A 57,352-nucleotide genomic window follows, 5' to 3' on the forward strand; every position below is an offset into this window, starting at 1 on the left:
GTTCCGTTCCGTACCGTCTACGAGATCGCCGTCCGCAGCACCGCCACGTCCAGTTGCTCCGTCTCGTCGTGCGCGGTCAGGTCGATGACCTTGCCGACGACCCGCTCGGGGCGGGTGTGCGGCCGCTCGGCCAGGACCTCCTCGCCGACCACGTCGGCCAGGTCCTCCTCCGCGGCCGCCGCTATCGCGGCCTCCACCGCCTCCCTCTCGGCGGCCTCCTTCTCGGCCGCGGTGCCGAAGAAGTCGAAGCTGCCCTCGGGCCGTACGGCGGGACGGGCGACATACGGAACCACCGCCGCCGCGACCGGCTTCGGGGCCGCGGGCAGCGCGGGAAGGGCGGCGGACGACGGGCGGACGTGCTCCCCGCTCCCGGCGGCCGCCGAGTGCTTCCCCTGCGGCTCGTCCGCCTTCCGGTCCGCCGGTGCGGGCAGGGCGGGCGGGACGGCCGACGGACGCACGGGCTGCGGGGCCTTGCGCGCCGCCGCCCGGGCCTCCTCCACCGCCGCGGCCGCGCTGCGCGCCTCCTGCGCGCGGCGCGCGTACGGCAGGTTCTCCAGCGCCCGGGAGGCGGACGCGTACGCGGCGGGCGTCGGCGTACTGGCCGCGGCGGGCAGCGCCTTGGGGGCGGCGGCCTCCAGGGCGAGCCTGCGGCGGCCCTCCAGGGCGGTGGCCCGCTCGGTCTCCGCCGTCGCGTACCGCCGCAGCAGGGCCGCGTGTTCACCGCGCAGCCCGGCCAGCTCCATGCGCTTGGCACGGAGCTTGGCGTCCAGGCGGCCGCGCAGCTCGCGCGACTCCTCCAGGTCCGCCTCCAGTTCGGCGATCCGCTCCTCGGTGCGCCACTGGTCGGCGGCGCGCGAGCGGGTCAGCTCGGCGACCCGGCGGCCGGCCGCCCGGTCCCAGCCGCGCATCAGCACCGAGCCGGTGACGGCGGCCACCGCGGCGGCCGCGGCCAGGCCCCGCAGTGCCATGGGCTGATCGAACAGCCAGGCGCCACCGGCGCAGAAGACAGCGGCGCCGGCGACGGCCGACGGTGAGAGGAGCCTGTGCAGAGGAGGGGAATGGCGGTGGCGTCCACGTGGCATGGCCTGAAATTTACCGTGCGTAGACGCCCAATGGAGCCCCCGCCCGCCAATCTCCCGAATCTTCTCCCAACCGTCTTCTCCGGGCCCCGGTTTTCGCTACTTCTTGATCAGTCCCTTCGACTGGAGATAGTCCTTCGCGACGTCGGCCGCCTTCGCCCGTTCGGCGTCCACCTTGCGGTTCAGTTCGACGAGATCGCCGGTCGTCAGCGTGTGGGTGAGCTTCGCGAGCGCGTCGGCTATCTCCTGGGCGCCCGCTTCCTTCGCATTGACCACGGGAAGGACGTTGTCCGCGTTCTGGAGCTTCTTGTCGTCTTCGAGGAACACCAGGCCGTACTGGTCCAGGGTGGCGTCGGTCGTGGTGGTCAGCACCAGCTGGTCGACGCCGTCCTTGACGGCCTGCTTGGCCTGCGGGGTGCCGACGCCCTTGGGGTCGATTCCGCCGACCTCGATGCCGTACCTGGACTTCAGGCCCGGGGCGCAAAAGGGGCGGACGGGGCACTCGGGGCCCGCCGCGACCTTGACCTTGAGCTTCGACTTCCCCAGATCCGAAAGGGTCTTGAGGTTGTTCTTGGTGGCGAATTCCTTGGTCACCGCGAACGCGTTCTGGTCGACCGCCGCGCCCGCCGGGAGCGCCTTGAGACCGCGCGGGGCGGCGAGCCTGGTGAGCTCGGCGACGGTCGCCGCGGCGTCGCTGGAGGCGAGCGGCTTGTCCTTCGCCTTCTCGCCGTTGGCCTTGGCGTTGAGGAATTCGGTAAGCGTAGCCGCGTATTCCGGAACGACGTCGATCTCACCCTTCTCCAGGGCGGGTTCATACAGCTCGCGGTTCTTCACCGTGGTGATCGAGGTTCCGTACCCGGCGTCGTGCAGGATCTGGGCGTAGAGCTCGGCGAGGACGGCGGACTCGGTGAAGCCGGCGGCGCCGACGGTGAGCGAGCCCTTCTTGCCGCCTCCACCGCTGCTCGCGCCGCCACCACTGCCCTTGTCCTTCTCCAGGCTGTCGCCGCCGCACGCGGCCAGCGACCCGGCCAGCGCCAGCGTGCCCAGCACCGCACCGGCCGTGCGCAGGATCTTGCTCATGAACGTTCACCATCCGAGAGTTCGTAAGTCCGACGTGTTCGGGGTCCGGGGTGTTACGGGGCCGTGCTCCGCCCGCGCACCGCGCGCAGGGGGCTGAACAGCCGGTCGGCCACCACCAGCACGCCCTCGACCAGCAACGCGAGCAGCGCGGCGAGGATCGCCCCCGCGACCACCTGCGGTGTGTTGTACGTGGCGAACCCGGCCGTGATGATCCGGCCGAGGCCGCCGAGCCCCACCATGGAGGCGATCGTCGCCGTGGCCACCACCTGCACCGCGGCCGAACGCACCCCGATCATGATCAGCGGGTAGGCGAGCGGCAGCTCCACCCGGGCGAACAGCTGGCCGCCCGACATCCCCATCCCTCGCGCCGCCTCCACCACCGACCGGTCCACCTCGCGCATTCCCACGTACGCGTTGGTCAGCAGCGGCGGCACCGCGAAGAGCACGAGCGCGATGATCGTCGGCGCGTACCCGGCCTTGCGCAGCGGGGTGAGCATCAGCAGGGCGAGCACCGCGAAGACGGGCACCGCCCGGCCCACGTTGGAGATGTTGACCGCGAGCGCCCCGCCCCGCCCTATGTGCCCGAGCCACAGCGCGAGCGGCAGCGCAATGGCGCACGCCACCAGGAGCGAGGCCCCGCTCACATACGCGTGCTCGGCCAGGCGGTGCCAGGCGCCGTCCTCGCCCGACCAGTTGGACCCCGTCGTCAGCCAGGTCCAGGCGTCGGCCATGACCCCCATCAGCGCGCCCCCGCCGTCGTCCGTATGCGTGTCCACGGGGTGAGCAGTCGCTGGAGACCGAGCAGCAGCAGGTCCGCCACGAGGGCGAGCAGCACGCACAGCATCGAGGCGGTGAGCACCTGGGCCTTGAACGTGGACTGCACGCCGTCGCCTATGAGGTTGCCGAGGCCGCCCTTGCCGACCACCGAGCCGACCGTGGTCAGCGCCACCGTCGACACCGTCGCGATGCGCACGCCCGCCAGCAGTGCGGGCAGCGCGAGCGGCAGCTCGACCTCGAACAGCAGCCGTATCCGTCCGTACCCCATCCCCCGGGCCGCCTCGCGCACTTCGGACGGGACGGCTTCGAGGCCGGCCAGGATGTTCCGTACGAGGATCGTCAGCGAGTAGAGCACCAGGCCGGTGACCACCAGCGACGCGGAGAGCCCGAACACCGGCAGCAGCAGCGAGAACATCGCCAGCGACGGCACCGTGTAGAGCACGGTCGTCAGGGTCAGGACCGCGCCCGCGACCGAGCGGCGGCCACGCGCGAGCAGCGCCAGCGGAAAGGCGATCAGCAGCCCGATCAGCACCGAGACCACCGTGATCCAGACGTGCTGGACCGTGGCGTCGGTCAGCTCCTGGCTGCGGGAGCGCACGTACTCCCAGCAGATCCAGTCGTTGCGCACCAAACAATTCTGCGCAGTCACCCGTCCCCCACCTCCCCCGCCGGATCCCGTGAATCCCCCGACCGAACGTCTGTCTGGCGACCCTAACCCCCGCCACTGACAATCACCGAGGGCCGGCGGGGGGATCCCCGCATCGAACACAGAGCGGCAACATGGGGTTCACACAGCCACGGTCACCACCGGCGACAATGGGGAACCATGATCCGATTCGAGCACGTCACCAAGCGGTACGCCGACGGCACCAGCGCCGTCGACGACCTCTCCTTCGAAGTGGCCGAGGGCGAACTGGTCACGCTCGTCGGGCCGTCCGGCTGCGGCAAGACCACCACGATGAAGATGGTGAACCGGCTGATCGAGCCCACCGAGGGCCGGATATTCCTGGACGGAGAGGACATATCCACCGTCGATCCGGTGCAATTGCGGCGCCGTATCGGCTATGTCATCCAGCAGGTGGGGCTCTTCCCGCACAAGACGGTCCTGGAGAACACCGCGACCGTCCCGCACCTGCTCGGCGTCAAGCGCGCCAAGGCCCGTGAGCGCGCGGCCGAACTGCTCGACCTGGTCGGCCTCGACCCGAAGGTCCACGGGGCGCGCTACCCCGAGCAGCTCTCCGGCGGCCAGCGCCAACGCGTGGGCGTGGCGCGGGCACTGGCGGCCGACCCGCCGGTGCTCCTGATGGACGAGCCGTTCGGCGCGGTCGACCCGGTGGTGCGCGAACGGCTGCAGAACGAGTTCCTCAGGCTCCAGTCGCAGGTCCGCAAGACCGTGCTGTTCGTCACCCACGACATCGAGGAGGCGGTCCGCCTCGGCGACCGCATCGCGGTGTACGGGCAGGGGCGCATCGAGCAGCTGGACGCCCCGGCGGCCGTCCTCGGCACCCCCGCGACCCCCTATGTCGCGGACTTCGTCGGCGCGGACCGGGGCCTGAAGCGGCTCTCGGTGACACCCATCGAGGAGAGCGACCTGGAGCAGCCGCCGGTGGTCCGGCTCGACGACCCGCTCCCCCGCGACCTCGGCGCCCCCTGGGCGGTGGTCCTGGACGCCTCCGGGGACCTGCACGGCTGGATCTCCGCCGAGAAGGCCGCCCTGGCAGGCGAAGGGACCCGTAAGGCGACCGTGCGCGAGCACGCCCGCCGGATGGAGGCCTGGCTGCCGCTCGGCGCCTCCCTGAAGCAGGCGTTCGCGACGATGCTCCAGCACGACGCGGGGTGGATCGCGGTCATCGACCACGAGGGGACGGGCCGCTTCCTCGGCGTCCTCACCCCGGCCCGGCTGCACGAGGCGCTGCGCCGCTCGATCGACGCGGACGCCCAGGCCGTCCCCCGTACGGAAGTGGAAGTGGAATCGATCAGTTCGCGCTGAGGCGGCTGCTGATCCACTCCAGGACCGGCGGGATCTCCCGCCGCCAGGTGTTGAAGTTGTGCCCGCCGCTGTCGAGCGTGATCGACGAGACGCGCGCGGGCGACTTCACCTTCTCGATGAACCTCAGCGTCGGCTTGAGGTTGTCCTCGCCCGACTTGGAGCTGGTGACCAGGAACGACGACTTGGCCGGCGCCACGTGGTCGAGCGCCCACAGCAGGTTGGAACGATTCTTCGCGGCCTTGTCGCCATGGAAGAGATCACCGGTGGTCGGGTCGCTGGCGGCCTTGTAGTACGCCGAGAGGCCGGCGCTGGCGCCGAAGGTCTCCGGGTGGTGGATGCCGATCTTCAACGCGCAGTAGCCGCCGGTCGAGTTCCCGATGAAGCCCCAGTTCTGCGGCTTGGTGCCGACCCGGTACGTCTGCGAGACGGCCTTCGGGAGGTCCTTGGCGAAGAAGGTCTCGGTCTGCGGGCCGCCCGGGACGTCCACACACTCGGTGTCCCTCGGCGGCGCCACCGTCGGGCGCATCATCACGAGGATCATCGGCTGCGCCTTCTTCTGCTTGACCTGCGCCCATGCCGTCTTCGGGTACCTCAGCCCTTTGATCAGGTTCTCCGCGGTGCCCGGATAGCCGGTCAGCACCACGGCGGCCGGGAACTTCTGGTTCTCGTACTTCTTCTGGAAGTACTCGGGGGGCAGATAGACGTAGGCGGGGCTGGCTATTCTGGAGCGTTGGCCCTGGACGACCACCTTCTGGATCTCACCCCCCGCCGCGGGGCTGCCGGCACCGGGGGTGTCGGGCTTCTGCTTCCCCGTGACCTTGATGTCCTTGCTTCCGGCGGAGTGGTCGACCACCACGCCCATGCCGTTCTCCTGGCCGAAGAGGTCCGCCCACGAGCCGTAGAAGAGGAAGGAGTTGTTGGCCGCGAGGCCCACCGAGGCGAAGAGCATCAGCTGTGTGCCGAGGAGCAGGCCGACCCGGCCCAGGACGGCTCGCCAGCTGCGGTTGGCCAGCTTCGGCCAGAGCCAGATGGTGAGCGCGAACAGCACCACCGCCAGTACGACGGCGAGCGCCAGAACCTTGTTGCTCGTGAGACCCATGAGTCGTCGAAACTTTCTGACTGAGATTTTCCTGAGGCCGAGGGAACCCGCCCCCGGGAAGTGCCGTCCTAGAGGGCGCAAATTGTCCAAAACACAGCGGCGACCTTGTCACTGTGGCGGACAACAGAATCTCTCGCGGAGTCACGGGAAGCGATGTCTGTCAGGATAGATGGGGACAAAAAGGGTTCGGTTCCGGCCGGCGCGCGCAAAGTCCTCCGCGGACCGCGCCCCGAGACGGTACCTACACTGGTCGGCACGGCCGCGACATTTGTCGGCCTGCTCAACATCGCCGCCGGCATCTTCCCGCGCTTCCGCGCCAGCCGGATGCACGCCGTCAGCGAGGTCCTGCCCGGTACGACGGGCCCCTTCGCGGCGGCCCTGGCGCTGAGCACCGGCGTCCTGCTGCTGCTCCTGGCCCACGGTCTGAAGCGGCGCAAGCGGCGGGCCTGGCGGGCCGCGGTCGCCCTGCTGCCGATCGGCGCGGTGGCCCAGTTCCTCTACCGCCACTCGATCGTCGGCGTACTGATCTCGGTCGCCCTGCTGGTGCTGCTGGTCAGGCACCGCAGCGAGTTCACCGCACTGCCCGACCCGCGCAGCCGCTGGAAGGCGCTGGCCAACTTCATCCTGCTCGGCTCCGGTTCGCTGGGCCTGGGCCTGGTGATCGTCTCGGTCCACCCGGGCCGGGTCGTCGGCAACCCGTCGATCGCCGACCGGATCCAGCATGTGATGTACGGCCTGTTCGGCTTCGAGGGCCCCGTCGAGTACGCGGGCGACACCAGCTGGACCGTCGCCTATTCGCTGGGCGCGCTCGGCCTGCTGACCGCGATCACCACCATCTACCTGGCCTTCCGCCCCGAGCACCCGGCCGCCCGGCTCACCGAGGACGACGAGCGCCAGCTGCGCGACCTGCTCGCCAAGCACGGCGCCCGCGACTCGCTCGGCCACTTCGCGCTCCGCCGCGACAAGGCGGTCGTCTTCTCCCCCAGCGGCAAGGCGGCCGTCACCTACCGCGTGGTCTCCGGTGTGATGCTCGCGTCGGGCGACCCCATCGGCGACGTCGAGGCCTGGCCCGGCGCCATCGAGCGGTTCATGGACGAGGCCAAGGCCCACTCCTGGACCCCGGCCGTGGTCGGCTGCTCGGAGACGGGCGGCGAGGTGTGGACCCGCGAGACCGGGCTCGACGCCCTGGAACTGGGCGACGAGGCGGTGGTGGACGCCGCGGATTTCTCCCTTTCCGGGCGCGCCATGCGGAACGTACGCCAGATGGTCAAGCGCATCGAGCGCAATGGCTACGAAACCCGCGTACGGCGCGTCCGTGATCTCTCCGTAGGTGAGCTGGAACGGATCCGGCGGGCCGCCGAGGACTGGCGCGGCACCGACACCGAGCGCGGCTTCTCCATGGCGCTGGGGCGGATCGGCGACCCGGGCGACGGCGACTGCGTGATCGCCACCGCCCACAAGGCCGACGACGACGGCTCGGGCGAGCCGGGCCCGTACGGCGACCTCAAGGCAATGATTCACTTCGTCCCCTGGGGCGCCGACGGAATGTCGCTGGAGCTGATGCGCCGCGACCGCTCCGCCGACCCGGGTATGAACGAGCTGCTGATCGTCGCCGCGCTGCAGGCGGCGCCCAAGATCGGCATCGAACACGTCTCCCTGAACTTCGCGATGTTCCGTTCCGCGCTGGCGCGGGGCGAGAAGATCGGCGCCGGCCCGGTGCTGCGGCTCTGGCGCGGACTGCTGGTCTTCCTGTCCCGCTGGTTCCAGATTGAGTCGCTGTACAAGTTCAATGCGAAGTTCCAGCCACGCTGGGAGCCGCGCTTCATGGTCTACCGGGCCCACGGCGACCTGCCGCGCATCGGCTTCGCGGTGATGCAGGCCGAGGGCTTCGTGAACTTCGCCCTGCCGCGCCCGTTCACCCGCTTCAGCCGCGCCCACCGCAAGCGCCCGTGCGCACACCTGGCGGCGCCGGAGGGCGAGAGAGCGGTACGGGCGGCGTAGCGCCTTAAGTACGGGCGGCGTAGCGCCTTAAGGGGGCGGAGCCGCCCTTCGAGGGGCGCGGGGCTGTGACATTCGCGGCTCCGCCGCGATGGGGGTCCCCCCTGTTCGAGCGAAGCCGAGAACTTGGGGGAGCGAGCAACCCCCACGGTCCGCAGCCGACCAGACAGCACGAAAGGGGCCCGGGAGAAATCCCGGGCCCCTTTTCGTCTTACGCGGACGCCGTCTCCGCCGCCTTCTCGGTCACGGCAGCCTCCGGCTGCTCCGACTGTTCCGGCTGCTCCGGCTGCTCCGACTGTTCCGGCTGCTCCGGCTGCTCCGACTGTTCCGGCTGCTTCGGCCGGCGGTCGGAGTGGAGCCCCACCAGAGCCACCACCACGACCAGCAGGAACGCCGCCCCCGCGAGCGCGAAGCTCAGCGTGAACTGGCTCTCCTGCGGCAGCGGCGGCACCCCGGCCGGCAGGTGCTCGATCGTCTTGGACGCGAGCAGCGAGGTGATCACCGCACTGGCGATGGCGCTGCCGACCGACCGGGAGATCGAGTTGATGCCGTTGGCGATACCGGTCTGGTGGTGCGGGACGCTCGCCACGATCAGGGCGGGCATCGCCGCGTAACCGAAGCTGATGGCGACACCGATCACCATGCCGGCCAGGATCACCGAGGCGCCGGAGTCGTGCGCGCCGGTCAGCCAGGCGAAGCCGATGACACCGAACGCGGCACCGGCCGTCAGCGTGAAGCGGGCGCCGATGCGGCGGACCAGCATGCCGCCGATCTGGGCCGCGAGCAGCGACATGATCGTGGTGGGCAGCAGGTACTCGACGGAGGCGCGCAGCACCGACGCGGTGAAGCCGTAACCGGTGACCTTCTCCGGCATCTGCACCAGGTACGAGACGCCGATGAACTGCGAGAACATCGCGAAGCCGAGCAGCAGACCGGCCAGGTTGGTGAAGAGCACCGGGCGGTGGGCGAACATCTTCATGTCCACCATGGGCGACTTGACCTTGCGCTCGACCAGGACCCAGACCCCGGCCATGACGACGGCGGCGACGAAGAGGCCGAGGGTGCGGACCGAGGTCCAGCCCCACTCGTGGCCCTGCGAGATCGGCAGCAGCAGGAGGACCAGGAGGGCGGCCAGCGTGCCCGCGCCGAGCCAGTCGGTGCGCCCGCCGGGCTTGTGGCGCGAGGCCGGGACGCCCGCGACGACGGCGACCAGGGCGACGACGGCCAGCACGGCGGCCAGCCAGAAGACGCGGTGGTAGTCGGGGTGGTCGCCCTGGGTCAGCAGGCCGGCGCCCACCAGGGCGAGGCCGCTGCCGAACGCCAGGGTGCCGCTGACCAGCGCCATCGCGCCGTGCAGCTTCTCCGGGCGGATCTCCTCGCGCAGCACCGAGAGGGCCAGCGGGAAGATCGCGGTGGCGGCGCCCTGCATGACCCGGCCGATGATCAGCCAGAGCAGCGAGCTGGTGGTGGCCGCGAGCACCGAGCCCGCCACCATCAGCACCAGGACGCCTATGAGCGTGGGCTTCTTGCCGTGCATGTCGCCGAAGCGGCCGAGCAGCGGGGTGAAGACGGCGGCGGAGAGGAGGGTCGCGGTGGTGACCCAGCTGACGTTGGCGGTGGAGGTGCCGAGGTCGTTCTGGATGATGCCGAGGATCGGCACGACCAGGGTCTGCATCATCGAGACGACCATGGCGGCCAGCCCGAGGACCAGGACGAGCGCGGGGCCGCCGGTGGGGCGCGTGGGCGCCACGTGATGTGTGGGAGTCACGGTTTCTTCCGTAGGAGTACGTAGGGAGGGGGTCTCGCTTGAGGTCTTCGACGCTCTTGGATGCTTCTCTTGGATGCTTGACTACCTCAAGCGCTTGATTACCCCAAGCAACTAGAGTGACGGTAAACCTCAAAGGTTGAGATCGTCAAGTTTCTCGCGGTAAGGTGGCGCCATGTCTGGAACCAGCCGCCCGGCCGCCGTGACCGACGCCGTCACGAACGACGCGCTCATGGACGCCCTCTGGGACTCCCTGGCGGACTACTACGGCGACTTCACCGCGGCCGCCTCCGAGGCCGGCCTCACCGCCAGCCAGGCCAAGGCCCTCACCGTCCTGCGCCGCGGCCCCGCCGCCATGCGCTCGCTCGCCACCACGCTGCACTGCGACGCCTCCAACATCACGGGCATCGTCGACCGCCTCGAAACCAGGGGCCTGGTCCGCCGCGAGCCCAGCCCCACCGACCGCCGCGTCAAGAACGTCCTCCTCACCGAGGACGGCCTCCGCGCCGTCGAATCGATCCGGGCGGGCATGCACGGCACCCACAGCGCCCTGGACGCGCTGGACGGCGCCGACCGCGGCGCCCTCCACGAACTGCTGCGGCGCCTGTTCGCAGGCCCCGCCGCCCGGCCCGGCACCCGCCCGCGCACCTTCGGCTGAGGTCCGGCCGACGTCTGGTCCGAGTACCACCGGCTGACGCCTACGCTGGACGTATGAGTACGTTGCGCCGACGGGGCACGGTGGCCGGGCTGCCCGAGTGGGACCGCTGTGCGGTCATGGGCGTGGTCAACGTCACGCCCGACTCCTTCTCCGACGGCGGGCGCTGGTTCGACACCGCCGCCGCCGTCAAGCACGGCCTCGACCTCGTCGCCGAGGGCGCCGACCTGGTGGACGTCGGCGGCGAGTCGACCCGCCCCGGCGCCTCCCGCGTCGATGAGGACGAGGAGCTGCGCCGGGTCGTCCCCGTGGTGCGCGGCCTCGCCTCCGAGGGCGTCACCGTCTCCGTCGACACCATGCGCGCCCGCGTCGCCGAACAGGCCGTCGCGGCGGGCGCGTTGCTGGTCAACGACGTCAGCGGCGGCCTCGCCGACCCGGACATGATCCCCGTGGTGGCCGCCGCCGGAGCCCCCTTCGTCGTCATGCACTGGCGCGGCTTCAGCCAGGACATGAACAGCCGCGCGGTGTACGCGGACGTGGTCGCCGAAGTCGTCGCCGAGCTCCACGCGCGCGTGGAGGCCGTCGTCGCCGGCGGCATCGCCCCCGAGCGGATCGTCATCGACCCCGGCCTCGGCTTCGCCAAGCAGGCCGAACACGACCTGGCGCTCGTCGCCCACCTGGCCGAGCTGCGCGCCCTGGGCCACCCGCTGCTCGTCGCAGCCTCCCGCAAGCGCTTCCTCGGCCGCGTACTCGCCGGGGACGGCTCCGGCCCGCCCCCCGCCCGCGAACGGGACGCCGCCACGGCCGCCGTCTCCGCCATCGCCGCCCACGAGGGCGCCTGGGCGGTCCGGGTCCACGAGGTCCGCGCCACGGCCGACGCCGTACGCGTCGCGCGCGCGGTCGAAGGAGCGGCAGGCCGCGCGGCCGGGCCCACCGGGGAAACCGCGTGACGGCCCGCACCGACGTGGAGGCCGTCGAGCTGGCCAACACCGCGTTCTACGAGACGCTGGAGCGCGGCGACTTCGACGAGCTCTCCGAGCTCTGGCTGAGCGCCACCGACGCCGGGGACACCTCGATCTCCTGCGTCCACCCGGGCTGGCCGGTCCTCTCCGGCCGCGGCGAGGTGCTCCGCTCGTACGCGCTGATCATGGCGAACACCGAGTACATCCAGTTCTTCCTCACCGATGTGAAGGTCGTCGTCCTCACCGACACCGCCCTGGTCACCTGCACCGAGAACATCCTCAGCGGCGGCCCCGCGCAGGAGAGCGGCGAGCTCGGGCCGCTGGTGGGCCAGCTCGTGGTCGCCACCAATGTGTTCCGCCGCACATCCGAGGGCTGGAAGCTCTGGTCCCACCACGGCTCCCCCGTCCTGGCGGAAACGGGCGAGGACGAGGGTTCCGAGGACTGAGCCCGGGCTCCCGTTGGTTGAAGAGGGGGATTCCGAGGATTGAAACAGGCGGCTCGGGGTAGGGGCGGGTACCAGTCCCGACGCCGTCTGTCCATAGCCCCCGTGGGCGAGCGTTGTCAGTGCCCGCAGGTAGATTCGATGGTGGGTACGGAGCCGCCCGCACGCGGCCGTGCCCGACCGACCAACGACAGCAGGAGTGATTCGCGTGGATCGTGTCGCGCTGCGCGGCCTCAAGGCCCGTGGGCACCATGGCGTCTTCCCCCGGGAGCGCGAAGAGGGCCAGACCTTCATCGTGGACCTGGTGCTCGGCCTCGACACCCGCCCCGCGGCGGAGGACGACGACCTGGCGAAGACCGTGCACTACGGAGTGGTGGCCGAGGAAGTCGTGGATGTCGTCCAGGGCGAGCCGGTCGACCTGATCGAGACGCTGGCCGAGCGCATCGCCCAGCAGTGCCTGAAGCACGCGGGGGTCCAGCAGGTGGAGGTGTGCGTCCACAAGCCGGACGCGCCGATCACCGTCCCCTTCGACGACGTGACCATCACCATCACCCGGAGCCGAGTATGACTGTGTTCTCCCACGAGAGCCCGCAGAGCGACCCGACCGTGCAGCCGGTGCCCGCCTCCGTGGTCGAGCAGGTGGACGCGGCCGACGTCACCCTGTCCAACCCGAAACGCGCCGTGATCTCCCTCGGCTCCAACCTCGGCAACCGCCTGGAGACGCTCCAGGGCGCGATCGACGCGCTGGAGGACACGCCCGGCCTGCGGGTCAAGGCGGTCTCCCCGGTGTACGAGACGGAGCCGTGGGGAGTCGCCCCCGGCTCCCAGCCCTCGTACTTCAACGCGGTGGTCGTGGTGAAGACGACACTCCCCCCGACCTCCCTCCTGGAACGCGGCCAGGCCATCGAGGAAGCCTTCGACCGGGTCCGCGACGAGCGCTGGGGCCCGCGCACGATCGACGTGGACATCGTTGCCTACGCCGATCTCATCGTGGACGACCCGGTACTGACGCTGCCCCACCCGCGCGCCCACGAGCGGGCGTTCGTCCTCGCCCCCTGGCAGGACGTGGACCCGGAGGCCCAGCTGCCCGGCCGCGGCCCGGTCGCCGCGCTGCTCGCCGCGATCGGCCGCGAAGGCGTGCTGCCGCGCGCCGACCTGGAACTCCGCCTGCCCGAGTAGTCGTTAGGCTGCTGACGGCGAGTAAGTTCCGACACGAAGGGCACTCTTCGGTGAAACAACTGAGGCTGGGCGTACTGGCGGGACTCTTCGCCGTCGCCGGAGTGCTCTCTTGGGCAGGCGCCCGGCTGTGGGACTCCCTGGGCACCCTGCCGAGCGTCCCGCTGGCCGCGCCGATCGTGCTGGCCGTGATCGCGGTCACCCTCTTCGCCACGGCCCTGTCCATCCGCTCCCGCCTGCGCGCCCAGCGCGAGCGCCGCCCCGGCGCGAAGGGCGTCGAGCCCCTGATGGCGGCCCGCGCCGTGGTCTTCGGCCAGTCCAGCGCACTGGTGGCCGCCCTGGTCTCGGGGATGTACGGAGGGACGGGCGTCTTCCTCCTCGGCTCCCTGGACATCCCGGCCCGCCGCGACCAGGCCATCTACGCGGCCTTCTCGGTAGCGGCCGGCATCGCGGTGGTGGCGGCGGCGTTCTTCCTGGAACGCGTCTGCAAACTCCCGGACGACGAGGACGAGGGCAAGGCTCCGGCGGTGTGAGGGGGCGCTTCCCGGTCCCCGTCACCACGCCTGGCGTACGAGGTGGCCGTTCACGAGGGCGGCGGGGTGCGGCTCCAGCCGGAAGCCGTGCAGGGTGAACAGCTTGTCGGGCACGGCCCGCAAGCGCACCTCGTGCACCTCGGTCCATGCCGACTCCGTCAGCTCAAGCGGATGCCGCTCGGCACGGAACGTGCCGCAGGCGGGCCGGCTGTCGGCCAGCACGAGGCGGGACACCTTGCCGTCGGTGCGGGGCGTGAACCGTGCCCCCGCCACCTTCGCGATCTCCGCCAGGAACGGGACGTCGGCACTGGCGACGACCCGCGCAGGCCACCGCCGGACGGCGGCAGCCGTCACCGCCGCCACAGCCGTCCAGGAAGCCCTCGAACACCTCCCGGTCGCGCGGCACGACGCACGGGAAGCGCTGGCGCAGGGGTGCGCATCTCCGCCGAGGTACTGGCGCAGCAGATCCGCGAGGTACGACGAGACGACGCGAGCCCGGAAACCCGGCAAGTCTCTTCCCAGGTAGCCCGACGGTGGCCGCCTTCACGTCCGCGCCGGAGGTCTGAGCACTGCGCTTTCGTCGAGCGTCCACAGGCGGGTGCCCGCGGTCACGTCCGCGCTCGTGCCCGACCGCCGACCACGTTCACCGTCTGACGGCTCGGAACCCGGTACCCCATCACCATCCCCCGGATCAGCGATCGATTCCCTGATCCGGGGCCGTACCGGCACCACTGACCACCGGACCACCGGACTACCGCGCCAGTATCAGGCTCATCGCCTCGGCCCGTGTGCTCGCGTCGCGCAGCTGTCCGCGCACCGCAGACGTGGTGGTCTTCGCGCCCGGCTTGCGGATGCCGCGCACCGACATGCACATGTGCTCGGCCTCGATCACCACGATCGCGCCGCGCGCCTCCAGGATCCGCATCAGCGAGTCCGCGATCTGCGTGGTCAGGCGCTCCTGGACCTGCGGCCGGCGGGCGTACACGTCCACCAGCCGGGCCAGCTTCGACAGGCCGGTGATCTTGCCCGTGTCGGCCGGGATGTAGCCGACGTGGGCCACTCCATGGAACGGGAGCAGGTGATGTTCACACAAAGACACGATTTCGATGTCCTTCACCAGGACCATCTCGTCGTGCCCCAAGTCGAACGTCGTCGTCAGGACGTCCTCGGGCTCCTGCCAGAGACCGGCCAGGATCTCCCGATAGGCCCGCGCCACCCGCCCCGGCGTGTCCCGCAGCCCTTCCCGTTCCGGGTCCTCGCCGACCGCGATGAGGAGTTCGCGTACGGCGTTCTCGGCGCGCTTCTCGTCGAATTCGCCGATGGAACCCTCGCCGTCCAGCGTCACCGGGTCGGTCATCTGTGCCTCGTTCCTGGTTCGTGTGCACGGGTGTACGAAAGCGCCGCGCCCCCACAGGCTAAAACCTGGGGGGCGCGGCGTGCATTCCGGGTCCGAGGAGCCGGGGGTCAGCTCTCGGGGCGGTCTTCCGCTGCCGGGAGCTGCTCGGTCGGGACCGAGTCGGTCGGGGTCGCGCCATTGGCGGTGGTCGCGCCGTTGGTCAGGGCCAGCTCCCTGGGCGACAGGACCGGGGGGCGGGTCGACGGCGTACGCCGCGACGAGCCCGTCCAGGCCGGACGCGCGGGGCGCCGGACGATGGGGGCGAAGATCTCGGCGAGTTGCTCCTTGCCGAGCGTCTCCTTCTCCAGAAGCTCCAGGACCAGGTTGTCGAGGACATCGCGGTTCTCGACGAGGATCTCCCACGCCTCGTTGTGCGCCGTCTCGATGAGCTTCTTGACCTCTTCGTCGACGAGCGCCGCGACCTCTTCCGAGTAGTCGCGCTGGTGCGCCATCTCACGGCCCAGGAACGGCTCCGTGTTGTCGCCACCGAACTTGATCGCGCCGAGCCGCTCGGTCATGCCGTACTGCGTGACCATCGCGCGGGCGGTGGTCGTGGCCTTCTCGATGTCGTTCGCCGCGCCCGTGGTCGGGTCGTGGAAGACGAGCTCCTCGGCCGCGCGCCCGCCCAGCATGTAGGCGAGCTGGTCGAGCATCTCGTTGCGCGTGGTCGAGTACCTGTCCTCGTCCGGCAGGACCATCGTGTAGCCGAGGGCCCGGCCGCGCGACAGGATCGTGATCTTGTGGACCGGGTCCGCGTTCGGGGAAGCCGCCGCGACCAGGGCGTGTCCGCCCTCGTGGTACGCGGTGATCTTCTTCTCCTTGTCGGACATGATCCGGGTCCGCTTCTGCGGGCCCGCCACGACGCGGTCGATCGCCTCGTCCAGCATGTCGTTGTCGATCAGCTTCTGGTTGCTGCGCGCCGTGAGGAGCGCCGCTTCGTTCAGCACGTTCGCCAGGTCGGCGCCGGTGAAGCCGGGGGTGCGCCGGGCGACGGCCGCGAGGTCGACGTCCGGGGCGACCGGCTTGCCCTTCTGGTGGACCTTGAGGATCTCCAGACGGCCCTGCATGTCCGGGCGGTCGACCGCGATCTGGCGGTCGAAGCGGCCGGGGCGCAGGAGGGCGGGGTCGAGGATGTCGGGCCGGTTGGTGGCGGCGATCAGGATGACGCCGCCCTTCACGTCGAAGCCGTCCATCTCGACGAGCAGCTGGTTGAGCGTCTGCTCGCGCTCGTCGTGGCCGCCGCCGAGGCCCGCGCCGCGGTGCCGGCCGACGGCGTCGATCTCGTCGACGAAGACGATCGCCGGGGCGTTCGCCTTGGCCTGCTCGAAGAGGTCGCGGACACGCGAGGCGCCGACGCCGACGAACATCTCGACGAAGTCGGAGCCGGAGATCGAGTAGAAGGGGACGCCGGCCTCGCCCGCGACGGCGCGCGCGAGGAGGGTCTTGCCGGTGCCGGGCGGGCCGTAGAGCAGCACGCCCTTGGGGATCTTGGCGCCGACGGCCTGGAACTTCGCCGGCTCCTGGAGGAACTCCTTGATCTCGTGGAGCTCCTCGACGGCCTCGTCGGCCCCGGCCACGTCGGAGAACGTGGTCTTCGGGGTGTCCTTGGTGATGAGCTTGGCCTTGGACTTCCCGAAGTTCATGACTCGGGAGCCGCCGCCCTGCATCTGGTTCATCAGGAACAGGAAGACGACGACGATGAGGACGAAGGGGAGCAGCGAGAGCAGGATCCCCACGATCGGGTTCTGCTTCGAGGGGGAGACCGTGTAGCCCTTGGTGAGGTCTCCGCTGTCGAACTTGCCCTGCAGCTTGTTGGCCAGGCTGGTGCCCTGGGCGTCGCCGATGTAGCTCGCCTGGATCTTGCCGGCGCCCTTGACCTTCTGGCCGTCCTTGAGTTCGACCTTGATGACCGACTCGTCGCCGGTGGTGATCTTGGCTTGCTCTACCTGGTTCTTGTCGATCGCCTGGACGACCTCAGAGGTGTCCACCGTCTTGTAGCCGCCCGACGAGCCGACGACCTGCATCAACACGACCACGGCGAGGACGGCCAGCACGATCCACATGACCGGCCCACGGAAGTATCGCTTCACGTCCATCCATACGGAGCGAGAACGCCCCGTCCCTCCTGCCCGTAGGTAAATGCTGCTGTGAGAAAAGACTGTTCTTCGGACGGTACCCCAGCATTGTCACCCGCGGCCGCAAGGGACGGCTGGTAAACCCGCCTTCCCAAGCTCCAACGCGGGAACGGGGCTCAGGGTTCCCGTCCGGCTTCTCGGCTCAGCCGCCGTAGACGTGCGGAGCGAGCGTCCCGACAAACGGGAGATTGCGGTACTTCTCGGCGTAGTCGAGGCCGTATCCGACGACGAATTCATTCGGAATGTCGAATCCGATCCACTTCACGTCGATCGCGACCTTTGCGGCATCCGGCTTACGGAGCAGCGTGCAGACCTCAAGGGAGGCGGGCTCGCGGGATCCGAGGTTGGAGAGCAGCCAGGACAGCGTCAGGCCGGAGTCGATGATGTCCTCGACGATCAGGACGTGCTTGCCCTTGATGTCGGTGTCGAGGTCCTTGAGGATGCGGACGACGCCGGAGGACTGGGTGCCCGCGCCGTAGGAGGAGACGGCCATCCAGTCCATGGTGACCGGGGTGGAGAGCGCGCGCGCCAGGTCCGCCATGACCATCACAGCGCCCTTGAGGACGCCGACGAGCAGAAGGTCCTTGCCCGCGTACTCCGCGTCGATCTTCGCGGCCAGGTCAACCAGCTTGGCGTCGATCTCTTCCTTGGTGATGAGCACCGACTGGAGGTCGGTGCCCATGTCCTTCTCGTTCACCCGGGCCACTTTCGTTGTACGTACGTGAGCTCAGCTCTGCCGGATGACCAGTCTGCCACCCTGCCGCCGTGCCTCGACGCGCCCGGGGAGGTTGATGGCCCGCTGGCCGCGCCAGCCCGTGATCAGGCGGTCGACCTCCTCGACGTGGCGGGCGAAGAGCGAGCCGGCGGGGGAACCGGCCTGGATGAGGGCCTTGCGCAGCACCCGGCGGCGGACCGCGGCGGGCAGCCCGTAGAGCTTTCCGCACAGCAGCTCGCCGGCCTCGTCCCGTACGACGGGGTCGGCCTCGGCGGCCCAGGCGTCCAGGGCGTCGGCGTCGTCGCGGGAGAGCTCGGCGGTGCGCGCCAGGGCCTCCACGACGCCCTTGCCGAGCGCCTTCTCCAGGGCGGGCAGGCCTTCGTGGCGCAGCCGGGAGCGGGTGTAGGCGGGGTCGGTGTTGTGCGGGTCGTCCCAGACGGGCAGCGACTGGACCAGACAGGCCTTGCGGGCGGTGTGCCGGTCGATCTGGAGGAAGGGGCGGCGGTAGCGGCCGTGGGCGCCGGAGACGGCGGCCATGCCGGACAGCGAGCGGGTGCCGGAGCCGCGGGCGAGGCCGAGCAGAACCGTCTCGGCCTGGTCGTCGCGGGTGTGGCCGAGCAGGATCGCGGCGGCGCCGTGGCGCTCGGCGGCGGCGTCCAGGGCGGCGTAGCGGGCATCCCGGGCGGCGGCTTCGGGGCCGCCTTCGCGGCCCACCTTCACGGCGACGGCCTCGACCGGGTCGAGGCCCATCGCGGTGAGCCGGGCGGCGACCTCGGCGGCGCGCTGGTCGGAGCCGGACTGGAGGCCGTGGTCGACGGTGACGGCGCCGGCGCGGACGGAGAGTTTGCGGGATTCGAAGACGAGGGCGGAGGCCAGCGCCATGGAGTCGGCGCCGCCCGAGCAGGCGACGAGGACCAGGGGGCCGCTGGCGTCGCCCTCGCGCGCGATGTCACGGGGGGTGAGGTCGGGGGGCGGGGTGCGGCCGTCGGGGAGGACGAGCGCGTCGTGCAGTACGTCGTGGAGTACGCGGCGGACCGCCAGGCGTATCGCCGCGACCGCAGGATGGGGACCCATGTCCGGTGCCCTTCGGTGAAGTTGGGGGGTGCCTCGGGACGAGGGGAAAGATCGGTCACACAGAGTGCGTAGATGGTGACAGAACCGAGCCGATACCCGAGCATTGCACGCCTACCCATGCCCTACGGTCCCTCGGATGGGTGATCCTGCGCATTTCCGGGGGACATGTGTGGCCCCCGGGTACGTGGGTGCGGTCGGCGCTCGCCCCGTCAGCCCTCTGTCCTGCTGTGCACCCGCGCGACCCAGTCCGCCGGTTTGGCGATCTCCGCCTTGGTGGGGAGCGTGTTGGGCGAGGTCCAGACCCGGTTGAAGCCGTCCATGCCGACCTGGTCGACGACCGCCCGTACGAAGCGCTCGCCGTCGCGGTACTGACGCAGCTTCGCGTCCAGGCCGAGCAGCTTGCGCAGGGCCTGGTCGAGGCGGGAGGCGCCCTTGGCGCGGCGCTGCTGGAACTTCTCGCGGATCTCGGCCACCGAGGGCACGACCTGCGGTCCGACCCCGTCCATCACGAAGTCCGCGTGGCCTTCGAGCAGCGACATCACGGCGGTGAGCCGGCTGAGGATCTCGCGCTGGGCCGGGGTCTGCACCAGCTCGACCAGGGAGCGGCCGCTGTCGCCCTCCTCGCCCTCGGGGCGGCTTCCGCTGAGCGACTGGGCGGCCTCGCGCAGCCGCTCCAGGACGGTCATCGGGTCGACGTCGGTCTCGCCGAGGAATGACTGGATTTCGCCCTCAAGGTGGTCGCGCAGCCACGGCACGCCGGTGAACTGGGTGCGGTGGGTCTCCTCGTGCAGGCACACCCAGAGCCGGAAGTCGTGCGGGTCCACGTCGAGCTCGCGCTCCACGTGGACGATGTTGGGGGCGACCAGGAGCAGGCGTCCGCCGCCGTTCTCCCCGGCCGGGAGCTCGCGGGTGGGGGGCGCGAACGTCTCGTACTGCCCGAGGACCCGCGAGGACAGGAAGCTGAGCAGCATCCCCACCTCCACGCCGGTGACCTTGCCGCCGACCGCGCCGAGCACGGCGCCGCCCGGGCTGCCGCCCCGGCGCTCCTGCATCTTGTCGAGCAGCGGCTTCAGGACTTCACGGAAGCCGGCCACGTTGGCCTTGACCCAGCCCGCGCGGTCGACCACGAGGACGGGGGTGTCGGCGGGCCGCACGCTCTCCGGGATCATCCGGGTGAACGCCCGTACGTGTTCTTCCGAGGCCTTGGCGTGCCGGCGCAGCTCGGCGACGATGGCTCGCGCCTCGTCCCGGCTCACGTCGGGGCCCGGCCTCACCAGTCGGGTCGCGGTCGCCACCGCGAGGTTCCAGTCGACCATCTCGGCACCACCGATGCGCGTCATGCGTCAACCGTACGTTGTCCCCTCCTCCAGGGGAGGAGGGTTGAAGCCGGGCGCTTACTGGGCGGCCGGCGCGGAACCGGCCCGGCAGCCGCAGCCGGCCAGTCGCTCGGCGAGCCGGTCGAGGGCGCGCTGGGCCGGGTCGGGGCCGGGGGTGTTCGCGGCGAGGAAGGCGAAGGCGAGCAGATGGCCGTCGGCGTCCACGACCGTGCCCGCGAGCGCGTTGACGCCGGAGAGGGTGCCGGTCTTGGCGCGGACGAGGCCGGTGCCCGAGGAGGCGGCCCCGTAGCGGCCGCGCAGGGTGCCGGTGAATCCGGCGACCGGCAGGCCGGTGAGGACCGGGCGCAGCTCCGGGTGGGCGGGGTCGGCGGCGCGGGCGAGCAGCAGGGTCAGGAGCTGGGCGCTGACCCGGTCGTCGCGATTGAGGCCGCTGCCGTCGGCGAACCGGGCGGTGGCGGCCTGCGGCAGGTCGAGCGCGGCGAGCCGGTCGGCGACCGCCTTGGCGGACCCGTCGAAGTCGGCGGGCCGCCCGGTGGCGACGGCGGTCTGGCGGGCGAGCGCCTCGGCGAGGTCGTTGTCGCTGTTGGTCAGCATCCGCTCGACCAGGTCCGAGAGCGGCGCGGAGAGGGTGCGGGCGAGCTCGGCGGCGCCCCGCGGGGCCTTTCCTGGCCGGGGCGCGCTCGTGGTGATGCCGCGCTCGCGCAGCAGCGAGGCGAACGTACGGGCGGTGTCGCCCGCCGGGTCCCCGGTGCGCGGGGCGGGCCCGCTGTCGCTGCCGTCGGTGCGGCCCTCGTCGGTCATCAGGGCGACGACGGGCGCGATGTTCTCGTTCGGGCCGATGGGGTGCAGCTCAGGGCCGCTGTAGCGGGAGAGGTCGTAGGTGAGGGCCGCGTCGGTGACGCCCCGGGCGCGCAGGGCGCGGGCGGTGGCGTCGGCGAGGGCGCGCAGGCCGTCCTTGCCGAGGGTGGGGTCGCCGCCGCCGACGAGGGTGAGCGCGCCGCCCGTCGCGGGGGCGACGACGGTGGTGGGGATGCGGTGGTCGGGGCCGAGCGCCGACAGGGCGGCGACGGCGGTGGCGATCTTGACGGTGGAGGCGGGTGTCATGGCGGTGTCCGCGCGCTGCCCGTAGAGCTGCTTGCCGGTGGCCGTGTCGTACACCGCGGCGGCGGGCTGCGGGCCCAGTCCGGGCGAGGCGAGCAGGGGGCCGAGGATCTGGTCGAGCACGGTGTCCGCCGGGGCGTCCACAGGGGCGCCCAGTGCGGTGAGCACGCCCCTCGCGCTGGGCGCGGGCGCCGGTGCGGGGGGCGCGCCCAGGTGATGTGCGCCACCTGTCCGCTGCCGGGCCGCCGCACGGTCGCGCTCGGCCGTACGCTGACCGGTGTCCCAGGGACCGGCCGTGGCCACCGCTCCGGCCGCCACCGCCATGCCTACCGCAGCCGCACCCGCCATGAGCTGCCATGTCTTGGGTCCCGGCACCGAGGACCAGCCCCTTTCGCGATCACACACCTGCGTGAGGGACACTTAATCACCAGAACTGCGTCTTGCCGCGAACATGGCACTCCGGGTCAGCACCGGCGGCCCATCCGGCTGAATGTCCCGGGCCCGCCCGGGGGCGCAGGAACCGTCCCATGCATGTGCTGATCACTGAGGAGAGCCACCCGTGGAGTTCGACGTCACCATCGAGATCCCGAAGGGTTCGCGGAACAAGTACGAGGTGGACCACGAGACCGGCCGGATCCGCCTGGACCGTCGGCTCTTCACCTCGACCAGCTACCCGGCCGACTACGGCTTCGTCGAGAACACCCTCGGCGAGGACGGCGACCCGCTGGACGCGCTGGTCATCCTGGACGAGCCGACCTTCCCGGGCTGCCTGATCCGCTGCCGCGCCATCGGCATGTTCCGTATGACCGACGAGGCGGGCGGCGACGACAAGCTGCTCTGCGTGCCGGCGTCCGACCCGCGCGTCGAGCACCTGCGCGACATCCACCACGTGTCGGAGTTCGACCGCCTGGAGATCCAGCACTTCTTCGAGGTCTACAAGGACCTGGAGCCCGGCAAGTCCGTCGAGGGCGCCGACTGGGTCGGCCGCGCCGAGGCCGAGGAAGAGATCAAGGCCTCCTACAAGCGCCTGGAGGCGCAGGGCGGCGCGCACTGACGCGTTTTCACCTGTACGACGACGGGCGGTGCACCTTCCGGGGTGCGCCGCCCGTTGTCGTACGACTTGATGATCGCCCACATACTGGGCACACGCATACGTACGGAAGGGACCGGAGGGAGACAAGGGTTGGCTGAGCAGCACGAGTCGGAGGAGCGCAAGCCGCCCTCCGACGAGGCGCGCAGCGCCTTCGCGGCTCCCGACGGGGTGGATCAGCCCGGGCCCCTGGAGGAGGACGCACCCACCTCCGAGTTCGCCCTGCCGGCCGGGGTGCCGGAGCCGAAGGCGGAGACCGCCGAACAGCCGGCCTCCGCCTTCGCGCTGCCCCGCACCTACGCGGCCCGCGAGGCCCCGTCCGCGATGGTCACCACCGGCGGGATGCCGCTGGTGCGGCTCTCCAAGGACGCGCCCTGGCAGGACCGGATGCGCACCATGCTGCGGATGCCGGTGGGCGACCGGCCGGTGCCGGAGACGGCCCTCAAGACCGACGAGGCCGGACCCGCCGTGCCGCGCGTGCTCGACCTGACGATGCGTATCGGCGAGCTGCTGCTCGCGGGCGGCGAGGGCGCGGAGGACGTCGAGGCGGCGATGTTCGCGATCTGCCGCTCGTACGGCCTGGACCGCTGCGAGCCGACGGTGACCTTCACCCTGCTGTCCATCACCCACCAGCCGTCCCTGGTGGACGACCCGGTCACGGCGAACCGGACGGTACGCCGCCGGGGCACCGACTACACGCGCCTGGCGGCCGTGCACCGGCTCGTCACCGACATGACCAGCCCCGACCACGACGTCACTCTCGAAGAGGCCTACCGCCGGCTCGCGGAGATCCGCCGCAACCGGCACCCGTACCCCGGCTGGGTCCTCACCATGGCCGCGGGCGGACTCGCCGGAGCGGCCTCCGTGCTGGTGGGCGGCGGTGTCACGGTCTTCCTCCTGGCCGCGGCCGGTGCGATCCTCGGCGACCGGCTCGCCTGGCTCTGCGCGGCGCGCGGACTGCCCGAGTTCTACCAGTTCGTAGTGGCGGCGATGCCTCCCGCGGCGATGGGTGTGGCGCTCAGCCTCCTCGGCTGGGACCTGCGACCCTCGGCGGTGATCACCGGTGGGCTCTTCGCCCTGATCCCGGGGCGGGCGCTGGTGGCCGCCGTACAGGACGGTCTGACCGGCTTCTACATCACCGCCTCGGCCCGCCTCCTTGAGGTCACCTACTTCTTCGTGGCGATCGTGATCGGCGTGCTCACCGTGCTGTACGGGGGGCTCCAGGTCGACGCCAAGCTGAACCCGGAAGGGGCGCTGAGCCCCATCGAGCGGCCCATCGTGCAGACGCTCGCGTCGATGGTGCTGTGCCTGACCTTCGCCGTCCTGCTCCAGCAGGAACGGTCCACCGTGTGGATCGCGACGGTCAACGGCGGGATCGCCTGGGTGATCTACGCGTCGATCGCGGTCACCGCGAAGGGCTCACCGATCATGGCGACGGCGGTGGCCGCGGGCCTCGTCGGCCTCTTCGGCCAACTGCTCGCGCGCTACCGCAACACCTCCGCGCTGCCGTACGTGACGGCCGCGATCGGCCCGCTGCTGCCCGGCAGCGCCACCTACTTCGGTGTGCTCGCGATCGCCCAGAACCACCGTGACCAGGGCCTCGCCAACATCGCCAAGGCGGCGGCGCTGGCGATGGCCATCGCGATCGGGGTGAACCTGGGGAGCGAGATGTCCCGGATGTTCCTCAAGGCGCCGGGCGCGGAGGCCCGCAGGGCGGCCAAGCGGACGCGGGGATTCTGACGCGCGCTTTCGACTGCGGGCCGTCATGGGCTGGTCGCTCCCCCGAGTTCTCGGCTTCCCTCGAACAGGGGGACCCCCATCGCGGCGGAACCGCCCAACGGCACAGCCCCGCGCCCCTGCAGAACACCCCTGTACGCGAGGCTCAGCGCTTGGCGTGGCGCCTGCGCTGGGGGGGCCGGGCGGCGGGCGGCGCCGAAGGGCCGGCCGCGCCGGGGCCGTCGCCCGGGCCCGCCTTCTTCGCCTTGGAGCGGGCCCGCAGGAACTCGATCGCGATCGGCACCACCGAGACGAGCACGATCGCGATCAGCATCAGCTCGATGTGCTTGTGCACGAACTCGACGTTGCCGAGCGCCGCGCCGAGCAGCGTCACGCCCGCGCCCCACAGCGTGCCGCCGATCACGTTGTACGTGATGAACAAGCGGTAGTTCATCCGGCTCACGCCCGCGATGATCGGCGTGAACGTCCGCACGATCGGCACGAACCGGGCCAGGACCAGCGACTTCGGGCCGTACTTCTCGAAGAACTCGTGGGCCTTCTCCACGTTCTCCTGCTTGAAGAGCTTGGAGTCCGGCCGGTTGAAGAGCGACGGTCCGACCTTGCGGCCGAAGAGGTAGCCCACCTGGTCACCGATGACGGCCGCGGCCACGACCGCCAGGCAGACCAGCCACAGCGGGGTGTCGATCTTGTCGCTGGTGACCAGCAGTCCGGTGGTGAACAGGAGCGAGTCGCCCGGCAGGAAGAAGCCGATGAGCAGGCCGGACTCGGCGAAGACGATCACCAGCAGACCGGGCAGGCCGAAGGACGACAGCAGCTGGTCGGGGTCCAGCCAGCTCGGACCGAGTGCGAGGTTGGTCACGGGTTCCGGGCTCCTGGGTCAGGGGTCTGGGTGAGGGGGCGCGCGTAAGCGCGTGTTGACGGGGCCAAAACTATCAACGCGTTCGGCCCAATCCAGGTTCCACCGGGTTCCTGGGGATGCGCTGTGCCCGGGCGGGTACAAAGCTGAGTCCCAGGATCTCCAGAAGGTGGGCGCGATGGGCATCGAGGAATACGGCGGCGGGCAGGGCGCGCAGTCCGACGTACTGGTCGTGACGACGAACGACGTACCCGGCTATCAGGTCCAGCAGGTCATCGGGGAGGTCTTCGGCCTGACCGTCCGCTCCCGCCACCTCGGCAGCCAGATCGGCGCGGGACTGAAGTCCATGATCGGCGGCGAACTGAAGGGGCTGACGAAGACGCTTGTGCAGACCCGGAACCAGGCGATGGAGCGACTGGTCGAGCAGGCACGCGCGCGTGGGGCGAACGCCGTCCTCATGATGCGCTTCGACGTCACCGAGGCGGCCGACGTCGGGACAGAGGTCTGCGCGTACGGAACAGCGGTTGTGATCACGAAGCTCTGAGGCGGGGGAACAGCCATGGCACTGCACCAAGGCGCCGGCAAGAAGGCGCACGAGCACGAGAAGGAGTACGGGCGGCTCGCCCTCAACCCGTTCTTCGGGGAGGCCGACCCGGTCGGCTCCATGACGTCGGCGCCGCCCCGGCACCAGCTGCCGGAACGGCCGCTGCCCCCCTCCACCGCGTACCAGCTCGTCCACGACGAACTGATGCTGGACGGCAACTCCCGGCTCAACCTGGCCACCTTCGTCACCACCTGGATGGAGCCGGAGGCCGGGGTGCTGATGGCGGAGTGCCGGGACAAGAACATGATCGACAAGGACGAGTACCCGCGCACCGCCGAGCTGGAGCGGCGCTGTGTGGCGATGCTCGCGGACCTGTGGCACGCGCCCGACCCGGCCGGGGCGGTGGGCTGCTCGACGACGGGGTCGAGCGAGGCGTGCATGCTCGCCGGGATGGCGCTCAAGCGGCGCTGGGCGAAGCGGAACGCGGACCGCTATCCGGGGCGGGACGCGGTGCCGAACCTGGTGATGGGCGTGAACGTCCAGGTCTGCTGGGAGAAGTTCTGCGCCTTCTGGGAGGTCGAGGCGCGCCAGGTCCCGATGGAGGGCGACCGCTTCCACCTCGACCCGCAGGCGGCGGCCGAGCTGTGCGACGAGAACACGATCGGCGTGGTCGGGATCCTCGGCTCGACCTTCGACGGATCGTACGAGCCGATCGCGGAACTCTGCGCGGCGCTCGACGCGTTGCAGGAGCGTACGGGTCTCGATGTGCCGGTCCATGTGGACGGCGCGTCGGGGGCGATGGTGGCGCCCTTCCTGGACGAGGACCTGGTGTGGGACTTCCGGCTGCCCAGGGTCTCGTCGATCAACACGTCCGGGCACAAGTACGGCCTGGTGTACCCGGGCGTGGGGTGGGCCCTGTGGCGCTCGGCGGAGGAGCTCCCGGAGGAGCTGGTCTTCCGGGTGAACTACCTGGGCGGCGACATGCCCACGTTCGCGCTGAACTTCTCCCGGCCGGGGGCGCAGGTGGTCGCGCAGTACTACACGTTCCTGCGGCTGGGGCGGGAGGGGTTCCGGGCGGTGCAGCAGACCACCCGGGACGTGGCGCGGACGCTTGCCGGGCGCATCGAGGCGTTCGGCGACTTCCAGCTGCTCACGCGCGGGAACGAGCTGCCGGTGTTCGCGTTCACCACGAGGCCGGAGGTGAAGGGGTACGACGTGTTCGATGTGTCGCGGCGGCTGCGGGAGCATGGGTGGCTGGTGCCCGCCTATACGTTCCCGCCGAACCGGGAGGATCTGTCCGTGCTGCGGGTGGTGTGCCGCAACGGGTTCTCGTCGGACCTGGCGGCGATGCTGGTGGAGGATCTGGGGCGGTTGCTGCCGGAGCTGCGGCGGCAGTCCGGCCCGCTCGGCCGGGATGAGTCTGTGGCTACCGCGTTCCACCACTGACGCGCTTGTGGGGTGCGGCGCCGCTTTCGCGGGGTGCGGCGCCGCTTTCGCGGGATGCGGGGGCGTCGCGGGATGCGGTGTTCGGCTGCGGCGCCGCTTTCGCGGGATGCGGGGGCCTCGCGGGATGCGGTGTTCGGCTGCGGCGCCGCTTTCGCGGGATGCGGGGGCCTCGCGGGATGCGGTGTTCGGCTGCGGCGTCGCTGTCGCGGGATGCGGGGGCTTCGCGGGATGCGGGGGCGTCGCGGGATGCGGGGGCTTCGCGGGATGCGGGGGCCTCGCGGGATGCGGGGGCCTCGCGGGATGCGGGGGCCTCGCGGGATGCGGGGGCCTCGCGGGATGCGGGGGCCTCGCGGGATGCGGTGTTCGGCTGCGGCGCCGCTGTCGCGGGATGCGGGGGCCTCGCGGGATGCGGTGTTCGGCTGCGGCGCCGCTGTCGCGGGGTGCGTGTTCGGCTGCGGGCCGGTGGGGGGCTGGTCGCGTGGTTCCCCGCACCCCTATGGGGCGCCCCCGTCCGCCAGGACCCCCACGAACGGCTCCCCCTCGCCCGCGAACGTGTACGCGCCCCCCTCGATCCGGGCGATCAGGCCGCCCGTCCACGCCGCCTCCCCGTCCGCCGAGTGGACCCACATGTTCATGATCTCGCCGATGTGGCCGAGGGACTCGGGGCCTTCCTCGGGGGTGTAGTACTCGGTCACCCTGGTGCGCCACGCCGCCAGCCGCTCCAGGCGGTCGCGCAGCAGCGCCACCACCTCCGTGCGCGGCAGGTCGACCATGAAGCCGATCGCCGCCGAGAGCATGTCCATCTTCTGGTCGTACGAGGTCAGCGCCGCGCGCAGCAGCTTCAGGTACTCCTCGCGGCCCGCGTCCGTCAGCTCGTACTCGGTGCGCGGCGGGCCGCCCGCCGTGCTCGGCGCGATCTCATGGGCGTGCAGCACGCCCTCTTTCGCCATCTGTTTGAGGGCGTGGTAGATCGAGCCGGGCTTGGCGTTGGACCACTCGTGGGCACCCCAGTACTCCAGGTCGTTGCGGACCTGGTAGCCGTGCGCCCGGCCGTGCTGGCGGATCGCGCCGAGGACGAGGAGTCGGATCGCTGACATGCGCGTCAGCCTATGACCCCGGCCGTTCGCGAGAGCAACCAGCTCGTCGCTCAGAACGGGAACAGGCTCCTCCCGTGCTGCACGGAGATCCACTTCTGGGTGGTGAACGCCTCCACCGTCGAGTCCCCGTTGAGCCGCCCGAGCCCCGAGTACTTCTCGCCACCGAACGACACCAGCGGCTCGTCCTGGATGGTCGAGTCGTTGACGTGGATCATCCCGGTGACGATCCGCTTGGCGAACCGCACACCCCGCTCCACGTTGGCGGTGTGGACGGCGCCGCTCAGTCCGTACGGACTGTCGTTGGCCATCCGTACCGCCTCCTCCTCGCCGTCGAAGGAGAGCAGCAGCACCACCGGGCCGAAGATCTCCTGCCGCAGCAGCGGGGAGTCCTCGGGCAGCCCGGTCAGAACGGTCGGCTCGACAAGGCTGCCGCGCGTGCGGCCCCGTACGAGCGCGGTGGCGCCCTCGGCCAGGGCCTGGTCGACCAGCGAAGTGAGCGCGTCCGCCTGGAAGTTGTTGATCACCGGGCCGATGTCGGTGGCCGGGTCGGCCGGGTCGCCGGTCTTGAGAGCCGCGACGCGCGCACAGAACTTCTCGGTGAACTCCTGCTCGATACTCCGGTCCACCAGGACGCGGTTGGCGGCCATACAGACCTGGCCCTGGTAGACGAACCGGCTGAAAACCGCCGCCTCGACCGCGTAGTCGATGTCCGCGTCGTCCAGGACCACCAGCGCGCTGTTGCCGCTCAGCTCCAGGATGGCCCGCTTGAAGTGGCTGCCCGCGACGGCGGCCACATGGCGGCCGGTGCGGTCGGAGCCGGCGAACGAGATCACCTTGGGCACCGGGTGCTCTATCAGCGCGTCGCCTATCTCGGCGATATCCGTGACCAGCACGTTCAGCAGCCCGGCCGGCAGGCCCGCGTCCTCGAAGATCTTGGCGATGAGGCCGCCGCCGACCACCGGCGCGTTCTGGTTCGGCTTGATGACGACGGCGTTGCCGAGCGCCAGGGCCGGCGCGACCGACTTCAGCGTCACCAGGAAGGGGAAGTTGAAGGGGCTGATCACCCCGACCACGCCGACCGGCAGCCGGTAGACGCGGTTCTCCTTGCCGTCCACGGGCGAGGGCAGGATCCGGCCCTCCGGCCGTATCGCCAGCTGTATCGCCTCGCGCAGGAACTCCTTGGCGAGGTGCACCTCGTACCCGGCCTTGAGGCGGGTGCCGCCCAGCTCGGTGACGATCGCCTCGATGATCTCCGGCTCGCGCTCCTCGGTGATCCTCAGCGCGCGCTCGAAGACCAGTCTTCGGCTGTACGGGTTGGTCTCACCCCAGCCGATCTGGGCGCGCTCGGCCGCTCGATAGGCCTCGTCGACCTCGTCCACCGTGGCGACCGTGATGGCGGCGAGCTTCTCCCCGTTGTACGGATCGAAGTCGATGATGTCCCACGACCCACTGCCGGTGCGCCACTCGCCGTCGATGTACTGGTGGGCCAGGTCGGTGAAGAAGGACATGCCATCCCTTACTGCTGCCACTGCGCCGCCACCGTGTCCGTCGCGAACGTGTTCGTCGTCGCGTCCACTGTGTCCCCCGCTTCTGGTACACAACCCTGATGTGACGTCATCGTACTGACGTATCAGATGAGTTGGAGCAGTCCACGGAGAAGATCGCGGCTCTCCTCCGGTCCCGGGCTGTCCTCCTGGAGCCGTTCCATCGCCCTTTCGTACTGGGCGACCTCCTCCGGCTTGTCCAGATAGAGGGAGCTGGTGAGCTGCTCCAGATAGACGATGTCGGAGAGGTCGGACTCCGGGAAGCGCAGCAGGGTGAAGGCCCCGCTCTCGCCGGCGTGCCCGCCGAAGCTGAACGGCATCACCTGGAGGGTCACGTTCGGCTGCTCGGACACCTCTATGAGGTGCTTCAACTGGCCGCGCATCACGTCCCGTTCGCCGTACGGGCGGCGCAGCGCCGCTTCGTCCAGGACGGCGTGGAACCTCGGCGCGCGCTCGGAGACGAGGGCCTTCTGGCGCTCCAGGCGCAGCGCCACGCGGCGGTCGACCTCCGCGTTCGACCCGTTGGGCATGCCGCGCCTGACGACGGCGTGGGCGTACGCCTCGGTCTGCAACAGGCCGTGGACGAACTGCACTTCATAGATCCGGATGAGCGAGGCCGCGCCCTCCAGACCGATGTACGTCTGGAACCAGCCGGGCAGCACATCGCCGTAACTGTGCCACCAGCCCGCGATGTTGGCCTCTTTCGCCAGCCCCAGGAGCGACGCGCGCTCGGCGTCGTCGGTGACCCCGTAGAGCGTCAGCAGGTCTTCGACATCCCGTGCCTTGAAGCTCACCCGCCCCAACTCCATACGACTGATCTTCGACTCGGACGCCCTGATCGAATACCCGGCGGCCTCACGGGTGATGCCCCGGGACTCGCGCAGGCGCCTGAGCTGTGAGCCCAGCAGAATACGCCGGACCACCGACCCGCTCGACTCTCCTGCGGTCACTTCGCTGTCCCTCCCCAACCGACGGTGCACGGCAGTCTGCCACCAAAACGCTTCAGCCCGTACTCAATCGATTACGGAAATGGTCAAGCTCCGAAATCGGCCTCGGGAAGAAATGAGCAACAATCACCACGGGGTTGGACAGGTCTGGCACGTGCACGTGCATCTGCCCTTGCATCAGGAGCGGGCATTCGGAACCATGGTCCCCGCGCACCTGCGTGCTCGTCTTGTGTCCTGCTGTGTCCTGCGTTCTGTTCTGCTGTACGCCACGTTCGCCTGTACCGCCACGGCCGCGAATCCCGGGAGTGCCTCGCATGGGGACGAATGGATCGACCATGCTGGAGCCGTTGGAGCCTTTGAAGCAGGCCCTCCCGCCCATCGACCCCTCCGCCGTGGCCTGTTCCGCGTCCTGTGCGCTGCCCGCCCGCTATGAAGCCGTGGGCGGTGCCAGACAGTTCACCAAGAAGACGCTCGGCCAGTGGGAGCTGTCGGAGCGCTTCGACGAAGTGGCCCTGGTCGTCTCGGAGCTCGTCACCAACGCACTGCGCCACGCGCTGCCCGCCGACACCGCCCGCGAGTCCGACGCGCCGCCCGTGCGGCTGCATCTGATGCGCTGGACCAGCCGGCTGGTGTGCGCGGTGCGCGACCCCAGTGTGGACAGCCCGTCCTCGCCCGGCTCCGACGACTGCGACGCCGAGTCGGGGCGCGGCCTGTTCCTGGTGGACTCGTTCAGCGACTCCTGGGGCTGGCACCCGCTCACGGGCACGCTGAGCGGCAAGGTGGTCTGGGCCTTGTTCCGCCTCCAGCCGGTCGACTGACCCGGCGCTTCTCACCCGTACGACATGAGGGCCCCCGGATGGGGGCCCGTTCGCGTATGCGGGGTTCAGTGAGCCAGTGATCCAGTGAGCCAGGGGGCTCAGTCGGTGATCAGGTGGTCGAACTCGCCGTCCTTGATGCCGAGCAGCATCGCCTCGATCTCCGCGCGCGTGTAGACCAGCGCGGGTCCGTCCGGGAACGTCGAGTTGCGGACGGCAACCCTCCCGCCCGACAGCCTGGCGAACTCCACGCAGGTCCCCTGGGAGTTACTGTGCCGGCTCTTCTGCCAGACGACACCCTGAAGCTCCGTTGCCGCCATGCCGTTGTACGCGTGGTGCAAGGTCGCTCCCGGGGGGATGTGCAGGCGTGCATCTGTGAAAGGTCAACTGCCCCGGATCATAGCCGTGTTCATGTGCGCCTGCATGAGCATATGCACGTGCACGCGCGGTACTCGGGCCGTTACAGGCATTTCACCGGGTTGGACTCCTCGTCCACTGGGTATAGACGCGTCCCGCGCCCACCTGGTTCACGCGCTGGTAGCTTGTCGCGTCCGGGAACCGTTGAGGCAAGGGGATTGCGCAGTGCACAGGCATGTACGTACCGGGGCGGGCGCCGTGGCCCTCGCCGCCTGTCTCGCCTTGACCGGGTGCTCCAGCTCGGACGGCGGCGACAAGCCCAAGGACGAGAGCACCGGCGGCACCGGGCAGAGCCCGAGCCCGAGCGCGAGCGGCGGCAGCGGCAACGGCAGTGGCAACGGCGGCAAGGTGGCCGCCAAGGACATCGCCGGCGCCTGGGCGGCCGTACTCCAGGGCAAGCCCACCGCCCTGGTGATCAGCGGGGCGACCGTGGCGCTCGGCGGCGAACACACGTGCAGCGGCACGGTCAGCGACAACGGCATGGCGATGATCGAGCTGAGGTGCGCCGACGGCAACACCGACCGCGCGGCGGGCATGCCCTCGCTGAGCACGGACGGCAAGACCCTCACGGTGAAGTGGGAGGGCGGCAAGACCGACACCTTCACCAAGTCGGAGCTGGACGGGAAACTGCCGACGGGCATCCCGACGGCGGGACTGCCGACGCCCTGACCCGCGGTCAGGACCTTGCCGCCAGGACCTTCCCGTTAGGACCTTCCCGCCAGGACCTTCCCGTCAGGACCTTCCCTGCCGGGACGGCGGCGGCCCGGCGTCCTTGAGGGCCATCGGCGGGGCGGGCGAGGCGAGCGCGTCCGAGAGCTCCTCCAGGCAGTGGAGGAGCAGGCCCGCGCCCTTGCGTACGACACGGTCGGACCCGGCGGGCGCCCCCTCGCCGTCCCACGCGGCCAGCGCCTTCTCCGCCTCGCCCCACTGCGGCACCCACCGCTCCCGCACCGCCTTCGCACCCCGCTCGGTGGCCCCGCGCAGCGCCCCGGCGAACGCGGCGGCGGCCGGGACCGGGGCCGCGCCGCGCTCGGGCACGTGCGCCTCCATCAGCATCGCGATCCGGCCGAGCTGCCCCACCGCGTGCCCGGCCCCCTCGGCGGCGGCCCTGGACAGCCCCCGGTGGCGTACCGGTTCGTGAGTGGCCCGCTCCAGCGCCTCCTGCCAGGCGGCCCGGGCCGCGCGGGCGTCGAGCAGTGCCCGGCGCACCTCTTCGGCGGGCGCTGCGGGGTCGGCGTACCGGTCGGCGACGGCCGCCGCGTACCGCCCGCAGGCGGCCAGCCAGTCCGCGAGCCGGGTCCGCGGCCTGGGCGTCTCCCAGGCCGGGTAGAGGGCGTACGCGGCAATCGCCAGCACCCCGCCGAGCAGGGTGAGCAGCACCCGGTCGGGGACGGTCTGGGTCCACTGGAGGCCGCCGGTGCCGAGCAGGAAGACCACGTACGCGGAGGTGCACGCGCGCTGGCCGCCGCGCATCCCGTACGCATCAGCAGATACATCAGGAACGCGCAGAGCACCGCCGGCGCGGCCGACAGGCCCGGCCCGGGGTGGGCGAGCTGGACCAGGCCGGTGGCGAGGGCGACGCCGACGAGGGTGCCGCCGAAGCGGGCGACCGCCCGGGAGTACGTCTGGGAGAAGTCCGGGCGCATCACCATGACGGAGGCCATCGGCGCCCAGTAGCCGTGGCCGAGCGGCAGGGCCTTGCCGAGGAGGTACCCGGTGGCGGCGACCGCGCAGACCCGGGTGGCGTGCCGGAAGACCGGGGAGTCGCGGCGGCCCAGCTCGGCCCGCATGGTGCGCAGGGCGAGGGGACGAGCCGGGGCAGGGTGGGCCTCAGCAGCGGCTCGGCCCCGTCGCCGCCGGTGCCCTCGGCCGTCTCCACGACATCGCCGAGGAGCGCGGTCAGCCGGGTGGCGGCGCGGAAGGCGGGGCCGGTGAGGATCGCACCGGTGTCGGGCGTCCTGAGGGCGGCCTCGGCGGGCGGGGGGATGCGTACGGCCTCGCCGTGCCGGATCGCGCGGGCGGCCGCGTCGAGCACGGAGGCGGCGGCGCCGAGCAGTTCGCGTACCCGGTCGCGCTCAGGACCCTCCTCGGGCACGCCCAGCGCGGGGTCCGCGAGCGGGGCGAGGACCGGCCGGATGCGTTCGGCCACGCCCCGCGATCCGTGCAGCTCCGCCGGGCGGCGGCGGGCCTCGCGGGGAGTGACGGCGGCGGCGAGCCGGGCGGTCATCAGGGGCTAAGCGGGTCGAACGGGGCGCGCGGGTCGTGCCGCAGCCGTCGGGCGTAGTCGGCCACGGCGGCCCGGGCGTCGGCGAGCGCGTCGCGCTGGGCGCCCCAGCGGCGGATCGGGACGAGTGTAGGGCCTCGCCGGGGGCTGAACGTTGTTCGGGTGCGGGCCGTCTTGGGCTGGTCGCGCAGTTCCCCGCGCCCCTGAACGGGCACGGCAACTCCCTCCTCCTGCGTGCAAGGAGCGAGGTCCGGGCACCTCCGGCCCCTCCGGCGTTTGAGGAGCGTGGTCCGGGGCGGAGCCCCGAAAGCGGGGTGCAGGGGCCGCAGGCCCCGCAACGGGGGTCCGGGAGCGAAGCCCCCGGGAAACGAGCCTCCACCCCCACCCACCCCCGGAGGCCACGCGGCGGAGCCGCACATGTCACAGCGGGAAGGGGCGGGGTGGGGGAAACAGCCTCAGCCCGGCGGCAAGCCCCGGCGCCCCGGCGCATGGTGGGCCCGGTTCGCCGCCGTCGTGCCGTCCAGCCAGCCCGCCTCGTCCGTCGCCCCCCGCACCCGTGTCCGTACCGTCCGCGGGAACATCTCCTCCGCCCGCCCCGCGACCGCCACCGCGCGCGTGGCGAGCACCGGCAGCAGTGTGGAGGACGCCGTCGACTCCACCTGGCGGGCCGTCGCCGACAGGAGGTCGCCCAGGCGGTTGGCGTACGCCAGCAGGAAGGACTGACGGAACGTCTTCGTCCGCCGGCGCCCGCCCGCCCGCTGCGCCGCCTCCGCCCGCGTCATCGCCGCCGTCCCCTGCACCAGCAGCGACGTGTAGAGCAGCTCGACCGCCTCCAGGTCGGCCTCGAAGCCCACGACCGTGGAGAAGCCGAACTCCCCGTTCCACACCGCCCGGCAGTGGTTGGCCGAGGCGACCGCGTCGAGCAGGATCGCCTTGGCCGTCTCGTACGGCGCGTCCACCCCGATCCGGCACGCCCCCGGCGCGTCGCCCCGATGGCCGCCCGCCGCCAGCACCGCCTCGTCGATGCTGTGCAGCGCCATCAGCTCCTGCGCCTTGGCGCTCAGCGCCTCCGCCTCCTCCGGGAACTCCGTCGCCTCCGCCTTGGCGAGCAGAGCCCGGATCCGCGTCAGCGCCTTCGGCTCGCCGTGCGCCGGCGGCAGGTGCACGGGCGTGCCCGGCACCGGCCCCACCGGCTCGATCGCGGGCAGCCGCAGCAGCAGCCGGTACAGCTCAAGCACCGCCGTCGCGCGCGTGAAACGGTCCTCGGCCCGGTCCCCCGCTCCCCGGACAGCGTCGGCGAGGGCCTCGACCTGCTCCGCCCACCGCGCCGGCAACCGCTCGTACCGCTTCAGTTGTACGAGGACGAGCTCCACGGCCAGCCGTACGTGCGGCTCCGCCAGCTCGCGCCGGACCATCCGTACGACATCGGCCGGCTGCCACCCCCGCTCCCACGCCCGCCCGATCAGCTCCTGCCCGCGCAGGGCGAGCTCGGCGTCGGCGGACGGATCGGCGGCGAGCAGCGACGCGCCCGTGTCCAGGTCCGCGTCGGACTCGGCGTACAGCGCGGCGGCCAGCGCCCGCTCCACCGTCGTCACTGCGCCGCGTCCCAGTCCCGCCGGGCCCGGGCGATCGCGTCCCGGTGGCCGATCGACCAGTCCGCGAGCGCCTTGACCAGGTGGGTGAGGCTGTGGCCCATCTCGGTCAGCTCGTACTCGACCGGCGCGGGGACGGTCGGGTACACCGTCCGGTCCACCAGACCGTCGCGCTCAAGGCGCCGCAGGGTCAGCGTCAGCATCCGCTGCGAAATGCCGGGCACCGCGCGCTGGAGCTGGCGGAACCGCCTGACGCCCGCGGCGAGTTCGACCACGACGTACACCGACCACTTGTCCCCGAGCCGGTCGAGCACATCGCGCACCCCGCACTCGTCCTGCGGGGTCTCGCAGCTGATCACGGGGTCGGTGATCAGCCGTCGGCTCTCGGGGGTGGTTACCTCCGTGTGCCCCACTGACATCGAAGTGCCTCCTTACGCGCGCGTGCCGGACCGCACACGATGGTCGCAGTTACCGAACACATCCACGAACCACTCCACCTACCGCATCACCTTCCGCATCACCTTCCGCATCGTGCGTCACTTCTCCCGGGGGTCTTCCATGCTGCTCGTCACCGGTGTCTCCGGCGGGCTCGGCCAACTCGTCGCCGAGCGTCTCGCGGACCGCGACGACGTCGTACTCGGCACGCGCGCGCCGCTGCCCGGCGCCCGGCGCGTCGACTTCGACGACCCCGAGTCCCTGCCGCAGGCGTTCGCCGGGGTCGACACCCTGCTGCTGATCTCCGCCGGTGACGGCGAGGACGACAGCGTGATCGCCCGCCACGACGGCGCGATCTCGGCAGCCGAACAGGCGGGGGTGCGCCACGTCGTCTACACCAGCCTCACCGGCGCGGGCGACCACCTGCCGTACGCCCTCGCCCACCGCTGGACCGAGCGCCGCCTGAGCGCGTCCACTTCTTTGAAGTGGACGGTCCTGCGCAACGGGCTCTACTCCGAGCTCCTCGCCTTCCTCGCCGCCCCCGGCGCCGACGGCCGCCTCACCGCACCCCTGGCCGACGGCCGCCTCGCGGCGGTGGCCCGCGCCGACCTGGCCGAGATCGCGGCCCGCGTCGCCCTCGACCCCACCCCGCACGCGGGCCGGGTCTACGAACTGGTCGGTCCCCGTGCCCTCGGCGGCGCCGAGCTGGCCGCCGTGACCGGGACTGCGTTCGAGCCCGAGACCCTGGCCGCGGCACGCCAGCGGATCTCCGCGTCCGGGGCGCTGGACTTCCAGGTGCCGATGCTGGTCGGCACCTACTCGGCGATCGCCGGCGGCTTCCTCGCCACCACGGACATGGGCGAGCTGCGCGATCTCCTGGGCCGTGCGCCGCTCGATCCACTGGACGTGTACGCGGAGGCCGTGACGGCCGTGGTGGGGGCGGCGGCCGACCGGTAGCGCCGCCCGGTAGCGCCGCCCGGCGCCGCGCCGCGGAACGCCGTTGTCAGTGGCCGGTGCCACACTCGCACTCGTGGACGAGAAATGGGCACTGGACCCCACCGAGGACGGCGGCGCGCGGCTCGTCGCCCTCGGGCGGGACGGGCTGCCCGAGGGGCCCGTGGTGCACGAGCCCGATCTGGCCGGGGCGGTCCGGGCGCGGCCTGACGTGGGGCGCTGGGTGTGGCGCTCGACCGCCGACCTCTACCCGCGTCTGCTCTCCGCCGGCGTCCGCGTCGAGCGGTGCTACGACATCGAGGCCGCCGAGCTGCTCCTCCTCGGCCACGAGGGCCGCCTCGGGGAGCCGCGCTCGGCAGCGGCCGCCTGGGCCCGGCTGCGCCACCTGCCCGTACCGGCGGACCCGCCCGCCCGCGCCGCCGAGCCCGGCCGCCAGTCCCCCCTCTTCGAGCCGCCGAGCGGCACCGCCCTGCCGCTCGAAGCCCTGGTCGAGGTGTACGCGGAGCAGCAGCGGCGGCATGAGAAGGCCGAGCACCCCGGCCGGATGCGGCTGCTCACCGCCTCCGAGTCCGCCGGGATGCTGGTGGCCGCCGAGATGAACCGGGCGGGCCTGCCCTGGCGCGCGGACGTCCACCGCGCGCTGCTGCACGAACTGCTCGGCGAGCGGTACGCGGGCGGCGGCGAGCCCCGCCGGCTGGCCGAGCTCGCGGACGAGGTGTCGGCCGCGTTCGGCCGCCGGGTCCGGCCCGATCTGCCCGCCGACGTCATCAAGGCGTTCGCCGAGGCGGGCTTCCGGATTACCTCCACGCGCCGCTGGGCCCTGGAGGAGATCGACCATCCGGCCGTGGCGCCGCTGGTCGAGTACAAGAAGCTGTACCGGATCTGGACCGCGCACGGCTGGAGCTGGCTGCACGACTGGGTGCGCGACGGCCGCTTCCGCCCCGGGTACACCCCGGGAGGTTCGGTCAGCGGCCGCTGGACCACCAACGGCGGGGGCGCACTGCAGATCCCCAAGGTCATCCGGCAGGCGGTCGTTGCCGACGAGGGCTGGCGCCTGGTGGTGGCCGACGCCGACCAGATGGAGCCGCGCGTGCTCGCCGCGATCTCCCGCGACCCGGGGCTGATGGAGGTGGCCGGGCACGACGGCGACCTCTACACGTCCCTGTCCGACCGCGCCTTCTCCGGCGACCGCGACCACGCGAAGCTCGCACTTCTTGGCGCGATCTACGGGCAGACGTCCGGCGACGGCCTCAAGAACCTCGCCGCCCTGCGCCGCCGTTTCCCCCGGGCCGTGGCGTATGTGGACGACGCCGCGAAGGCGGGCGAGGAAGGCCGTCTCGTACGGACCTGGCTCGGCCGCACCAGCCCGCCTGCGGCCGGGGCGGGCGACGACGGCGAGGCGGGCCTACCCCAGGAGGGCGGCGCTGAACTTCCTTCCCCGGACGGCGAGTTCACCCCCGGATACGCGTCCACCAACGCCCGGGCCCGAGGCCGCTTCACCCGCAACTTCGTCGTCCAGGGCAGCGCCGCCGACTGGGCGCTGCTGCTGCTCGCCGCGCTGCGCCAGGAGCTCGCCGCCGCGGGGACGCGGGCCGAGCTGGTCTTCTTCCAGCACGACGAGGTCGTCGTGCACTGCCCTGAGGCCGAGGCCCCCCAGGTCGTGAAGGCGATCCGCACGGCGGGCGAGCTGGCCGGCCGGATCGCCTTCGGCGAGACCCCGGTGAGGTTCCCGTTCACGACGGCGGTGGTGGAGCGGTACTCGGAGGCGAAGTGAGCGCCCACGGCGCCCCATAGGGACGCGGGGCCGTGACCTATGCGGCTCCGCCGCGATGGAGGCCCCCCCTGTTCGAGCGAAGCCGAGAACTTGGGGAGCGACAAGCCACAGCCGGTCCGCAGCCGAATCACCACACCTCCCAGCGGATCGCTCAGCTCAGCTTCTCCCACTTCGGATCGAGCGCTATCGCCTTCAGCTGGGACATCGTCAGTGCGGGAGTGGCGCGGGTCGCCGGGGCGTTCTGGTTGCCCGTGTTGAACGCGCTGATGACCACGCGGAGGTCGTTCCTGCGGATCGTGTCGACCGTCCACCACACCACGCCCGCGCCGCCCTTCTCGCCCGGGCGCTGTTCCTCGCCGACCCGGGTGCCGTCGGGGAGCGTCGACACCGTGCCCTGCAGCGGGACGTCTCCCATCCCGGGCTGGACGTTGATGCCGACCAGGCTCTTGCCCTTGCCGTCGTCCACGACCGCGAACGCGTAGCCACCCTGGTTTCCCTGGTCGACGACCTTGAGTTTCTTCGGCAGGGAGGCGACCAGCTTGGCCTGCATCGAGGCCCCGCTCGGCTCGGCCGGGTGCACCGCCTCCGGGCGCGGCACCTTCGCACCCGCCATGGTCGTCTTCCACACCTCGGCCGTGACCAGCGCCTTCATCTGCGCTCCGGTCAGCGGCGGGTCGACGCGGCTTATCTTCGCGCCCTTCTCCGCGGGCGCGTTGTGCTCGCTCGCGTCGACCAGTACGCCCTTCGGGGTGACCAGCGTGGCCCGCCAGCTCTTCGTCTCCTCGCGGCGGTCCGGGTACTCGTACCCCTGGAAGAACATGAACCGCGAGCCGTCGGGCAGCACTTCGGCAGCGCAGTGGTCGTAGTCCGTGATCGCCTTCGACGGGCAGGCCACATACCCGGTGGCGCCCTGGCCCGCCGGATCGATCGTGCTCAGCGAGATCCCGATCGACCCCTTGCCCTTGCCGTCGTCGAAGACGACCGACGCGGCCGGCATCTTGGGCTTGTCGGCCGGGCCACCTGTGCCACTGCCCTGCTCGTCACTGGTCTTCCCCTGCGGGAGGAGCGAGATGAGGTTCTTGATCATCTGTTCGGCGTCGACCGACACCCCCTCCGGGAGAGTCGACTTGGGCGGCGCCGCCACGGACGCGGCCGCACCGCCCGAGCCCCCCGAGCCGCCGGACGAGCCGCCGACCAGCCCGCCCGCCCAGGCGCCGCCGAGGCCCACCGCGGCCAGCGCCACCACACTGCCGGTCACCGTGGCGGCCCGGCGCCGGGCCAACCGGCGGCGGCCGCTGATCAAGGCGCCGTCGAGCAGCGCGTGGCTGTCCTGCGGGACGAAGCCGTCGCCGGTGCTGCGCATCGCGTCGCCGAGCTGGTCTTCAAAAGGCATGGTGGAACCCCACTCCTCGCTTCGTGCTCAGTGGTCGGTGGTCAGTCGTGTGTGGTGCGTGGTGCGTGGTCGTCAGAGCGCTGCGAGTTCCGCCAGGCTGCCGCCCAGGTGTTCGCGCAGCTTCGCCAGCGCGCGCACCGAGCGGGTGCGGACCGCGGCCGAGCTGACCCGCATCGCCTCGGCCGTCTCCTCGACGCTGCGGTCCTCCCAGTACCGCAGGACCACCACCGCGCGGTCCTTGGGCGCGAGCCGGGCGAGCGCGTCGAGCAGCGCGAGCCGCAGGGCCGGGTCCCCGTCCGTGGTCACGGGCCGGTCCGGCAGTTCCCCTATGGGCTGTTCGTCGGCCGAGCGCCGTCGCCGGTGGGTGAGGAACGTGCGCACGAGGATCGTCTGCGCGTATCCCGCGGGGTTGTCGATCCGGGAGATCCGGCCCCACAGCGCATACATCCGGCCCAGCGTCTCCTGCACCAGGTCTTCGGCGAGATGAGTGTCTCCACTGGTCAGCAGGCACGCGGCGCGGAAGAGGTGGTTCGCTCTGCCTGACGCGAACTCCAGGAACTCATCCGTACGCGCTTGTCTCGGCTGCCTCGGCTGCCCCAGCTTTCTCATGCTCTCCCCCGACCCGTTGACCTCCCCTACACCTCATTGACGCGACGGGGGCCCGGGAATGTTTCACCCGGCTTCCGCCGCGACCCGCCCCTCCCCGTCCTCCCGCGCGCCCACCCCGGCGCCCTGCCCCGCGTCCAGACCCGCGTCCAGACCCGCGTTTAGCCCCGCCAGCAGCCCCGCCACCTCCGCGTACGCCTTCGGGTCGCCGCCCTCCAGGGCCGTCAGCGCCAGCTCCCACTGGACCCGCGCCTGCGCGAGACGGCCGCGCGACCGCTCCAGGCGGCCGTATTCACGCCTGCCCAGCCCCTCGGTGTACGCGTCGCACCGCTCGACGGCCTGGTCGAGCAGGTCCGCGCAGGCGGCGTACGCCTCGTCGGTACGGCCCAGTTCACCCAGGACCCGGACCAGGCCGACCGCGGACTGGGAGCGCCCGTGCCAGTCACCTTGTTCGCCGAGGATCCGCAGCGCCCGCTCGAAGTGGCCGAGGGCGGCCGCCCATTCGCCCAGGGTGAGGTGGGCGTACCCGATGTTGCAGTGCGCGGTGTGCGCCAGGAGCTCGCTGCCGATGCGGCCGCCGGTCGCGAGGCTGCGCTCGTGGTAGGCGATGGCCACGCGCGCGTCGGTGTGCTCATGCAGGTTGCCGAGGTGGCTGAGGATGATCGCCTCGCCGTAGGCGTCGTCGAGCTCGCGGGTCAGGGCCAGGCTCCGCTGGAGCGGCTCGGCGGCCTCGGCGTGCCGGCCCAGGCGCTCCAGGAGCATGCCGCGGTTGGCGAGGGTGCGCTGGGTGCGGCCCCGCTCCCCGAGTTCCTGCCAGAGCGCGATCGCCTCGTCGTTGAGGGCCAGGGCCTCCTCGATGCGGCTGGCCAGGAAGTTCGCCCCGGCCAGGTCCCCGAGGGCGTGCGCCTGCGCGACCCGGTCGCCGCTCGTCCGGGCGGCGCTCAGGACGAACCGGTTGAGGTGGCGCAGCGCGGCGTATTTGCCCCGGTACTGGAGATGGCTGAAGTACGCTCTGACCAGCAGGAACACGGTCGGCGAGCAGCGCGCGTACCGCTCGGTGAGCGTCAGGACGGCGGGCAGTTCGCGGTCCCCCCAAGCCAGCGCGGCCGCGGTGTCCGGGAACGGGGCGGCGTCCCCGACGGGCTCGGGTACGCGCGCGGGGCCCTCGCGTTCGGGCGGGGACAGGGCCAGGCCGCTCTGCCGGGCGGCCTCGGCGTACCAGCGCAGCCCGCGCTCGACGGCGGCCTCCCGACCGTCGTCCCGGGCGGCCAACTCACGGGCGAAGTCGCGGACCAGGTCGTGTGGCGCGTACCGCCCGTACGAGATCTCCTCCAGGAGCGCCACCTCGACGAGGCGGTCGAGGGCGTCCCCCGCCCGCCGCTCCGGCAGGCCCATCAGCCGGGCGACGACGGGGACTTCGTACGCGGGCAGGTCCAGCGCTCCCAGGCGGCGCAGCGCGAGCGCCGCGTCCGGGTCGAGCGCGCCGAGGGCGACGGCGAGCGAGCGGCGCACGCTCAGGTCGTCGTACTCCAGGTGGTCGAGGCGCCCGTCCTGGGCGTCGAGGAGTCCGGCGAGCGCGTCGGGGCTGAGCGCGCTGCGGGCGGCGAGCCGGGCGGCCGCTACCCGCAGCGCCAGCGGCAGCCGTCCGCAGAGCTCGACCAGCCTGGCGGCGCCGTCGGCCAGTTGGCGCCCGGAGATCGCCCGGAGCAGGCCGAGGCTCTCGGCGGCCGTCATCGGGGCGAGCGGGAAGCGGGTCGCGCCGTCGAGCGCGGCCAGCGGCGACCGGCTGGTCACGACCACCGCGCAGCCGTCCCCCGCGGGCAGCAGCGGCCGCACCTGGGCGGCGGAGGCCGCGTCGTCGAGGACGAGGAGCGTACGGGTCGGGGCGAGCCGGGAGCGCAGCAGTGCGGCGGCCGCGTCGGGGGTGTCGGGAACGTTGCGGGAGTCGACGCCCAGTGCGTTGAGCAGCGCGGCGAGCGCCTGGATCGGCGGGAGCGGGGGGAGCCCCGGGGTCGCGCCGCGCAGGTTCAGATACAGCTGCCCGTCCGGGAACTCCTCGCGCAGGGCGTGCGCCACTTGGACGGCGAGCGCGCTCTTGCCGACCCCGGCCATGCCGGTGATCACGGCGAGGGTGGCGGCGGGCGCGCTCTCGTGCCGGGCGGCGCATCCGGGCGGCGCGGGGACGCGGCCCGGCCGTGCCGGGGCACCAGGTCCGGCGAGCGCGGAGAGGGCCGCGAGGGCGGCCGGGTAGGCGGGGGCGCGCGGGGTGCCTACGGGAGTGCTCGGGGGCGCGGGCACCCCGGCGGGCGCCTCCGGCTGCCGCCGCCGCTGGGTCAGGGCGGTCCAGAGCTGCGCCACCAGGTCGTCGCGGCCGGTGAAATGGGCTGGCCGGGGCGGAAGTTGGGCCGGGGCGGGCAGCTCGGCGCGCGGGTCGGGCTCCCGCAGGATCTCCCGGTGCGCCTCCTGGACGGCGGGCCCCGGGTCGACGCCCACCTCCTGGACCAGGGTGCGGCGCAGCCGCTGGTGCACGGCGAACGCCTCCGCCTGCCGCCCGGTGCGGTGCAGCACCAGCATCAGCTGCCGGTGGAAGGCCTCGCGCAGCGGGAACGCGGCGGTCAGCGCCGCCAGTTCCGGCCCGATCCCCTCATGGCGGCCGAGCCGCAGCTCCGCCTCGTACTTCCACTCCAGGACGAGCAGCCGGGTCTCGCCGAGCCGCTGGACGAGGGCGGGCTCGCCGTCGGCCGGGTCGTAGAGCCCGCCGAGCGGCGCGCCGCGCCACAGCGCGAGGGCGGCGGCGGTCTCCTCGGCCACCAGCGGCCAGTCGCCCCGGTTGTGCGCGGCGAGCGCCACGCGCGCGTGGTCCTCGAAGACCTGGGTGTCGAGCTCGCCCGGATCGACCCGCAGGACGTATCCCGGCGGCACGGCCCGTACCCGGTCCTCGGAGTCGAGCAGCCGCCGCAGCCTGGCGACGTGGTTGTGCAGTGACGCGGTGGCGGAGGCGGGCGGCTCGCCGCCCCACAGGGCCAGCTTCAGATCGTCACTGGGGACGACCCGGCCGGGCCGCATCAGAAGGGCGGCGAGCAGGGACCGGACCTTGCCGCCGCCGACGGGCTCGCCCCCCACGGTCAGCGGGCCGAGCAGGCCGAACCGCACGCACACCCCGACCTCCACCGGTTTCCCCACTGCCCGTCCACCGGCTGCCCCGTTGACCGTTGGCCACATGTTAGCGATCTGTTGGTGGGCGCTGATTAGATCTGTCCATCGGATCCGGTCCGCCGGCGCTCGGTGGAGAACCACACTCGGGGGAGTGTCGCCGTCGGAACGGATCTGAAGGACAGAGAGGTCCTCGGGCATCCCAGGTGAGTGCCCGGGGACCTCGTCCTGCCCGCGTCCACGGACGCCTCTTCGCCACTCGGTCCGCGCCTGCTCGGCGACGCGGGACGACCGCTGACCGGCACCAGCGATTTTGCGCCAATTTTACGATCGCGTACAACCTTTGGGCCGCCCGAGCGTCCTAGTCGGCCTCTCCGTCGAGCAGCGACGCGATGTACTCCTCCAGCCGCCCGGTAAGCAGCTCCGGCGTCAGGTCCGTGCGCCCGAGCTCCCGCCACGGGCCCGCGACCTTCTCGGCGTCCGGCGCGTATGCCAGCGCGTCCAGGAGCTGCCAGTGGAGCAGGCCGCCGCCGAGCCGTCCGCCCCCGGCGGTGTACCGCGCCACGAACTCCCGCGCCGCCGCTACCCCGTGCAGCAGCGCGAGCGCCGTCGAGCAGTGCGCCACATCGAGCGCGGCCGGGCCCCACGACGTCTCCACCCAGTCGACGACCCCGCTGATCCGCAGCCCGTCGCCCACGCCGCTGAACAGCACGTTCCCCGGGTGGAAGTCCCGGTGCAGGAAGCACCCCTCGTACGGGGGCGGCGGCTGCCGGATGACGTCGACCGCCCGGCGCCAGACGTCGGGCCGCCGGGTGTCCGCCGGGACGCGCACCCGGTCGGCGGAGGTCCACGGCTCGTACTCCCGGGGCCGGCCGGCCTCCGCCACCCGGACGCCGTGGATGTCCAGCAACTGCCGCGCGAGCAGCCCGATCCGGCGCTCCAGACCGTCCTCGTCGAGCCGGACCGCGCCGTCCAGGCGGGTCATCAGCAGCGAGGGATGGTCGCAGTGCTCGCCCTGCGGGTCGGCCGCCACGAGTACGGGCGCGGGCACGTCCGTCCCGGCCAGCAGCCCGAGCACCGCGGCCTCGCGCGCGAGGAGACCGGCCGCGTGCCGCCGGTAGAAGGGCTTGGCGAAGGAGCGCAGCACCAACTCGCGCACGGGAGTGGCTTGTTCTGCATCTAGCCCGTCGACGCCTTCCGTACGGACCAGCCGCATCTGCGACGTCCATCCGCCCCGCAGCGCCACCGCGTCCCGGACCCGCTCGCCCTCCGGCAGTGTCTTGTCGACCCAGCGGCGGGTCAGCTCCCAGCCGTCCGCGCCCAGATCGTCCAGGACCGCGTCCACGAACCGGCCGCGCTCGACCGGGTGCTCCCTGAACCACACCCCGAGCCGGTGGTGCGCGCCCTCGAAGGCGAGACGGGTGAAGCGGGACTCGTTCCCGGCGGCCAGCGCCTGTGTCACGGCCTCCGTGACGGCGTACGGAATGATCTCGTCCACTTCTGGTACGGCCAGGACCACCCGGGTGCGCAGCGTCCGGAAGACGTCCAGGGCGCGCGAGCCCCGCCAGCTGTCGGGCGTACGGAGGATCTCGGTGAAGCGCGAGACGGGCGCCCCCGGCGGGGTCCCCGGCGCTCCCGGCTCGGCCCCGAACGGCTCGGACCAGGCCGCGTCCGCGTACACGGCGGGCGCGCACAGCCCGATGCCCGCGACCCGGGAGCCGTAGTGCGCGGCCAGATCGGCGACGGTCTGGCCGCTCATGCTGAAGCCGGTCAGGACCAGGCTCTGGCCGGGCGGAACGTAGGCGTCGACAGCCTCCCGTGCCTGCCGGAACCGGCGCTCCAGGCTCAGCTCCGCGAGGTCACCGCTGGAGGCGCCGTGCCCGGAGAAGTCGAGGGCGAGGACGCGGTGGCCACGGGAGCGGAAGTCCTCCGCCAGCTCCGCGAGCCGCGCCTTGTCGCCGATTCCGGCGCCGTGCAGCAGGACGACCGTGACGGAGGGGATCACTCCGCCGGGCTCCGCCACCGCGCAGCTGATCCGCTCCCCGTCGAACTCCCCGACCAGCTCCGTAACTTCGGCCACTTCAGCCACGCCCCCTCATGATCGCCGTGCCGTCCACCCTAAAGTCCCTCAAGTCCCCGAAGTTCATGAAGTCCATGAAGTCATGGCGCCGGAGGCAGCGCGCGGCACAAGGCGTCCAGAGCCGCCTGATAGGCGTGGTCGGGCGGGGTGGCATAGCCGACGACCAGACCGTCCTGAGCCGGCATGGCCGCGTCCGGGTGGCGGTAGCCGGCGAGCCCGTCGAGCGCGATCCCCTGCCAGGCCGCGGCCTTCAGGACCGCCCGCTCGGTGCCCGGCGGCAGCCGCAGCACGGCGTGCAGTCCGGCCGCGATCCCGGCCGCCGTGATGTGCGGGGCGTGCTCGTCGAGGGCGGCGAGGAGCTGGTCGCGGCGGCCCCGGTAGTGCTGCCGCATCCGCCGTACGTGCCGGTCGTAGCCGCCGCTCTCGATCAGGTCCGCGAGGGTCAGCTGGTCCAGGACGCTCGCCCACGCCTCGCGCTGGCCCTTGGCCGCGAGCACCGGGTCGACGAGCTGCTCGGGCAGCACCATCCAGCCGAGCCGCACCGCCGGGGACAGGCTCTTGCTGACCGAGCCGATGTAGAGGACCCGCTCGGGATCGAGCCCCTGCACCGCACCGACCGGCTCGCGGTCGTAGCGGAACTCGCCGTCGTAGTCGTCCTCCAGGATCACCCGGCCCCGGGCGCGTGCCCAGTCGACGACGGCCGCGCGCCGCTCCGGGTGCAGCGGTCCGCCGGTCGGGAACTGGTGGGCGGGGGTGAGCAGCGCGGCCCGTACGCCCTTGAGCGCCGGCTGTTCCGCCAGCTCCGCCACCGTCGCGCCCTGCTCGTCGAGCCCGACCGGCACGGTCCGTACGCCCGCCGCCGCGAGCAGCGAGCGGTGGAAGGCGAGTCCGTACGACTCCACGGCGAGCGGACCGCGCAGCACCTGGCCGCCGAAGAGCAGCCGCAGGGCGTGGGCGAAGCCGGAGCAGATCACGATGCGCTCGGGCGTGGTCCGTACGCCCCGCACCCGCGCCAGATACCCGGCGAGCGCCCGGCGCAGCTCGATGCGGCCCTGCGGGTCGCCCGGCCCGAACGCCTCATTGGGGGCCGCGTTGAGCGAGCGGCGGGCGGCCGTCAGCCAGGCGCCGCGCGGGAAGGACCCGGCGTCCGGCTGGCCCTGCATCAGGTTGTGCGCCGGGGCGGCGGTCCGGCGCGGCACCTTCTTGGGCACCCGGGCGGCCCGTACGGGCTCGGCGCGCGGGGCGACCCGGGTGCCCGAGCCCTGGCGCGCGGTCAGCCAGCCCTCGGCGACGAGCTCGGCGTACGCGTCGGCGACGGTGTTGCGGGCGAGGCCGAGGTCGGCGGCGAGCGAGCGGTACGGGGGCAGCCGGGTGCCGGGCGCGAGCCGCCCGTCCTGGACGGCGGACCGCAGCGCGCGGATGAGCGCGGCCCGCCGGCTGCCGGATCCGGCCAGTTCCACATGGAGGTCGGCACCGATCCGCTCCGCGGAATTGACCCATGAGTCCGCCATGAACACCCGCCCTGTACGTGGTCGCTACGCGTTCAGCCTAGGGGGCGCGGACACGGCCGCGGACCACGTCAAGCTCCACACTTGAACGCGGCGGCGGACCTTCCGGATCCCGAACAACCCCAGCTCCAGCGGGACTTGAGCGGCAGTCGAGGTCGCGCCGTACTGGCCAACTGCCCCACCTGTCGGCCGGAATCCGTGGCAGGATTCCGATCCCTCGGATCCAGGGGATCAACGAGGCTCACAGGGGAGAGCAAGGCATGATCACACGCAGGTCGTTCATCGGGATGGCGGGGGCCGGAGCCGCGGCCCTGTCCCTGTCGGGGTTCACCACCGCCACCGCCACCACGACGAGCCAATGGGACCGGCTGCGCGCGAATCTGACGGGCACGCTGGTGCTGCCGTCCGACTCCTCGTACGCGGCGGCCAAGACCGTCGAGTACGGCCAGTACAGCCTGACCAATCCGCAGGCCGTCGTGTACGCGGCGAACGCCACCGACGTGACGACCAGCCTGATCTTCGCCGAGTACCACGACATCCCGGTGACGGCCCGCAGCGGCGGCCACAGCGGCGGCGGCTACTCGACCACCACCGGCCTGGTCATCGACGTCTCGAAGCTCAACGCGGTGACGGGTGGCTCCGGCACGGCGACCGTCGGCGGCGGTACGCAGCTGGTCGACCTCGTCAACGGCCTCGGCGCGAGCGGCCTGGCCATCCCGGGCGGCATGTTCCCGACCGTCGCGCTCGGCGGCTTCCTCCAGGGCGGCGGCGTCGGTCTGCTCACCCGCCAGCACGGGCTCGGCGCGGACAAGGTGACCTCGGCGAAGGTCGTCCTCGCCAGCGGCCGCCAGGTCACCGCGTCCCCGACCTCCAACCCGGACCTGTACTGGGCGATCCGCGGTGGCGGCGGCGGCAACTTCGGCATCGTGACCCAGTACACGGTCACCCCGACCGCCGTCCCGAACCTGAACGTGGCCGAGCTGCTGTTCAGCTACGACCACGCGGTCGGCGCGATGCACGGCCTCACCCAGTGGCTGGAGAGCGCGCCGACCACGTTCGGCAGCCGCTCCAACATCGACCTGTTCGACTCGGCGGCGGGCAACGCCCCACTGGTGACTCTGCTCGTCACCTCGATCGGCACGCGCGCGGAGTTCGACACCGAGATCGCCCGGCTGACAGCCCTGACGGGCGCGGCCCCGATCCAGCAGAACGTCTACACGGACACCTACAAGTCCGCGATGATGAAGATCTTCGGCTGCGGCACGTACTCGCAGCAGCAGTGCCACAACAACACCTGGGACCCGGCGAACGGCAAGCTCGCCCCGTTCGGCCATGTCCTGGGCCGCGGCCGGCTGCTGAGCCGGTCGCCCTCGGAGACCGAGTGGGCCCGTCTGGTCGGCGTCTTCGACACCGAGCGCACGGCCGGCCACTTCCACAAGTTCGAGATCATGGCGCTCGGCGGCGCCGCGAACAGGGTCCCGCGCACCTCGACGGCGTACGTCCACCGCGACAGCACCCTGCTGATGTCGTACTACACGTTCGCCTACGGCATCCTCTCCGGCGACCAGCTCGCCTCCGGCCAGCGCTTCGTCGACAACGGCTTCACCGCGGTGAACCCGATCTCGAAGGGCGAGTCGTACCAGAACTTCATCGACCCGGCCCTGACGGACTGGCGCACGGCGTACTACGGCGAGAACTACGACCGCCTGTCCTACGTCAAGTCGAAGTACGACCCGTACGGGGTGTTCTCGTTCGCACAGGGCATCGACTGACGTCACCCGAGCGTCATTTGAACCCGTAAAGGCCAGGTCGGAGCGGATCCGACCTGGCCTTTCGTTACGTACCCACGACCTCCGCTTTGCGATCTCATGACTCTGGCCTCCTACGGTCAAGGAATGGCATGCGCGAGTCGCAGGGGCGCGTGCGGGATCGACGGGGGAAGGTGCCGGTGGGCGACGACGGCAAGGTTCTGGACATCAAGACGGCTGATCTGAAGCTGTCGGCGCCGGTCTTCCACGAACAGGCGAAGAACCTGAGCACGGCGCTGACGAACCTGGTGAAGGCGCTGGACGGCTTCGGCAAGCCCTGGGGCGACGACGAGCAGGGCAGCGCGTTCGGGGATGCGTACGAGCCGCAGCAGAAGGCGATCGAGCGTGGCGCCGGGATCCTGGTGCTCGGGCTGACGAGCATTCACGAGGCGATGATCGACATGTCGGACGGGCATGTGGACAACGACGAGTTGATCGCCGGGATGTTCGCCAAGGTGAACCCGCAGGACGGCCCCCAGGACGGCCCCCAGGACGCCCCTCAGGACGGTGCCGAGTGAGCATCGAGGACGAGGCCAAGAAGGTCCTGCTCAAGCTGGGCATGTGGTGGCCGGACGCGAACTCGGGCACGCTGCGGCACGCGGCGCAGGCCTGGCGCACCTTCGCGGACGCGGTCGACGACGTACGCACCCCGGTGAACAACACGGCGACCTCGCTCATCCACAACAACAAGGGTGAGGCGATCGACACCTTCACCACGTTCTGGGAGCGGTACGCCAAGGGCAAGGACGCGGGCTGGCTGAGCGATCTGGCCAAGTCGTCGCGGAAGATGGCGGACGCGCTGGAGAAGTTCGCGGACGCGGTGGACGACGCGATCACCAAGCTGTGGACGCAGATCGGCATCGACGCGGCGGTGATCGCCGGTGGCATCGCCCTGGCCTTCTTCACCGCGGGCCTGGCCTCGGGGGCGGCGGTGGCGGCCGCCGACGTGATCATCGAGATGGGCGCCACCCTGGGCGTCGCGGTCTCCACCACGGTCGCGGAGATCGCGGCGGGGACGCTGGTGGCGGCGGCGTTCGGCGGTGTCGAGTCGGTCACCGTCGACCTGGCCGTGGCCCAGCCGCTGAAGATCGCCACCGGTCTGCAGGACGGCTTCAGCCTGGACGAGATCAACCAGGCCGCCAAGGACGGCATGATCTACGGCGGGGTGCTGGGCGCCGGAAGCGGCGTGGTGAAGGCGGGAGTCGAGGGCGCGTTCACCAACCCGACACCGTTCATGCTGCGCCCGCCCTCGCTCCGCCCCGACCTGGTCGAGCTCGGGCCCGCCGCACGCAACTGCGAGCGCACCCGGTGCGTCGGAGAGCCGATCGACGTGGCGACCGGGGCGATGCTCATGTCGCAGACCGACCTGACGCTGCCCGCCTCGCTGCCGTTCGTCTTCGAGCGCACCCATCTGTCCTCCTACCGGGGCGGGGTGTGCTTCGGCCCGACCTGGATCTCCACCCTGGACGAATGCGTCCAGATCGACGGCGAGGGCGTGGTCTTCGCGGGCGCGGACGGCATGCGCCTGGTCTACCCGGTGCCGGCTCCCGGCGAGCCGGTGCTGCCGCTCAAGGGCGCCCGCTGGCCGCTGGAGTGGGACGGCGAACCGGACGGCGTGATGACGATCACCGACCCGGCCACCGGCGTGGTCCGCTCCTTCAGCACCCCGCTGAACTCCGCCACCCCCGGCGTCTTCCACCTGCCCATCGACGCCTGGCAGGACCGCAGCGGTGCCCGCATCGACATCGAGCGCAACGCCGGCGGCGTCCCCGAGGGCATCCGCCACTCCGGCGGCTACTACCTCGCCGTCGACTCCCACGGCCCGCGCATCACCGCCCTGCGCCTGCTGGAGCGGGCCCCCGACCGCTACACCGGCCAGCTCCCTCCGGACGCGGGCACCGTGGTGATGCGCTACGGATACGACGCCGCCGGAAACCTCAGCGAGGTCGTCAACTCCAGCGGCAGGCCCCTGACGTTCGCCTACGACGACCAGGGCCGTATGACCCGGTGGACCGACCGCAACGGCACCTGGTTCTCCTACGTGTACGACACACAGGGCCGGGTCGTACGCACCGACGGCGTCGACGGCATCCTCTCCGGCACGCTCACCTACGACGAGGTGGCCCGCACCACCACGTACACCGACTCACTCGGGCACTCCTCCAGCCACCGCTACAACAGCGAGGGCCTGGTCGTCGAGGAGACCGACCAACTGGGCCACACCACCCGCACGCAGTGGGACGAGTACGGCGACAATCCCCTCACCAGCACCGACCCCCTCGGCCGCACCACCCGGTACGCGTACGACGAGCACGGCAACCTCACCGAACTCACCCTGCCCGACGGCTCGGTGGCCCGCGCCGCCTACAACCCGCTCGGCCAGCCCGTCGAGGTCATCGAACCGGGCGGGGCCACCTGGCGCCACACCTACGACGAACTCGGCAACCTCCTCACCACCACCGACCCGCTGGGCGCCCGGACCACCCACAGCTGGGACGGGTCGGGCCATCTGACCGCCGTCACCGACGCCCTCGGCGGCACGCGGCGCATCACCCCGGACCCGGCCGGCCTCCCCGCCGCGATCACCGATGAGCTGGGCCGCACCACGACGGTCCGCCGCGACCCCTTCGGCCGCCCTGCCGAGGTCACCGACCCCCTCGGCCACACCACCCGCACCACCTGGACCACCGAAGGCAAACCCGCCCGGCGCGAGCACCCCGACGGCACGACGGAGTCGTGGACCTGGGACGCCGAGGGGAACCCCCTCACCCACACCGACCAGGCCGGCCACACCACCCGCCACACTCCCGCCCCGTTCGACGTCCCGGCCACCCACACCACCGCCGACGGCGCCACCTACACCTTCACCCACGACACCGAGCGCCGACTCACGGGCGTCACCAACGCCCAGGGCCTGACCTGGGCCTACACCTACGACGAAGCGGGCCGCCCGACCGCGGAGACCGACTTCAACGGCCGCACCCTCAGCTACACGTACAACGCGGCGGGCGAACTGGTCTCGCGCACCAACGGGGCAGGTGAATCCCTCCACTTCACGCGGGACCCGCTCGGCCGGATCACCGAACAGCGCTCCCCCGCGGACGACGGGACCACGACCTACGCCTACGACCCGGCCGGCCATCTGATCCGCGCGGTCAACGCCGACGCGGAGATCACCCTCGTCCGGGACGCGCTCGGCCGGGTGACGGCCGAGACGGTGAACGGCCGCACCACGACATACGCGTACGACGCCGGCGAGCGGCTCGTCAGCCGCACCACCCCGTCGGGACTGGTCTCGCGCTGGTCGTACTGCCCGACCGGCCGCGCGGTCGAACTGGCCTCGGACGCGGGCACGCTGACCTTCTCGTACGACGCGGCCGGCCGGGAGACGTCGCGCCGCATCGGCGACGGAGTCACCCTGCACCAGGACTGGGACGCCGGGGGCCGCCTCGCCGCCCAGTCCCTCACCGCCCGCTCCGACCTGGCCGACCGCCTCCTCCAGCACCGTACCTACGCCTACCGCGCGGACGGCCATCTGACCGAGATCCGCGACCTGTCCTCGGGTACGAGGAGGTTCACCACCAGCCCGGCCGGCAGGGTCACCGGCGTCCGGGCGCACGGCTGGACCGAGGCGTACGCCTACGACACGGCGGGCAACCTGACCCGTGCCGCCGCCCCCGCCGCAGCCCCAGCCGTCGAGGCCACGGGCGAGGCGAGCGGCGAGGCGCGCGGCGAAGCCATCGGCGAGCCCACCGGCGAGCGCGAGTTCTCGTTCGAGTTCGAGGGCACCCTGATCCGCCGGTCCGGGAACACGACGTACGAGCACGACGCCCAGGGCCGCCTGGTCCGCCGCACCCGCAAGCTCCTCAACGGGCAGCGCCGGAGCTGGACCTACACCTGGAGCCCCGAGGACCGCCTCACCGGGGCGGTGACCCCGGACGGAGAGCACTGGCACTACGCGTACGACCCGATGGGCCGCCGCATCGCCAAGTACCGGCTGCTCGAAGACGGCTCGACGGCCGACCGCACCGACTTCACGTGGGACGACACCCGCCTCGCCGAACAGAAGGCCCCGGGCGGCCGGGTCACCACCTGGGACTACGCCCCCGACTCCCACCGTCCCCTCACCCAGACCGATCACCGCCCCCTCGTCCGTACCGGAGGAACGTCTCTCCTGTCGTCGCTGGCCGAGGACACCACCGCCGACCGCACCGTCCGCTTCCACGCCGTCATCACCGACACCGCGGGCACCCCCACGGAACTGGTCGCCCCGGACGGCGAGTTGGCGTGGCAGCACCACCACGTCCTGTGGGGCGCCCGCCACTCCACCGCCCCGGACGACGGCACGGCCGACTGCCCCCTGCGCTTCCCCGGCCAGTACGCCGACCCCGAAACCGGACTGCACTACAACTACTTCCGCTACTACGACCCGGAAACGGCGCGCTATCTGTCCGCGGACCCCCTCGGGCTGGATCCGGCGCCGAACCACCACGGATACGTCGACACCCCGCTGTCGATGATCGACCCGCTGGGGCTGAAGACGTGCGACGAGCCGGTACCGACGTCGAAGCCCCGGACCGGGGTGAAGGGGCTCATCAAGGAGGCCCAGCTGCCGACTTCCGGCCGCATCCGGTTCGTACCGTCGCAGGACGTCAATGTGAACTCGGGCCTGCCCCGGGGAACGCGGAAGGGCTACATCGACCGCTTCGGTAACGAGTGGATCAAGGGCCCGTCGCGCACCGCGGGCCAGCCGTTCGAGTGGGACGTGCAGCTGAGCAAGAAGGGCCGGGCCCAGCTCGGCTGGCTGAGCCGTGACGGCAGCCATCTGAACGTGTCCCTGGACGGAGAGATCACCCACAAGTGAGCCCGGAGAGCCCAGAGAGACGGTGAGACAGTGGACGACGCAGGCGCCGAGACAAAGACAGAGACAGAGACAGAGACAGCAGGAAACGGAATGACCGCCATGGAACAGACCGATCAGGCCGATCAGACCCCCGAGGACGCGTTCCACTTCTACGCCGAGGTCCGCATCACCCACTCCCCGCGCCGCCCCGAACTGGCGGGCCGCCTCGGGGCGATCCTCGGCATCACCGAACCCCGCGACCCCGAGGTTCCCCCCGCCTACGCGGTCATGGTGGACGACTACGACTACACGGTGCAGTTCGAACGCCACGAACTGACCCCGACGGGCCAGGACCGCAAGCACGAGGACTACTACTAGAGCGACTGGAACGACTGGAACGACTGGAACTACGCGGTCGGTTGCAGATGAAATACGTCAAGGCTGCCTGGGACGGCGACCTCCAGGGGTTCTTCACGGACGCCACCGCGTACCTGGCGGCGCTGCCCGAACTCGAAGGAGCGCTGCCCCCCGGCGCCCGGGCCTTCGCCTCCGACGCCGACCACTACACCCGGAACGCCACCCGGTGCGTGAAGGACCTGGAGCTCTCCGACATCCGGATCGCGACGGACAAGAGCGGAACGCTCACCCTCGAATTCGCCCCCAACCAGTGGAAGCACGACGCGGGTCTTCGCATCACCTACGAAGGCGTGGCCCATTTCACACTCGCCTACGACCACGAAATCGACTGGATGCGGTCCGACGCCGTACTCCTCGACGAGATCCTCCCCACCGCCGACGGCGGCTGCACCCACGAGATAGCCCTGACCGACGCCACGATCACGGTCCGCGCCGGCGACCTCCGAGCGACCTGGGCCGAGGCCGTCGAGGCGGCGGGGGCGGGGGCGGGGTGACACCGGCCCGGCGCCGACGCCGCATCCGTTAAAAGCAAAACCCCCAGGTCACGGCGAGTGAGTCCTGAGGGTTCTACAGAGCCGCCTTCGGGATTCGAACCCGAGACCTACGCATTACGAGCTCAAGATCCTTTGTGGTGGGGGGTGCTGGTCGGTACCGGCGCGTGACAGAACATGCAGGTCAGATGGGTTCACAGCATGTTCGAGTGTCAGCCGGTGCCGACCACTCCAGAGCCGTTCGGCCTCACGATGGCCACACGGCAAGCCCCTCCATCAGCCCCTTTGCCCGGTGTCCGAAGGATTGGGAGGGGTGGCACGGACAAGCCGACGTGAGGCCATCGGCGCCAGACGCACCAGAGGGGCCGCACGGCTTGCGCCGCGCGGCCCCTCCTCACTTCCTCAGTCCTGCGCCGCCCCGCTCGCGTCGGGCTGCTGGGGACACTTCGAAGCTCGCTCCTGACCGCCCGTGGGGGGAAGGGCGTTCAGGACAGCCTCAAGGGCTATGGCCCCGGTGTCCGTGATGTGTCTGTCGTCGAGCAGGATGTCGCGCTTGTCAGCGGTCGCACGCCCTGCTGCTGGTGCGGTGTCGTCGAGTCGGGTACGGCGGACGCGGTACAAGATGCCCCCCTCGTGGCATGGCCGGCACCTTGCTCGAACACACGTCCGAGGCAAGGCTCGATCCACATTAGCGTCCATATCGCCGCAGGTCACGCGACTACGACGCTCCGTGAGGCTCCTCGGTGACCGTGATCGTCGCGTCTTCGAGGTCAAGATTCTTGAGCGCCTCTCTAACCAACGGTAGATCTTCGGGCCTTGTTCCTGGCTGGTACGCAACGACGATGGAAACCTTGGGTGTTGACATGCCGAGGATGTCGCCGGCCGTCAGCCCCACCCACTCAGCCGCCGCCGCCTTCCGCACCTCGACGGGATCAAGCCCGGTCGCCGCCGCGATGGCACCGACGATCCACTTGTCGTGCCGGTAGCTCTCGCCGTTCTTGATCTTCGCGAGGGTCGTCCACTGGAGCTTCTTGCCCGTCTCGGGGTCGACTGCCCGCTCGGCCACGCTTCGCAGGGTCGCGCCCGGGACGGCGAGCACCTCGCGAACCATGTCGGTGAAGGGCGTCGAGCTCTCGCCGCCTATGGGGGACACGGGTTCTCATCTCCGTTCTTGTCGCAGAACGCGAACGATCTTATCTAAGCAGCCATTACCCCGGAATGCACACCCTGGAACTGCGTTGACGTGCGGAATCAGCCACGACTACGTTTGTTCTTGTTCGAGAACAGCAACAGACAAACAGTCTGTACCGGGCAGCTTGTGCCCGCTGTTGTTCGTGTCCGAGAACACATGGGGGATCTTGTGTCTGTCACCTTCACCGGGCCGCCGCCGCGCAGCCGGAACACCAAGCACGCTCTGATCGCGACGGAGCTCGCCGACCGTCCGGGCGAGTGGGCGATCGTGCAGCGGCTCGCGTCGATCGCTCGGGCATCGTCGGCCGCGCAGGCCATCCGCAGCGGTCGACTGGCCGCTTACCCCGACGGCGCGTTCGAGGCGGTCGCCCGGTCTGTCGTCGAGCAGGGCCGCGTCGAGCACCGGGTCTACGCCCGTTTCGTCGGCGCCGAGCAGTGAGCGCCGCCGGTCCCCGGATCGGCAGTCTCTGCTCGGGGTACGGCGGTCTCGACATGGCCGTGCAGCAGGTGCTCGGCGGATCGGTGGCGTGGCACGTCGAGAACGACGCCAACGCCGCGGCGATCCTCGCGCACCACTGGCCCGAGGTTCCGAACCTCGGCGATCTGACCGCAGCAGACTTCGCCCTGGTCGAGCCCGTCGACATCCTTACCGCCGGGTTTCCGTGCCAGGACGTGAGCGAGGCCGGCCTCGGCGCCGGCATCGCCGCCGGTACGCGGTCCGGTCTGTGGCTGCACGTTGCCCGCGCTATCCAGTCCCTACGCCCTTCCCTGGTGGTGATCGAGAATGTCCGCGGACTCCTCTCCGCGCCGGCCCATAGCGACATGGAACGCTGCACGTGGTGCGTGGGAGACGGAGGCGGTAAGCCTGCTGTGCGCGCACTCGGCGCTGTACTCGCAGACCTGGCCCGCCTCGGGTTCGATGCGGAGTGGGCGTGCGTACGCGCATCGGAGATCGGCGCTCCCCACCGCAGAGAGCGCGTGTTCGTCGTCGCGTGGCCCGCTGCTGAAGACCCCGACCTCGAATCTCGCCTCGAACGGGGGCTCGCAGCATCCGGACAAGCGGCGCGCGGGTGGT

49 protein-coding genes and 1 pseudogene (1 of these 50 cut by a window edge) are annotated in these 57,352 nt (G+C 71.5%); 23 read left to right on the top strand and 27 right to left on the bottom strand.

All coding sequences use genetic code 11. The annotated features are described in order from the left end of the window. Positions 1 to 17 precede the first annotated feature (17 nt). The 4 genes from ACFWA7_RS20810 to ACFWA7_RS20825 all read right to left on the bottom strand — a co-directional run bounded on the left by ACFWA7_RS20810 (position 18) and on the right by ACFWA7_RS20825 (position 3,585). Positions 18 to 1,082: a hypothetical protein gene (locus tag ACFWA7_RS20810; protein WP_385824484.1), complete on the bottom strand. Its 1,065-nt coding sequence runs from the start codon at positions 1,080 to 1,082 to the stop codon at positions 18 to 20. Positions 1,083 to 1,178: 96 nt separating this feature from the next. Further along, entirely contained in the window at positions 1,179 to 2,159 is a 981-nt protein-coding gene (locus tag ACFWA7_RS20815) for an ABC transporter substrate-binding protein (protein ID WP_385824485.1), read from the bottom strand. 53 nt (positions 2,160 to 2,212) lie between these two features. Beyond that, positions 2,213 to 2,899 (bottom strand): ABC transporter permease, encoded by a 687-nt coding sequence (locus ACFWA7_RS20820; RefSeq protein WP_385539614.1) that lies wholly within the window; start codon positions 2,897 to 2,899, stop codon positions 2,213 to 2,215. Further along, positions 2,899 to 3,585 carry an ABC transporter permease gene (locus ACFWA7_RS20825; RefSeq protein ID WP_385539603.1) on the bottom strand — a complete coding sequence of 229 codons (687 nt, stop codon included), beginning with the start codon at positions 3,583 to 3,585 and terminating at the stop codon, positions 2,899 to 2,901. The genes ACFWA7_RS20820 and ACFWA7_RS20825 overlap by 1 nt, the downstream gene beginning before the upstream one ends. A gap of 177 nt (positions 3,586 to 3,762) precedes the next feature. On the opposite strand from ACFWA7_RS20825, the gene ACFWA7_RS20830 reads away from it, so the two are divergent. Continuing rightward, positions 3,763 to 4,926: an ABC transporter ATP-binding protein gene (locus ACFWA7_RS20830; RefSeq protein ID WP_385539601.1), complete on the top strand. Its 1,164-nt coding sequence runs from the start codon at positions 3,763 to 3,765 to the stop codon at positions 4,924 to 4,926. Here the strand turns inward: ACFWA7_RS20830 and ACFWA7_RS20835 are convergent. Beyond that, positions 4,913 to 6,025, bottom strand: coding sequence for an alpha/beta hydrolase (locus ACFWA7_RS20835; RefSeq protein WP_385539600.1), 1,113 nt, complete (start codon positions 6,023 to 6,025; stop codon positions 4,913 to 4,915). The genes ACFWA7_RS20830 and ACFWA7_RS20835 overlap by 14 nt on opposite strands. A 153-nt stretch (positions 6,026 to 6,178) precedes the next feature. Between ACFWA7_RS20835 and ACFWA7_RS20840 the strand changes: the two genes are divergently transcribed. After that, the gene (locus tag ACFWA7_RS20840; protein ID WP_385539598.1) at positions 6,179 to 8,026 is read left to right on the top strand and encodes a phosphatidylglycerol lysyltransferase domain-containing protein; all 1,848 of its coding nucleotides are present in this window, start codon (positions 6,179 to 6,181) and stop codon (positions 8,024 to 8,026) included. A 208-nt stretch (positions 8,027 to 8,234) separates the two neighbouring features. Here ACFWA7_RS20840 and ACFWA7_RS20845 read toward each other — a convergent pair whose 3' ends face one another. After that, positions 8,235 to 9,791, bottom strand: coding sequence for an MFS transporter (locus tag ACFWA7_RS20845; protein ID WP_385824487.1), 1,557 nt, complete (start codon positions 9,789 to 9,791; stop codon positions 8,235 to 8,237). Positions 9,792 to 9,963: 172 nt separating this feature from the next. Here ACFWA7_RS20845 and ACFWA7_RS20850 point away from each other — a divergent pair, with 172 nt between their 5' ends. From ACFWA7_RS20850 to ACFWA7_RS20875, 6 genes are all read left to right on the top strand, one after another. Continuing rightward, positions 9,964 to 10,446, top strand: coding sequence for a MarR family winged helix-turn-helix transcriptional regulator (locus tag ACFWA7_RS20850; protein WP_385539594.1), 483 nt, complete (start codon positions 9,964 to 9,966; stop codon positions 10,444 to 10,446). A gap of 53 nt (positions 10,447 to 10,499) precedes the next feature. Further along, positions 10,500 to 11,393, top strand: a complete 894-nt coding sequence (gene folP / locus ACFWA7_RS20855; RefSeq protein ID WP_385824489.1) for a dihydropteroate synthase — start codon at positions 10,500 to 10,502, stop codon at positions 11,391 to 11,393. Beyond that, positions 11,390 to 11,851, top strand: coding sequence for a nuclear transport factor 2 family protein (locus ACFWA7_RS20860; protein ID WP_385539590.1), 462 nt, complete (start codon positions 11,390 to 11,392; stop codon positions 11,849 to 11,851). The genes folP and ACFWA7_RS20860 overlap by 4 nt, the downstream gene beginning before the upstream one ends. A gap of 205 nt (positions 11,852 to 12,056) precedes the next feature. Then, the gene (gene folB / locus ACFWA7_RS20865) at positions 12,057 to 12,416 is read left to right on the top strand and encodes a dihydroneopterin aldolase (RefSeq protein ID WP_371653974.1); all 360 of its coding nucleotides are present in this window, start codon (positions 12,057 to 12,059) and stop codon (positions 12,414 to 12,416) included. Next, positions 12,413 to 13,027 carry a 2-amino-4-hydroxy-6-hydroxymethyldihydropteridine diphosphokinase gene (gene folK / locus ACFWA7_RS20870; RefSeq protein ID WP_385539588.1) on the top strand — a complete coding sequence of 205 codons (615 nt, stop codon included), beginning with the start codon at positions 12,413 to 12,415 and terminating at the stop codon, positions 13,025 to 13,027. Before folB ends, folK begins: the two co-directional genes overlap by 4 nt. Positions 13,028 to 13,077: 50 nt before the next feature. After that, the gene (locus tag ACFWA7_RS20875; RefSeq protein ID WP_371653972.1) at positions 13,078 to 13,557 is read left to right on the top strand and encodes a DUF3180 domain-containing protein; all 480 of its coding nucleotides are present in this window, start codon (positions 13,078 to 13,080) and stop codon (positions 13,555 to 13,557) included. Between the two features lie 21 nt (positions 13,558 to 13,578). Here ACFWA7_RS20875 and ACFWA7_RS20880 read toward each other — a convergent pair whose 3' ends face one another. The 7 genes from ACFWA7_RS20880 to dacB all read right to left on the bottom strand — a co-directional run bounded on the left by ACFWA7_RS20880 (position 13,579) and on the right by dacB (position 21,690). Next, complete coding sequence (locus tag ACFWA7_RS20880; protein ID WP_385824491.1) at positions 13,579 to 13,911, bottom strand: hypothetical protein; 333 nt, start codon at positions 13,909 to 13,911, stop codon at positions 13,579 to 13,581. A 397-nt stretch (positions 13,912 to 14,308) separates the two neighbouring features. After that, positions 14,309 to 14,914, bottom strand: a complete 606-nt coding sequence (gene folE / locus ACFWA7_RS20885) for a GTP cyclohydrolase I FolE (RefSeq protein WP_385539585.1) — start codon at positions 14,912 to 14,914, stop codon at positions 14,309 to 14,311. Between the two features lie 107 nt (positions 14,915 to 15,021). Then, positions 15,022 to 17,049: an ATP-dependent zinc metalloprotease FtsH gene (gene ftsH, locus ACFWA7_RS20890; RefSeq protein ID WP_385824493.1), complete on the bottom strand. Its 2,028-nt coding sequence runs from the start codon at positions 17,047 to 17,049 to the stop codon at positions 15,022 to 15,024. Between the two features lie 181 nt (positions 17,050 to 17,230). Continuing rightward, a complete protein-coding gene (gene hpt, locus ACFWA7_RS20895; RefSeq protein ID WP_385539612.1) occupies positions 17,231 to 17,770 on the bottom strand; it encodes a hypoxanthine phosphoribosyltransferase in 540 nt (179 codons plus the stop codon). Positions 17,771 to 17,815: 45 nt separating this feature from the next. Then, entirely contained in the window at positions 17,816 to 18,877 is a 1,062-nt protein-coding gene (gene tilS, locus ACFWA7_RS20900) for a tRNA lysidine(34) synthetase TilS (protein WP_385824495.1), read from the bottom strand. 209 nt (positions 18,878 to 19,086) lie between these two features. Beyond that, entirely contained in the window at positions 19,087 to 20,217 is a 1,131-nt protein-coding gene (locus ACFWA7_RS20905; RefSeq protein WP_385539580.1) for a zinc-dependent metalloprotease, read from the bottom strand. 54 nt (positions 20,218 to 20,271) lie between these two features. Then, positions 20,272 to 21,690 carry a D-alanyl-D-alanine carboxypeptidase/D-alanyl-D-alanine-endopeptidase gene (gene dacB / locus ACFWA7_RS20910; protein ID WP_385539578.1) on the bottom strand — a complete coding sequence of 473 codons (1,419 nt, stop codon included), beginning with the start codon at positions 21,688 to 21,690 and terminating at the stop codon, positions 20,272 to 20,274. A 184-nt stretch (positions 21,691 to 21,874) separates the two neighbouring features. Between dacB and ACFWA7_RS20915 the strand changes: the two genes are divergently transcribed. Both ACFWA7_RS20915 and ACFWA7_RS20920 read left to right on the top strand, forming a co-directional pair. Beyond that, the gene (locus ACFWA7_RS20915; protein WP_067160543.1) at positions 21,875 to 22,369 is read left to right on the top strand and encodes an inorganic diphosphatase; all 495 of its coding nucleotides are present in this window, start codon (positions 21,875 to 21,877) and stop codon (positions 22,367 to 22,369) included. Between the two features lie 69 nt (positions 22,370 to 22,438). After that, positions 22,439 to 24,145 (top strand): threonine/serine exporter ThrE family protein, encoded by a 1,707-nt coding sequence (locus ACFWA7_RS20920; protein WP_385539576.1) that lies wholly within the window; start codon positions 22,439 to 22,441, stop codon positions 24,143 to 24,145. Positions 24,146 to 24,287: 142 nt separating this feature from the next. Here the strand turns inward: ACFWA7_RS20920 and ACFWA7_RS20925 are convergent, their stop codons facing one another. Further along, positions 24,288 to 25,001, bottom strand: a complete 714-nt coding sequence (locus tag ACFWA7_RS20925) for a DedA family protein (protein ID WP_385539574.1) — start codon at positions 24,999 to 25,001, stop codon at positions 24,288 to 24,290. A gap of 175 nt (positions 25,002 to 25,176) precedes the next feature. Here ACFWA7_RS20925 and ACFWA7_RS20930 point away from each other — a divergent pair, with 175 nt between their 5' ends. Then, complete coding sequence (locus ACFWA7_RS20930; RefSeq protein WP_190092586.1) at positions 25,177 to 25,542, top strand: YbjQ family protein; 366 nt, start codon at positions 25,177 to 25,179, stop codon at positions 25,540 to 25,542. 15 nt (positions 25,543 to 25,557) lie between these two features. Beyond that, positions 25,558 to 26,988, top strand: coding sequence for a glutamate decarboxylase (locus tag ACFWA7_RS20935; protein ID WP_385539572.1), 1,431 nt, complete (start codon positions 25,558 to 25,560; stop codon positions 26,986 to 26,988). Between the two features lie 494 nt (positions 26,989 to 27,482). Here the strand turns inward: ACFWA7_RS20935 and ACFWA7_RS20940 are convergent, their stop codons facing one another. From ACFWA7_RS20940 to ACFWA7_RS20950, 3 genes are all read right to left on the bottom strand, one after another. Beyond that, complete coding sequence (locus tag ACFWA7_RS20940) at positions 27,483 to 28,085, bottom strand: PadR family transcriptional regulator (protein ID WP_385539571.1); 603 nt, start codon at positions 28,083 to 28,085, stop codon at positions 27,483 to 27,485. A gap of 50 nt (positions 28,086 to 28,135) precedes the next feature. Further along, positions 28,136 to 29,593, bottom strand: a complete 1,458-nt coding sequence (locus ACFWA7_RS20945; protein WP_385539569.1) for an aldehyde dehydrogenase family protein — start codon at positions 29,591 to 29,593, stop codon at positions 28,136 to 28,138. Positions 29,594 to 29,715: 122 nt separating this feature from the next. Continuing rightward, on the bottom strand, positions 29,716 to 30,579 hold the full coding sequence (locus ACFWA7_RS20950) for a helix-turn-helix domain-containing protein (RefSeq protein ID WP_385539567.1): 864 nt from the start codon (positions 30,577 to 30,579) through the stop codon (positions 29,716 to 29,718). A gap of 311 nt (positions 30,580 to 30,890) precedes the next feature. Between ACFWA7_RS20950 and ACFWA7_RS20955 the strand changes: the two genes are divergently transcribed. Continuing rightward, entirely contained in the window at positions 30,891 to 31,394 is a 504-nt protein-coding gene (locus tag ACFWA7_RS20955; protein ID WP_385539566.1) for an ATP-binding protein, read from the top strand. Between the two features lie 98 nt (positions 31,395 to 31,492). Here the strand turns inward: ACFWA7_RS20955 and ACFWA7_RS20960 are convergent, their stop codons facing one another. Continuing rightward, positions 31,493 to 31,732, bottom strand: a complete 240-nt coding sequence (locus ACFWA7_RS20960; protein ID WP_385539564.1) for a DUF397 domain-containing protein — start codon at positions 31,730 to 31,732, stop codon at positions 31,493 to 31,495. Between the two features lie 241 nt (positions 31,733 to 31,973). On the opposite strand from ACFWA7_RS20960, the gene ACFWA7_RS20965 reads away from it, so the two are divergent. After that, a complete protein-coding gene (locus ACFWA7_RS20965) occupies positions 31,974 to 32,477 on the top strand; it encodes a hypothetical protein (protein ID WP_385824497.1) in 504 nt (167 codons plus the stop codon). Between the two features lie 63 nt (positions 32,478 to 32,540). On the opposite strand, the pseudogene ACFWA7_RS20970 reads toward ACFWA7_RS20965, so the two are convergent. The 3 genes and pseudogenes from ACFWA7_RS20970 to ACFWA7_RS20980 all read right to left on the bottom strand — a co-directional run. Continuing rightward, a pseudogene (locus ACFWA7_RS20970) lies at positions 32,541 to 34,160 on the bottom strand (FUSC family protein); the annotation flags it as partial. 327 nt (positions 34,161 to 34,487) lie between these two features. After that, positions 34,488 to 35,618, bottom strand: a complete 1,131-nt coding sequence (locus ACFWA7_RS20975; protein WP_385824527.1) for a DUF2786 domain-containing protein — start codon at positions 35,616 to 35,618, stop codon at positions 34,488 to 34,490. Positions 35,619 to 35,623: 5 nt separating this feature from the next. Next, entirely contained in the window at positions 35,624 to 36,043 is a 420-nt protein-coding gene (locus tag ACFWA7_RS20980) for a winged helix-turn-helix transcriptional regulator (protein ID WP_385824499.1), read from the bottom strand. A 112-nt stretch (positions 36,044 to 36,155) separates the two neighbouring features. Here ACFWA7_RS20980 and ACFWA7_RS20985 point away from each other — a divergent pair, with 112 nt between their 5' ends. Both ACFWA7_RS20985 and ACFWA7_RS20990 read left to right on the top strand, forming a co-directional pair. Continuing rightward, on the top strand, positions 36,156 to 37,016 hold the full coding sequence (locus ACFWA7_RS20985) for an NAD(P)H-binding protein (RefSeq protein WP_385539560.1): 861 nt from the start codon (positions 36,156 to 36,158) through the stop codon (positions 37,014 to 37,016). Positions 37,017 to 37,089: 73 nt separating this feature from the next. Beyond that, the gene (locus tag ACFWA7_RS20990) at positions 37,090 to 38,787 is read left to right on the top strand and encodes a bifunctional 3'-5' exonuclease/DNA polymerase (protein ID WP_385824501.1); all 1,698 of its coding nucleotides are present in this window, start codon (positions 37,090 to 37,092) and stop codon (positions 38,785 to 38,787) included. A gap of 151 nt (positions 38,788 to 38,938) precedes the next feature. On the opposite strand, the gene ACFWA7_RS20995 is transcribed toward ACFWA7_RS20990, so the two are convergent. The 5 genes from ACFWA7_RS20995 to ACFWA7_RS21015 form a co-directional block, all read right to left on the bottom strand. Then, the gene (locus ACFWA7_RS20995; RefSeq protein WP_385824503.1) at positions 38,939 to 40,180 is read right to left on the bottom strand and encodes a hypothetical protein; all 1,242 of its coding nucleotides are present in this window, start codon (positions 40,178 to 40,180) and stop codon (positions 38,939 to 38,941) included. 72 nt (positions 40,181 to 40,252) lie between these two features. After that, positions 40,253 to 40,789: a SigE family RNA polymerase sigma factor gene (locus tag ACFWA7_RS21000; protein WP_385539555.1), complete on the bottom strand. Its 537-nt coding sequence runs from the start codon at positions 40,787 to 40,789 to the stop codon at positions 40,253 to 40,255. Positions 40,790 to 40,852: 63 nt separating this feature from the next. Next, positions 40,853 to 43,969: a BTAD domain-containing putative transcriptional regulator gene (locus ACFWA7_RS21005; protein ID WP_385824505.1), complete on the bottom strand. Its 3,117-nt coding sequence runs from the start codon at positions 43,967 to 43,969 to the stop codon at positions 40,853 to 40,855. 331 nt (positions 43,970 to 44,300) lie between these two features. Beyond that, a complete protein-coding gene (locus ACFWA7_RS21010) occupies positions 44,301 to 46,019 on the bottom strand; it encodes an alpha/beta fold hydrolase (RefSeq protein ID WP_385824507.1) in 1,719 nt (572 codons plus the stop codon). Positions 46,020 to 46,099: 80 nt separating this feature from the next. Continuing rightward, positions 46,100 to 47,530 carry a PLP-dependent aminotransferase family protein gene (locus tag ACFWA7_RS21015; RefSeq protein WP_385539550.1) on the bottom strand — a complete coding sequence of 477 codons (1,431 nt, stop codon included), beginning with the start codon at positions 47,528 to 47,530 and terminating at the stop codon, positions 46,100 to 46,102. A 257-nt stretch (positions 47,531 to 47,787) separates the two neighbouring features. Between ACFWA7_RS21015 and ACFWA7_RS21020 the strand changes: the two genes are divergently transcribed. From ACFWA7_RS21020 to ACFWA7_RS21040, 5 genes are all read left to right on the top strand, one after another. Then, entirely contained in the window at positions 47,788 to 49,299 is a 1,512-nt protein-coding gene (locus ACFWA7_RS21020; RefSeq protein ID WP_385539549.1) for an FAD-binding oxidoreductase, read from the top strand. Between the two features lie 128 nt (positions 49,300 to 49,427). Beyond that, entirely contained in the window at positions 49,428 to 49,853 is a 426-nt protein-coding gene (locus tag ACFWA7_RS21025) for a hypothetical protein (protein WP_385824509.1), read from the top strand. Continuing rightward, a complete protein-coding gene (locus tag ACFWA7_RS21030; RefSeq protein WP_385824511.1) occupies positions 49,850 to 54,199 on the top strand; it encodes a polymorphic toxin type 17 domain-containing protein in 4,350 nt (1,449 codons plus the stop codon). Before ACFWA7_RS21025 ends, ACFWA7_RS21030 begins: the two co-directional genes overlap by 4 nt. A gap of 99 nt (positions 54,200 to 54,298) precedes the next feature. After that, positions 54,299 to 54,556, top strand: coding sequence for a hypothetical protein (locus ACFWA7_RS21035; protein ID WP_385539545.1), 258 nt, complete (start codon positions 54,299 to 54,301; stop codon positions 54,554 to 54,556). A gap of 47 nt (positions 54,557 to 54,603) precedes the next feature. Then, complete coding sequence (locus ACFWA7_RS21040; RefSeq protein WP_385824513.1) at positions 54,604 to 55,089, top strand: hypothetical protein; 486 nt, start codon at positions 54,604 to 54,606, stop codon at positions 55,087 to 55,089. 715 nt (positions 55,090 to 55,804) lie between these two features. Here ACFWA7_RS21040 and ACFWA7_RS21045 read toward each other — a convergent pair. Next, positions 55,805 to 56,239 carry a hypothetical protein gene (locus ACFWA7_RS21045; protein WP_385824515.1) on the bottom strand — a complete coding sequence of 145 codons (435 nt, stop codon included), beginning with the start codon at positions 56,237 to 56,239 and terminating at the stop codon, positions 55,805 to 55,807. 207 nt (positions 56,240 to 56,446) lie between these two features. Between ACFWA7_RS21045 and ACFWA7_RS21050 the strand changes: the two genes are divergently transcribed. Then, positions 56,447 to 56,716 (top strand): hypothetical protein, encoded by a 270-nt coding sequence (locus tag ACFWA7_RS21050; RefSeq protein WP_385824517.1) that lies wholly within the window; start codon positions 56,447 to 56,449, stop codon positions 56,714 to 56,716. A 53-nt stretch (positions 56,717 to 56,769) separates the two neighbouring features. After that, on the top strand, positions 56,770 to 57,352 hold the 5' portion of the coding sequence (locus ACFWA7_RS21055) for a DNA cytosine methyltransferase (RefSeq protein WP_385824519.1). It continues 437 nt past the right edge of the window; the window shows 583 of its 1,020 coding nt (coding positions 1-583); it begins with the start codon at positions 56,770 to 56,772; its stop codon lies beyond the right edge, outside the window.

The organism is Streptomyces sp. NPDC059994 (genome assembly GCF_042737755.1).
Lineage (GTDB): Bacteria > Actinomycetota > Actinomycetes > Streptomycetales > Streptomycetaceae > Streptomyces.

What these genes read in the sequence shown, in the direction of transcription:
- ACFWA7_RS20810 (WP_385824484.1), bottom strand. Translation starts at nt 1,082, where the DNA reads ATGCCACGTGGACGCCACCGCCATTCCCCTCCTCTGCACAGGCTCCTC.
- ACFWA7_RS20815 (WP_385824485.1), bottom strand. Translation starts at nt 2,159, where the DNA reads ATGAGCAAGATCCTGCGCACGGCCGGTGCGGTGCTGGGCACGCTGGCG.
- ACFWA7_RS20820 (WP_385539614.1), bottom strand. Translation starts at nt 2,899, where the DNA reads ATGGGGGTCATGGCCGACGCCTGGACCTGGCTGACGACGGGGTCCAAC.
- ACFWA7_RS20830 (WP_385539601.1), top strand. Translation starts at nt 3,763, where the DNA reads ATGATCCGATTCGAGCACGTCACCAAGCGGTACGCCGACGGCACCAGC.
- ACFWA7_RS20835 (WP_385539600.1), bottom strand. Translation starts at nt 6,025, where the DNA reads ATGGGTCTCACGAGCAACAAGGTTCTGGCGCTCGCCGTCGTACTGGCG.
- ACFWA7_RS20840 (WP_385539598.1), top strand. Translation starts at nt 6,179, where the DNA reads ATGTCTGTCAGGATAGATGGGGACAAAAAGGGTTCGGTTCCGGCCGGC.
- ACFWA7_RS20850 (WP_385539594.1), top strand. Translation starts at nt 9,964, where the DNA reads ATGTCTGGAACCAGCCGCCCGGCCGCCGTGACCGACGCCGTCACGAAC.
- folP (WP_385824489.1), top strand. Translation starts at nt 10,500, where the DNA reads ATGAGTACGTTGCGCCGACGGGGCACGGTGGCCGGGCTGCCCGAGTGG.
- folK (WP_385539588.1), top strand. Translation starts at nt 12,413, where the DNA reads ATGACTGTGTTCTCCCACGAGAGCCCGCAGAGCGACCCGACCGTGCAG.
- folE (WP_385539585.1), bottom strand. Translation starts at nt 14,914, where the DNA reads ATGACCGACCCGGTGACGCTGGACGGCGAGGGTTCCATCGGCGAATTC.
- ftsH (WP_385824493.1), bottom strand. Translation starts at nt 17,049, where the DNA reads ATGGACGTGAAGCGATACTTCCGTGGGCCGGTCATGTGGATCGTGCTG.
- hpt (WP_385539612.1), bottom strand. Translation starts at nt 17,770, where the DNA reads ATGGGCACCGACCTCCAGTCGGTGCTCATCACCAAGGAAGAGATCGAC.
- tilS (WP_385824495.1), bottom strand. Translation starts at nt 18,877, where the DNA reads ATGGGTCCCCATCCTGCGGTCGCGGCGATACGCCTGGCGGTCCGCCGC.
- ACFWA7_RS20905 (WP_385539580.1), bottom strand. Translation starts at nt 20,217, where the DNA reads ATGACGCGCATCGGTGGTGCCGAGATGGTCGACTGGAACCTCGCGGTG.
- ACFWA7_RS20920 (WP_385539576.1), top strand. Translation starts at nt 22,439, where the DNA reads ATGATCGCCCACATACTGGGCACACGCATACGTACGGAAGGGACCGGA.
- ACFWA7_RS20930 (WP_190092586.1), top strand. Translation starts at nt 25,177, where the DNA reads ATGGGCATCGAGGAATACGGCGGCGGGCAGGGCGCGCAGTCCGACGTA.
- ACFWA7_RS20935 (WP_385539572.1), top strand. Translation starts at nt 25,558, where the DNA reads ATGGCACTGCACCAAGGCGCCGGCAAGAAGGCGCACGAGCACGAGAAG.
- ACFWA7_RS20940 (WP_385539571.1), bottom strand. Translation starts at nt 28,085, where the DNA reads ATGTCAGCGATCCGACTCCTCGTCCTCGGCGCGATCCGCCAGCACGGC.
- ACFWA7_RS20945 (WP_385539569.1), bottom strand. Translation starts at nt 29,593, where the DNA reads ATGTCCTTCTTCACCGACCTGGCCCACCAGTACATCGACGGCGAGTGG.
- ACFWA7_RS20955 (WP_385539566.1), top strand. Translation starts at nt 30,891, where the DNA reads ATGGGGACGAATGGATCGACCATGCTGGAGCCGTTGGAGCCTTTGAAG.
- ACFWA7_RS20980 (WP_385824499.1), bottom strand. Translation starts at nt 36,043, where the DNA reads ATGTCAGTGGGGCACACGGAGGTAACCACCCCCGAGAGCCGACGGCTG.
- ACFWA7_RS20995 (WP_385824503.1), bottom strand. Translation starts at nt 40,180, where the DNA reads ATGCCTTTTGAAGACCAGCTCGGCGACGCGATGCGCAGCACCGGCGAC.
- ACFWA7_RS21000 (WP_385539555.1), bottom strand. Translation starts at nt 40,789, where the DNA reads ATGAGAAAGCTGGGGCAGCCGAGGCAGCCGAGACAAGCGCGTACGGAT.
- ACFWA7_RS21015 (WP_385539550.1), bottom strand. Translation starts at nt 47,530, where the DNA reads ATGGCGGACTCATGGGTCAATTCCGCGGAGCGGATCGGTGCCGACCTC.
- ACFWA7_RS21020 (WP_385539549.1), top strand. Translation starts at nt 47,788, where the DNA reads ATGATCACACGCAGGTCGTTCATCGGGATGGCGGGGGCCGGAGCCGCG.
- ACFWA7_RS21025 (WP_385824509.1), top strand. Translation starts at nt 49,428, where the DNA reads ATGCGCGAGTCGCAGGGGCGCGTGCGGGATCGACGGGGGAAGGTGCCG.
- ACFWA7_RS21035 (WP_385539545.1), top strand. Translation starts at nt 54,299, where the DNA reads ATGGAACAGACCGATCAGGCCGATCAGACCCCCGAGGACGCGTTCCAC.
- ACFWA7_RS21040 (WP_385824513.1), top strand. Translation starts at nt 54,604, where the DNA reads ATGAAATACGTCAAGGCTGCCTGGGACGGCGACCTCCAGGGGTTCTTC.